The organism is Streptomyces cyaneofuscatus, from assembly GCF_000718135.1.
Taxonomy (GTDB): domain Bacteria; phylum Actinomycetota; class Actinomycetes; order Streptomycetales; family Streptomycetaceae; genus Streptomyces; species Streptomyces cyaneofuscatus.
In genome coordinates this window covers 227291-283583 of record NZ_JOEM01000016.1, presented here as the reverse complement: position 1 = coordinate 283583, position 56293 = coordinate 227291, and the positions used below count along the sequence as shown (strand labels likewise).

Here is a 56293-nt window from a genome sequence, read left to right as displayed (position 1 = left end):
CGGCGAGCCCCTCACCCTCGACACCCTCGCGCGGCAGGCGGGGGTGTCGCCGCGCACGTTCTCCCGGCGCTTCGTCGAGGAGACCGGCTACACACCGATGCAGTGGGTGATGCGCGCCCGCATCGACGTGGCGCGCGAACTGCTGGAGCGTTCGGAGCGGAGCGTCGAGCAGATCGCCGCCGACATCGGGCTCGGCACCGGCGCCAATCTGCGGCTGCACTTCCAGCGCATCCTCGGCACCACACCGAGCGAGTACCGGCGTACGTTCACGCGCGGCGCGTAGTACGCCCGGCGCCGCATGGCACGCCCGGCACGGCGTGGCTCGCCCCGGCACCCGCTTGGCGCGATCCTTTTGAACCGTGGCGATCCCGCCACTGTCAGCTGCGTAGGCCGCGAGCGAGCCTGGTGGGGAACGGAAGGGACACCATTCATGACTCGCATCGCCATCAACGGATTCGGCCGCATCGGACGCAATGTGCTGCGCGCACTGCTGGAGCGCGACAGCGCCGTCGAGGTCGTCGCCGTGAACGACCTGACGGAGCCCGCCGCTCTCGCCCGGCTGCTCGCCTACGACAGCACGGCTGGCCGGCTCGGGCGCCCGGTGACCGTCGACGGGGACACCCTCGTCGTCGACGGCCGCCGCATCACCGTGCTCGCCGAGCGCGAACCGGCGCGACTGCCGTGGGCAAAGCTCGGCGTCGACATCGTGCTGGAGGCGACCGGCCGCTTCACCTCGGCCGAGGCCGCCCGCGCCCACCTCGACGCGGGCGCGAAGAAGGTACTCGTCAGCGCGCCGGCGGACGGCGCCGACGTCACGCTCGCGTACGGCGTCAACACCGACGCCTACGACCCGGCGGCGCACACGATCGTCTCGAACGCCTCCTGCACGACCAACGCGCTCGCGCCGCTGGCGAAGGTGCTCGACGACCTCGCCGGTATCGAGCACGGGTTCATGACGACGGTGCACGCCTACACGCAGGAGCAGAACCTCCAGGACGGCCCGCACCGCGACGCGCGCCGCGCCCGCGCCGCCGCGGTCAACATCGTGCCGACCACGACCGGCGCCGCCAAGGCGATCGGCCTCGTGCTGCCGAACCTCGACGGCAAGCTGTCCGGCGACTCGATCCGCGTACCGGTTCCGGTCGGCTCGATCGTCGAACTCAACACGACCGTCGCCCGCGACGTGACGCGCGAGGACGTGCTGGCGGCCTACCGGGCCGCCGCACAAGGCCCGCTCGCCGGCGTACTCGAGTACTCGGACGACGCACTCGTGTCGTCCGACATCACGGGCAACCCCGCCTCGGCGATCTTCGACTCAGCGCTCACCCGCGTCGACGGCCGCCACGTCAAGGTGGTCGCCTGGTACGACAACGAGTGGGGCTTCTCGAACCGCGTGATCGACACGCTCGAGCTCCTCGCCGCCGGCTGACCGCACCCCGGGGCGGGCGTGCCGCCCCGGGGCTCGTCGCACGGTCCAGGCCCCGGACGCCTTCTCGCCCTGCCCGGGCGAGAGGGCGTTAGCGTGAGCCCATGATCGTATGGCTCAACGGCACCCACGGCGCGGGCAAGACGACGACCAGTGTGCTTGTGCAGCAACTTCTTCCGGATTCGCGGGTGTTCGACGCCGAGAAAGTCGGCGAGACGCTCATGGACATCACGCCGGTCCTCTCCCGGACGGACAACTTCCAGCACTGGCCGCCGTGGCGGTCGCTCGTGGTCGAGACCGCCCGCCAGGTACTCGACTACACCGGCGGCACCCTGGTGATGCCCATGACCGTCCTGGTCGAGCCGTACTGGCGCGAGATCAGCAGCAGCCTCGCCCGACACGCCATTCCCCTACGGCACTTCGTGCTCCACGCCGACCAGGAGACCCTCCGCGGGCGCATCGAGGGGGACACGGACATGGGCCCCTCCGCCTTCCGCCTCCGGTACCTGGAGCCCTACGCCGAGGCGGCCCGCACCTGGCTGCACAGCGAGGCCGAGGTCGTCGACACCACGCACCTGACGCCCACGGAGGCGGCCGAGCAGATCGCGGGAGCCGTCAGGAGCTGAGGTCGGTGTGGATCGGCCCCGCGCAGGTCACGTCAGGTCAGGGTCAGGGCAGGTCGTAGCGTACGAGGGCTCTGTCGACCGGTTCGCCGATACGCCGGGCGTACGCCATCCGCTCGCGACGAAAAGCACGGCAGGGTCCGCTCCCCTGAACTGCGGACCCGCCGTGCTCCTCACCCCTGGGCTAAGCTGTTCACCCGAGAATCAGCGGGCTTTGGCGAACCGCTTGAACGCCGCCTGGGTGCCCGGTCCGGCGACGCCGTCGATCGCGCCGGTGTAGCCGTAGTGCGCCTTCAGCCAGCGCTGGAGGGCCTTGACCGTGTTGGGTCCGACGACTCCGTCGATGGCGTCGTTGTAGTTGGCGGCCGACCTCAGGAAGCGCTGGAACGCCTTCCAGCTGTTGGTGCCGAGCTGGCCGTCGATGGCGCCCGTGTAGTTCCAGGAGCGTGCCAGCCAGCGCTGGACCTCCTTCGCCTGTGCGTTGCTCAGGCCGAGGTTGACGACCGCGAGCGGCGCGACCTGCTGGGCGCTGACCGTCGGGGCCTGCTGGGCCGGCGTCGCCGCGAAGCTGGTGCCCGCCGCCGTCATCGTTCCGGCCGCGATACCCACGGCGGTGGCGACACTCACGAACGTCCTCGTCATGGCTCGCATGTACGTTGCCTCCCCTGTTCGGAGCCGACCGCACCGGCCGGCTGACGACAACCCTGCGGGACGGGGGGCGAGGGCCACCACCGCTGCCGGGGAAGTGACGCAACCCCGGGAATTCGCACCCTCTGACCTGCTGGGGCGCCGTCCGCGGGATCTGTCCGACGGGACGTCGGGATGCGGGGGACGCGGGGGCGCTGGGGAGGGCTGAGGGGGGGGTGGGAGGAGCGGTCCTACGAGCGGTCGTACGAGGGTGAGCGCCCGGTTCTAGCGGCCGCGCGGCTTTCCGCGCTTGCCCGTGGGCTTGCCGCCCTTGGGGGTTCCCGCGCGGCGGCCCGTGGCCGCCTGCTTGCGCGCGGAGCCGGTCGCCGTGCCCGCCCGCTTGGCCTTCGCCTTGGGTTTCTCCTTCGCCGACGGCTGCGGTGGGGTGGCCGCGCGGCCCCGGGTGCTGTTGACCGTGCGTCCCCGGACGATGCCGATGAACTCCTCCACCAGGTCGGGGGTGGGCTCCTCCTGCGGCCACGACAGGGCCACGCGGGACTCGGGGGCTTCCAGGACCGGCCGGTAGGTGAGGTCCTTGCGGTGGTGCAGGCGGGCCAGGGACTGCGGGACGAGGAGCACGCCCACGCCCGCCGCCACCAGCTCGATCGCGTCCGCCGTGGTGGCCGGGCGCTCGATCGCGGGGCGGCCCGGGAGGGTCTCCCAGTCCAGGACGTCGTCGAGCGGGTGCAGGACGATCTCGTCCGCCAGATCGGGGAGCGTGATCTCCTCCGCGGCTGTGGCGGTGTGGTCCTTGGGGATCACCACGACCGTCGTCTCCGTGTACAGCGGGATCGCGCTGAGGACGTCCCGGTCGACCGGGAGCCGTACGAGTCCGGCCTCCGCGCCGCCGTCCGCCAGCAGCCGGCCCGCGTCGGCCGGAGGGACCTGGATCAGCTCCAGCGGGGTGCCGGGCAGTCGCTCGTGCCAGACCCTCACCCACTTGGTCGGCGTCACGCCGGGGACGTACGCGAGCCTGAAGGATGAGGGGATGTCCGAGCCTGTCACGGGTTCAGGCTACCGGTCCGTGGTCGGAGCTATGTCCTGTGGTCGATACCCTGGACCCATGACGTCGCACAAGACCGCCCAGACCATGAAGCCCGCCACCGCGGCGAAGAAGCTGGGTGTGTACCTCCAGGCCACCCCCGCCGAGTTCCAGGAGGGTGCCGTCTCGCGCACCGAGCTCAACGCCCTCCAGACCGACCCGCCCGCGTGGCTGGTCGAGCTGCGCCGCACCGGACCGCACCCCCGCCCGGTGGTCGCGGCGAAGCTCGGCATCTCCATCGCGGGGCTCGCCCGCGGCGGGATCACCGACGCCCTCACCACCGAGCAGGTCGACGCCCTCAAGGACGAGATGCCCGAGTGGCTCCAGAAGGAGCGGGCCACCCAGGCCGAGGTCCGCAAGGAGGCCGCCCGCATCAAGGAGCGCAACGCGGAGCGCGCCGCCCGGTCGAACTGACCGCGGCCCACGGAAGAGACCGGGAAGCCCGGCCGACGCAGTGCGTCGGCCGGGCTTCCTGTATGCCTGGAGCATGCCGGGCCCGAAGGCCCCGTTCCGGTCAGAGAACGCCGGACTCGGCGATGGTGACCTTGGCGCGGGTGCGGCCGCTGGAGGAGCCGAGCGCCTCGATCTTGCGGACCAGGGCCATGCCGTCCTCGTCGGCGACCTCGCCGAAGACCACGTGCTTGCCGTCCAGCCACGGGGTGAGCACCGTCGTGATGAAGAACTGCGAGCCGTTGGTGTTCGCGCCGGCGTTGGCCATGGAGAGCAGACCCACACGGTCGTGCTTGAGCTTGAAGTTCTCGTCGGCGAACTTCTCGCCGTAGATGCTCTTGCCGCCGGTGCCGTCGCCGCGGGTGAAGTCCCCGCCCTGGAGCATGAAGTCGGTGATGACGCGGTGGAAGGACGAGCCGGCGTAGCCGAAGCCCTTCTCGCCGGTGGCGAGCGCGCGGAAGTTCTCCGCCGTCTTGGGGACGACGTCGTCGAACAGGTTGAACGTGATCCGCCCTGCGGGCGCGTCGTCGATGGTGATGTCGAAGTAGACCTTGGTTGTCATGGTGACATCCTCACATTCCTGGCAACCGCAGGCGAAACCCGGGTTGGGTCGGCGGTGTGGAACGTCGCGTTCCGATCATGCCCGAACGTCGTCGCCGAGGGCCGCGTAGACCGCGTCGACCAGCGCCGTCTTACGGGGATCGTCGGCCACGCCGGAGCCCATCCGGTTCATGACGTACCCGAGGGCGATTCCCGCGTCCGGGTCGGCCAGACCGCAGGAACCGCCCGCGCCGTCGTGGCCCATCGCCCGCGGGTCGGGGCCGTAGGAGCGGTTGCGGCCGCTCAGCCAGAGGCCGAGGGCGATCTCCGTCTCATGGGCGAAGGCGTCGCCGAGGACCAGGTCGCGGCAGGCGCCCTGGCTCTCGCGGACCCGTTCGGCGGCCTGCTCGGAGAGGATCCGGTGGCCGTCGAGGCTGCCGCGTCCGGCGAGGATCCCGTAGAGCGCGGCGATGGCGCGGGCGGTGCCGTGGCCGTTGGCGGCGGGGATCTCGGCGGCGCGCCACCCGGGTGTGTTGGCGGCGGCCCGTCCGGTGGGCGGGTTGAGCAGGGAGGCGACGGCCACCGGCGTCATCCGGGCCAGCAGGGCGGCCTGGGCGTCGCGGTCGGCGCGTTCCTGGACGAGTTCGGCGAGCCGGTGGGTCTCCTTCTCGGGGAGGCCGAAGGTGAAGTCGATGCCCAGCGGTCCGGTGATCTCCTGCCGCAGGAAGTCCCCGGGCAGCATCCCGCCGACCCGGCGGACCACCTCGCCGACGAGGAATCCGTACGAGATCGCGTGGTAGCCGGACCGGGTCCCGGGCTCCCACATAGGTGCGGTGGCGGCGAGCCGGGCGCAGGTCAGCTCCCAGTCGTACAGCTCGTCCAGGGTGTGCGGTGTGCCGACTCCGGCGACCCCGGAGCGGTGCGAGAGGAGGTGGCGTACGAGGACGGACCCCTTGCCGTTCGCCGCGAACTCCGGCCAGTACGCGGCGACGGGGGCGTCCAGGTCGAGCAGCCCCCGGTCGGCCAGGATGTGGGCGCAGAGCGCGGTGGGACCCTTGCCCGTGGACCAGACGTTGACGACGGTGTCCCGCACCCAGGGGCGGGTGCGGGCCTCGTCCGCCCAGCCGCCCCAGAGGTCCACCACGGGGACGCCGTCGGCGAGGACGGTGACCGCCGCGCCCAGTTCGCCGCGGGCGGTGAAGTTCTCCTCGAAGGCGTCCCGGACGCCGGCGAAGCGGTCGTCGCAGTGGCCGTGGATCTGCGGCACCTTGGCTCCTTCGGTACGAGGCGGGACCGATGCCCCTGCAACGTACCGACTGGTCGGACCGGTGGGAAGGGAGCGGGCCCGCCGGAGCCGGGCGTCAGCGGATGCCGGACTCCAGGCTCAGGCTCCAGCGGCCGGGCGAGCCCGCGAGCGTGATCGTGGAGAGCGGGCGGACGTCCACGTTCCAGTACGCCGTCGGCGGCACGTTCAGCGCGTAGACCAGGGCCGCGCGGATCACGGCGGGTTCGGCGACCGCGACGATGAACCCGTCGCAGGCCGGGCGGGTGTCCAGCCAGCCCCCGATCCGCCCGATGAAGGCGAGGAGGGACTCGCCACCGTGCGGGGAGCCGCCCGGGTCGGCGAGCCAGGCGGCGACGGCGGCCGGTTCGCGGGCGGCGACCTCGGCCAGAGTCATCCCGCGCCAGCGGCCCATGTCGCAGTCGCGCAGGGCGGGCTGGGCCATCGGCGCGTAGCCGAGCGCGTCGCCGGTGGCACGGCTGCGCGGGGTGGGCGAGCAGTAACGCAGTTCGGCCGCCCCGAGCGGGACCAGGGTGTGGGCGACGAGCTGCACCTCGTGCCACCCGGCCTGGTCGAGCGGCCGGTCGTCGTCGAAGCGTTCGGCCAGGCGGGGCGACGTGCGCGCCGCCGCGACCAGGGTGACCCGATGCGTCATGGCGGGATGCGTCATGGCCGGATCGTGGTGCCGAACGCCTGTCCGGTCAAGAGGGCCCCGGCCTCACCCCGGTCAGGTGCCGGACGGCACCGGGGCCCGGAGCCCGTCGTACGCCGTCCGGAGCCGGCGCACGCCCTCCGCGATCTCGGCCGCTCCGGAGACCGCGGCGAAGCTCAGCCGTACGTGTCCCGCCGGGGGTTCGGCGCAGAAGTACGGACTCCCCGGGGCGATGGCGACCGAGGCGCGCAAGGCGGCGGAGGCGACGGCCGCCTCGTCGGGGCCCGTTCCCGCGCCGGTCGCCGGGATCCGCGCCCAGAGGCTGCCGCCGCCCGCCGGCACGTGGGGCAGGGCGAACTCCGGCAGCTCGGAGCGGAGGGCGGCGGCCATCACCGTACGGCGGCTCCCCAGCTCCGCCGCCACCGCGGCCAGGTGGCGGCCCCACGAGGGGGAGCCGACGAGTTCGAGCGCGGCCTCCTGGAGCGGCCTCGGTACGAAGAAGCTGTCGACGACCTGGATGGCGCGGAGGCGTTCGAGGACCGGGCCCCGGGCGGCCAGCGCGCCGACCCGGAGGCTGGGTGAGGTGACCTTGGTGAGCGAGCAGACGTGGACGACCACACCGTCGGGGTCGTCGGCGGCCAGCGGTGCCGGGAGCGGTCCGGCGTCCTCGTGGACGAGCCGGCGGGCGAAGTCGTCCTCGATGACGAACGCCCCGGCCGCTCGGGCGATCGCCAGGACCTCGGGCCGGCGGGCGGGGGCAAGGGTGGCTCCGGTGGGGTTCTGGAAGAGAGGCTGGGTGACGAGGACCCGGGCCCCGGTGGCGCGAAACGCGTCGGCGAGCAGCTCGGGCCGGACCCCGTCCGCGTCCATCGGGACGGGGACCGGGCGCAGCCCCGTGGCGCGGGCGACCGCGAGCATGCCGGGGTAGGTGGGCGACTCCACCAGGACCGGGGCGCCGGGCGGGGCGAGGGCGCGCAGGGCGGTGGCCAGGGCGCTCTGGCCGCCCGCGGTGATCAGGACGTCGGCGCCGGAGAGCGCCGGGCCGATCTCGCGGGCGAACCAGGACCGCAGTTCGGGCAGCCCGTCCGTGGGCGGGCGGCCCCAGGCACCCGGGCGCCGGCCGGCCCGGGCGAGGGCGGCGGCCAGGGCCCGCTCCGGCTGGAGGGAGGCGTGGAGGTAGCCGCCGTTGAACTCGATGGTGCCGGGCGGTGGCGCGGCGAGGGTGGCCAGGACCCCGGAGGCGTCGACCGTACGGGGCACGACCTCGGGTCCGCCGTCGCCGCTCAGCGACACCTCCTGCCAGGACGTGTCACCGGGGGCGGGCACCTCGGCGCGCGGCTCGGCCCGGAAGGCGCCGGAGCCGGGGCGGGTGGTGACGAGCCCTTCGGCGGCGAGCTGGGCGATGGCGCGGGAGACGGTGACCGGGCTGACCCGGAAGCGTTCGACGAGCGCGCGGCTGGACGGCAGCTTCCCACCGGGTGAGTAGCGGTTGAGCTCGGCCCGCAGGGAAGTGACCAGTTCGGCGACGCTGCTACGCTCTTGCATGAGAGCACAGGATAGCGCTACCGGTTCCAGAACGATAGCGGTCGATGCCGGTACGGAGACCTCCCCGACGCCCGCCCCGGGCGCGGCCCCGCACACCGCCGAGGCCCCCGCCCCGGACGCGCCGGAGCACACCGCCAAGGCCCCCGCCCGCCGTGGCACGCTCCTCGCCGCGCTCGGCGTCGTGGCGTTCTCGCTCACCTTCCCCTCCACCGCCTGGGGGCTGGAGAGCTTCGGCCCCTGGTCCCTCGTCGCCCTGCGCTCCACGCTCGCCGCCCTGATCGCGGGCGGCTTCCTGCTGGCGGTCCGGGCACCGGTGCCCGCGCGCCGCCACTGGGGCGGGCTCGCGGTGGTGGCGGGCGGTGTGGTGATCGGGTTTCCGCTGCTGACGACCCTCGCCCTCCAGACCTCCACCACCTCGCACGCGGCCGTGGTCGTGGGGCTGCTGCCGCTGACGACGGCGGTGCTGGGGTCACTCCGTACCGGCGAACGCCCTTCCCGTACGTTCTGGGTCGCGGCCCTCGCCGGGGCGGCCGTCGTCATCGGCTTCACCGTGCAGCAGAGCGGCGGCGCCCTCACCTCGGGCGACCTGTACCTCTTCGGCGCGCTGCTGGTGTGCGCGGCCGGGTACACCGAGGGCGGCCGGCTGGCCCGGGTGATGCCGGGGTGGCAGGTGATCGGCTGGGCGCTGATCCTGTGCCTGCCGCTCGCGGTGGCGGGCAGCGCGGTGGCCCTGCCGCTGGAGCCGGTCCACCTCACCGCGCACGGCGTCCTCGGCCTGGTCTGGGTGGCCGCCGGATCGACGTTCTTCGGGCTGTACGTCTGGTACAAGGGCATGGCCGAGATCGGTGTCCCCCGGGCCAGTCAACTCCAGCTCGCGCAGCCGCTGCTGACGCTGGCGTGGTCGTTCCTGCTGCTCGGCGAAGAGGTGTCGGCGGCGGCTCCCCTCGCGGCGGTGGCGGTGCTGGTCTGCATCGCCGCCACCCAGCGGACGGGCCGCCGGGGCCGGTCGGCACCGCGTTCAGCAGGGGAAACCGGGCCCGTACGGTCATAGACTTGGCCGTACGGACAGGCGGACCGTCACCGTGAGGAGGTCACTCCCGATGGAGGCACACGCGGGCGACCGGCTGCTGATGCACGGCAGGACCGTGGGACAGCACGACCGGGTCGCAGAGATCATCGAAGTGCTCGGGGACGGGGGCGCCCCTCCGTACCGGCTCCGCTTCCCCGACGGCCACGAACACCTGATGTCCCCCGGCCCCGACAGCGTCGTCCAGCACATCGAGGCGCCGCAGGGCCGGCAGCCGCAGTAGGACGGCGGCCTGAGGAGGAGGGCCGGGGCCGGGGTCCGAGCGGCCCCGGCCCCTCATCTCCCCGGGTCAGCGCGGTGCGCGCACCCGGTCCTGGTAGTGGTCGGCGACCACCCGGGCCATCGCGCCGATGCGGTCCGCCGCCACATGCTTGGCGGAGAAGAAGATGTGCCCGCCCACCTCGTCGTGGTCCCGGGCGAGGGTGAGGTGTCGGGAGAGCTCCGCCGGATCCTGCCAGGGTGCGGGCTGGGCCGGGTCACCCGCCTTGTAGAGCGCCTCCCCCACGTACAGGCCCACGCCCGTGCCCCGCACGGTGGCGGCCCACCAGGCGAGGACCTTGGCGTAGTCGGCGGTGGACAGCCCGATATGCCAGTAGATCTGCGGAGCGATGTAATCGATCCAGCCCTCCTTGACCCACTTCCGGGTGTCGGCGTGCAGGTCGTCGTACGTCTCCACGCCCGCCCGGGTGTCGGAGCCCAGCGGGTCGGTGGCCTTGTTCCGCCAGACGGCGAACGGGCTGATGCCGAACCGGACGCCCTGCCGGGTCTCCCGGATCCGCACACCCATCTCGCGCACCAGCCGGTCCACGTTGTCGCGGCGCCAGGCGGCCCGGTCCGGGAAGCCGCCCCCGTACCGCTTGTACGCGGCGTCGTCCTTGAACGCCTCCCCCGCCACCGGATACGGGTAGAAGTAGTCGTCCCAGTGCACCGCGTCGATCTCGTAGCGGCGCACGGCGTCCAGCATCGCGTCCTGGACGAAGCGGCGGACCTCCGGCAGCCCCGGGTTGTAGTAGAGCTTCCCGCCGTACGGCAGGACCCAGTCGGGGTTGCGCCGCGCCGGGTGGGAGGCGGCGAGGCGGGCGGGGTCCGTGTGGTTCGCGACCCGGTACGGGTTGAACCAGGCGTGCAGCTCCAGGCCCCGGTCGTGCGCCTCCCGGACCGCGGTGGCGAGCGGGTCCCACCCCGGGTCCTGGCCCTGGACGCCGGTGAGGCAGTCGGCCCACGGTTCGTACGGGGAGGGCCACAGGGCGTCCGCGGTGGGACGGACCTGGAGCACCACCGCATTGAGCCGCAGCCGGACCGCCCGGTCCAGGTGGGCGATGAGCTCGGCCTCCTGCGCGGCCGCCGTCAGGCCCTTCTTGGAAGGCCAGTCCAGGTTGGCGACCGTGGCGATCCACACGCCGCGCAGCTCACCCCGCGCGAAGCGGTCCTCGCCGCCACCTCCTCCCCGTACCGCCCGGGCCGTCCGCGCGGCCACCGCGTCACCGCCCGTCGTCATCGCCGCCACCAGTCCGGCCGCACCCGCCACGAGCGATCTCCGGGTCATTCCTGTACGTCGCATGCGCCACACTCGTCCCTTCACGTCGACCACCACCCCGCTCGCTCCACGTAACAGGATGATGCCCGTCCGTAGCCGGATGACCCGCAGGTCACGGGGGTGGGCTCTCGGAGTAACGTCGTGGGGTCGAAGCGGGCACCGGAATCACACGGGACCCTGCACTGCGGAGAACATCGAAAGGCACGAGGTGACGGACTCTATGGCCGACATTGCACGCGTCGGGGTGGTCGGCTGTGGCCAGATGGGCGCAGGTATCGCGGAGGTGTGCGCGCGCAGCGGCCTCGAGGTGAAGGTCGCCGAGACCACCGGCGAGGCGCTGGAGATCGGCCGCACCCGGCTGCACAACTCCCTCTCGAAGGCCGCCGAACGCGGCAAGATCACCGCGGAGGAGCGGGACGAGACCCTGGGCCGCCTCAGCTTCACCACCGACCTCGGGGAGTTCGCCGACCGCGACCTCGTCATCGAGGCCGTCGTGGAGAACGAGCAGGTCAAGACGGAGATCTTCCAGGTCCTGGACCAGGTCGTGACCCGGCAGGACGCGATCCTGGCCTCCAACACCTCCTCCATCCCGCTGGTGAAGCTGGCCGTCGCGACCTCGCGCCCGGACCGGGTCATCGGCATCCACTTCTTCAACCCGGCCCCCGTCCAGAAGCTGGTCGAGCTGATCCCGGCGCTGACCACGTCGGACGAGACGATCGCGCGCGCCGAGGCCGTCGTGCAGGACGTGCTGGGCAAGCACCCGATCCGCGCCCAGGACCGGTCCGGCTTCGTCGTCAACGCGCTGCTGATCCCGTACCTGCTCTCCGCGATCCGGATGTTCGAATCGGGCATCGCGAGCCGCGAGGACATCGACAACGGCATGGAGATGGGCTGCGCCCACCCGATGGGCCCGCTGAAGCTCGCGGACCTGATCGGCCTGGACACCGTCGCCTCGGTCGCCGACTCGATGTACGCCGAGTACAAGGAGCCGCTGTACGCCGCTCCCCCGCTGCTCCAGCGCATGGTCGACGCGGGCCGCCTCGGCCGCAAGACCGGGTCGGGTTTCTACCCGTACGCCTGACCGTCCTGCCGACGGGCCCCGGCACTGACGCCGCCGGGGCCGTTCGGAGCGCTTTCGCCGCGCCGGAAGTCCCGCGCGTCCCCGCCCGCCGCTCAGCGGCCCACGACCACCAGTCCGGCCCAGAACGCCGGGTCCGCCGGGTCGTGGCCCGAGGCCGTGAGGGCGTTCAGCAGTTCGACCGCGAGCCGCCGTACGTCGGCCGGCATCGACGCGGGCGTCTCCCGGACCGGGCCGGCCATCCAGAGCTGCGCCTGGCGCAGCGCGTCCGCCGGTGCGTGGCCCGTACGGAGCCCGTGGTGGAACAGGAGGTCGACGAGGGCCGTCGCGTGCAGCCTCACCAGCCACAACGAGCCCAGCACGGACGACGCTCCCCCGGCCAGGAACGCCGCCGCCATGGTGAACGACTCGTCCTGGTGGCGGCGCGGCAGGCCGTTCATGCACGAGGCCAGGGAGACACACAGCCCGGGCCCGTCCGGCGGCACGGGGAACCGCTGCGCCGCCACGGTCTGCACGGACAGACGGTCGATGTCCCCGGTCTGCGTCCCGTCCGGGCCGGGGACCGCGCCGAAGGCGAGGTGCGAGCGCCAGCTGTCCGACGGATCGGGCAGCAGGTGCGCCGAGATGTCCACGATGCCGTGCGAGAGAGAGGCCCGCCGGATCTCGTCGAGGACCTCCGCGGGCCGCGTCGTACCGTCCGGGCCGCGGTCCGGACGGCCGGACGGGCGGCCTGCCTCCGGCGCGAGCAGGCGCGGCCTCGGGTACACCCGGTGCAGCGCCCTGCTCGACGAAATCCGGGCCTGCGCCCCCGTCAGCCCCAGGACCAGCAGGGCGCCGTCCCCGGGGGCTGTCCCGGGCCTCGTCACCGTCCCGTCCGGCCGGTGCCCAGCCTGACTCCGCCGGCGTGCGGAGTCCCGCCAGCCGCGCCACTCCCCGGCCAGATCGGCGCGGCCGAGCCGGGACAGGGTGCTCAGCACGTCGACGGTGGCCATCTCCGTGCGCAGGGCGAGCGCCCGACCGCGCTCCAGCGTCCCGACGGCCTCGCCCAGGGCCCCGTCCTCGACGCACCAGCCGGCGACCTCCCGGGAGAGCGGCCCGGCCCGTTCCGCCGCCAGCACCGCGAGGGCGGCGAGCGCCAGCGGCTCACCGCCGGCGGCGTCGCAGATCACGGCGGCGGGGCCGGACGTCCGGCAGCCGGACGCGGGCGGCCGCCAGGGGCGCAGGAGCAGCACGGCCACGGCGGTGAACGCGTAGGCGCCCCCGCTGATCAGCACCGTCCAGCGCTTCGCCGGCCCTGACGCCAGGGCCGTGATGATCCCCACGGCCGTCCTCCTGGTGCCTGCCCCGCCCCGGCCCCGTCAGCGCCGGCTCAGCCCTGCGTGCCCCGCAGCCGGTAGACCAGGTCCGCCCCGCACGCGCACAGGAGCTCGCCGTCATGGGGGAAGTCCATGCTGCCCGGCTTGTCGGTGGTGCAGGGCGCGGCGCCCCCGGGCCGCGGGAACACCGCCGGCTGAAGGGCGAGCCGCCCGCCGCCTGCGGCAGCGGCACGAGGGCCGGCCGGGCGTTCGCCGCAGCGACGTCCAGCGGCTCGTCGCCGCCGAACCAGTCCTCGGTGTCCTCGTCGTGGCTGCGGTGCCCCATCCGACCCCCCGGGCTCGCGGCCGTACGGCGTTCGGCCACGCACTGTAGCCCGGTGGCCCGACCACCGTCCATGAAACGGCCCATTCCCGTGACGGCTCGACAAGAGATCCAGGCTGATATCGGAAACGCCGCGCACTCGCCATCATGCGGCTCTAGCATCACCGCATGGGGACACTCTGCATACTTTCGCGCTGTACGGAAACGGCTTCATCGAAGATCATTTTCGGCATCATTCCCGGCGCTGCACGATGACAGTTCCGGCACCGGACTCAGCTGCGGAATGGTTGCTCGGGCTGGCGTTCGGACCGCCCTCCCTTGTTGTCTCCACCTTCGTCCTGGTGAATGCCCTGTGGGCGTGGTGGAGCCTCGGGAGAAGCGCAGTGGTTACGGCCACGACCGTATTCAACCGCTCACAGGACCGGCCAGGCAGGAAAACGCTCAAAGCAGGGGCGACCTGGCGGATCGCCGTGGCCTGGACCATATTCTACGCCGCGGCTTCTTTCGTGACGCAGATCTGGGCAGGATCTCAGTTTTCTCCCGGCCAGGGAGGCGGACTCAAAGAGTTGCTGCGGTGGTCCGGGATTTTTGGCGCGCTCACCGTGGCAGGCTGCTTCTACGTGACCCCGTCACAGGGCCCTCGGCATGGAGATCAGCAGTGGGCGCCCTACCTCGGAATGGTGGGCGGCTATGCGTTCGGCCTCATCTGGGCTGTCATCGCGTTCACGCAGCGCGGGCCGGAACCAGGAGATTGGTGGGTCTGCCCCGCGATGAGCTGCGTCGGCGCGCTCGGGTCCGCACTGCGCATGAGGATCCGAGCCCGCGCGTCACGATGATTCCCTTCCTACGCGTACTCCGCGCTGAAGCTCGGCTTTCCGTTCCACTTGCTCAGGGATACGACGATCACCAGACGCCGCCCGGCAGAAACGTCGAATTCCTCCGCACCGGCTTTACTGCCGGCCTGCTCCAGTCCGCATGCAACGCGGTGGATCCCAGGAGTAACGCTATGCGTGAGACTTCCTCCCGAACCGAGGGTCCCCACCTGCTGCGAGTCGATCCAGACCGACATGGGCACCAGAGAACCGGTCACGCGGGAAACCCTGACAATTTCCAACTGCGTCACACCCCCCGGCGACTCGATTCCGCAGTTGGGGCACATCGGCGCAGCATCCGAAACACTATGGCCGCATTCGCGACACCCCACCATTGCCATAGCTGATCCCCCTCGAAGAATAGGCCCCGTCGGCCTCGATCCTTACATGGTGCCATAGGGGGACGTGACTGCACCCGGTTATCTCCAAGGAAATGCATTTCACCCAGTGGTACGCCGAGTACGACGAGCCGGCACCGGATTATCCGGGGCCGGCTCCTCATACGTGCGAGGCGTGCGAGGCACGGGAGACACGAGAGGCGTGCGAGACGCGTGGGGCCGAGCAGCCTCAGCCCAGCCGCACGTGGTGCAGCATCAGCAGCGCCGCCGCCATGTTCGCCGCGGGCACCTCGCCCCGGGCGATCATGTCCGGGATGAGCTTCAGCGGTATCCACTCACGGCGTGAGGACTCGAAGGCGTCCTGCGGCGGGCCCGTGTACTGCCCCTCTTCTGCCCAGTAGAGGTGGTGGCGGGCGTCGGTGAGGCCGTTGGCAGGCTCCACGGTGAGCAGGGGGCGCAGGGGACCGGGGCGCCAGCCGGTCTCCTCCTCCATCTCGCGGGCCGCCGCCGCCGCGATGTCCTCGCCGTCCTCGACGACCCCGGCGGCCAGCTCCCACCCCCAGCTGTCGGTGATGAACCGGTGGCGCCAGAGCAGCAGCACCTCGTCCGACGCGTTGACGACGGTGGCCGCGGCGACGGGCCGCAGCCGGATCACGTAATGGTCGAGGTGGCTGCCGTCGGGCAGCTCCACATCCGCCAGGTTCACCCGGAACCATCGGTTCTGATACACATTCTGTTCGCTTACGTTCGTCCACTGCACGGTTCTGCCGCCTTTCGACATGTTGGGGGCAACATGCCAGCAGGGCCGGCCGCCAAGCGGAACGAACGGCGGGTGCGCGGCGGGAGCTCACAGGGGCACGCGGAGCGCCCCGTCGATCAGACCGGCCGTCTGTACGGCGTCGGCGCAGCCGCTCTCCGCCAGCTCACGCCGCACCTGGCGCAGCCGGTCGCGCAGCCGCTGGGACTCCATCCCCCGGGCCCGCTCGGCCATTTCGGCGGCGGTCCCGGCCGCCCGGTCCGGCTCGCCCTGGAGCAGTTCGATATGGCTGAGCATCGCTAGGCGGTGCACGCGCCCCCGGTCGTGCGCCGGGGCGCGCACGGCGGAGGTCGCGTGCTCCCGTGCTGCCGGCAGATCCCCCAGGCTGAGCAGCGCCTCCGCCACCTGGACGTCGACCAGGCCCGGCTGGACGTACCCGGTCTCGTCCGGCTCCCGCCCGGTGTGGATCCGGCCCGCCTGCGCCTCGGCCCGCCGGATGCAGGCGCGGGCGCTCGCCGCGTCGCCGAGCTGGGCGTACGCCTTGGCCTGCATGGCGTGCAGATCGGCGGCGAGCGCCGGAGTGATGTGGTCACCGGCGGCCCGCAGCGCGGCCTCGGCGAAGGCGATGGAGCGGCGGTGGTCGCCGAGGAAGAGGGACTGGGTGACCAGCAGGGCGATCACATAGCCGCCCAGGGCCCGGTCCCCGCTGGACTTGGCGAGCCGGAGCGCCTGGTGGAAGTAGCGCTGGGCGAGACCGTGGGCGTCGGAGTCGTACGCGCAGACGCCGGCCATCGCCACCAGGGCCGCCGTCGCCCGGTGCAGGCGGCGGCCGAGTTCGTCGCTGTGGCCGCCGCGCAGCAGGGGCGCGGCCTCGGCGTTGAGGAAGCGGACGATCCGGGGTCTGGTCGCGATGCCGCCCGCCTTGCGGTACATCTGCTCGTAGTGGTCGCGCGCGGACCGGAGCGTCTCTATGTCGGCCGCGCTGACCCGGCCGGGGCCCGGGCGGGAGACGTCGGTGTCCTCCGGCGGGTTCTCCCACTCCCAGACCGGCATCACCGCCGTGGTCCCGGTGACGGCGGGGACGGTGGCCAGGTGGGGGCGCTGCTGTTCGTCCGAGCGCCAGAGCGCGGTGGCCCGCTCGACGAAGCCGGAGAGGGAGGCGCTGTGGGGTGCCGTATCGGTGCCGTAGCCGCCGGGGACACCCATGCCGATGTCGTCCAGCACGACCGGGCGTCCCAGCCGGCCGCCCAGCACCTCGCAGATCAGGTCCGGCACCTGGCCGCGTGGGCGCTGGCCCTTCAGCCAGCGGGAGACCGCGGTGTGTTCGTACCGCAGGGTCAGGCCGCGGGCCCGGCCCGCCCGGTTGACGTGACCGGCGAGCCCCGCCCGGGACATCCCGGCCTCGTCGATCAGGGATTCGAGCAGGACATTCGGCTCCATCGTCCCCCCAGATGCGTGTCGCAATGAGCCTAGTCCAGCACGTTTCACACGGGGTGTGAACGGAATGCCCGAACCGTCGGGCCGTGCACTCTGCCGCGCCGGGGCGGGGCTCGGTTGAATGAGCTCCTCGCAAGAGGCGGCCGGGTCGTCGGCTCCCCCTCGTAACGGTTGACGACCCGCACCCGCGTCCGTCCGCACCGCCGGCCTGCCCGACACTCCGTGGCAGTGCGGACGGGCGCCGGATCGCACGACCCACTGCCCAACGACGAAGGAGGGTGGCTGCGGGTCGGGGCACGGAACCGCGCTTCCTCCCGGTTCCGCGTCCGGTCCGCGTGCGGTCCCTCAGCCGCCCGGCGGGACAAGGAGAAGGGGCGTATCCGGTGGCCGGATACGCCCCTTCTCAACGCGCCACGGGACTACGCTCCGCGCAGCACCGCGCCCGTGCGCTCGGCGGCCAGGGCCACCGCGCTGTCGCGGGCGGCCGAGGCCTCGTCCACGGTCAGCGTGCGGTCGGGGGCGCGGAAGCGCAGCGCGTAGGCCAGGGACTTGTTGCCCTCGCCGATCTGCTCGCCGGTGAAGACGTCGAACAGCCGCAGCGATTCGAGGAGTTCACCCGCGCCCTCGCGCAGCGCCCGCTCCACGTCGGCGGCCGGGACGTCCCCGGCGACGACGAGCGCGACGTCCTGGGTCGCCACCGGGAAGGTGGAGATCCGGGGCGCCTGGAGCGCTCCGTCGACGGCCTGTTCCAGGACGTCCAGCTCGACCTCGGCGGCGCAGGTCCGCTCGGGCAGGTGGAGCGCCTTGATGACGCGCGGGTGGAGCTCGCCCGCGTGTCCGAAGAGGGTCTCCTCGCCGTTCACCGTGACGTACAGCGCGGCGCAGCGGCCCGGGTGCCACGGGGCGTGCTGGTCGGCGCGGACGGTGACCTCCACGCCGGCCTCGGCCGCGATGGAGCGGGCGGCCTCCACCGCGTCCGCCCAGGTCGCCGGGGTGCCCTTGCCCCACCAGCCGGCCTGCTCGCGGGCGCCCGCGAGGACGACGGCGGCGCGGCGCGGCTGACGCGGAAGGGCCGCGTCGAGTCCGGCGATCTCCTCGTCGGTGGGACGGCGGTCGACCGGAAGGCGGACGGCGGGGGTCTCCTCGCCGGTCGGCCGGAAGACCAGGCCCGTCTCGAAGAGCGCCAGATCGTGGCTGCCCCGGCCGTCGTTGCGCCGCAGTGCGCCGAGGAGCCCCGGCAGCAGCGTGGTGCGCAGCGCCGGTTCCTCGTCGGAGATCGGGTTGACGAGCTTGACCGTACGGCGGCGGTCGTCGTCCGCCTCCAGGCCGAGCTGGTCCAGGACCGCGTCGCCGATGAACGGGTAGCTCAGCGCCTCGACGTACCCGGCTCCGGCCAGCGCCCGGCCGATGCGGCGGTGCAGCCGCTGGCGGTCGGTGAGGCCTCGGCCGGAGGGGGGCGTCGGCAGGGTGGAGGGCAGGTTCTCGTAGCCCTCCAGGCGGATGACCTCTTCGGCCAGGTCGTTCGGCTCGTTGAGGTCGGGCCGCCAGGACGGGACGGTGACGATCAGCTCGTCCTGCCCGTAGACGTCGCAGCCGACCTCCTGGAGGCGGCGGACGACGGTCTCGCGCCCGTACTCCACACCGGCCACCTTGTCCGGGTGGTTCGCCGGCATGGCGATGGTGCGGGGCGCGTGAGGCGCGGTGATCTCAGTGACCCCGGCCTCGGCGGTGCCGCCCGCGAGGAGGACCAGCAGGTCCACCGTGCGCTGCGCCGCCGCTGCGGCCGCCTGCGGGTCGACGCCGCGCTCGAAGCGCTTGGACGCCTCGGAGGACAGCTTGTGGCGGCGCGCGGTGCGGGCGATCGAGATCGCGTCGAAGTGCGCGGCCTCGACGACGACCTCGGTGGTGAGCGCGTGCTCGCCGTCCGCGTCGGCGATCTCGGTGTTGGCGCCGCCCATGACGCCCGCGAGGCCGATCGGCCCGCGGTTGTCGGTGATGACCAGGTCCTCGGCGTCCAGCACGCGGACGGTGCCGTCCAGCGTGGTGAGCTTCTCGCCCTGGGTGGCGCGGCGCACGCCGATCGGGCCGTCGACCCGGTTGCGGTCGTAGGCGTGCAGCGGCTGGCCGAGCTCCAGCATCACGTAGTTGGTGATGTCGACGGCCAGCGAGATCGGCCGCATCCCGGCCTTCTGGAGGCGGCGCTGCATCCAGATCGGGGAGCGGGCCTCGGGCTGGAGACCGGTCACGGTGCGCGCGGTGAAGCGGTCGCAGCCGATCGGGTCGCTGATCTGGACCGGGTAGCCGTACGCGTTGGGCGCGGGCACGTCCAGGAGCGCCGGGTCGCGCAGCGGCAGCCCGTACGCGGTGGCGGTCTCGCGGGCGACACCGCGCATCGACAGGCAGTAGCCCCGGTCGGGGGTGACGGCGATGTCGAGGACCTCGTCGACGAGCTGGAGCAGCTCGATCGCGTCGGTGCCGACCTCGTGCTCGGGCGGCAGGACGATGATGCCGTGCGTGCCGTCGTCGCCCATGCCGAGCTCGTCGGTGGAGCAGATCATGCCGTGAGAGGTCTTGCCGTACGTCTTGCGGGCGGCGATCGCGAAGTCGCCGGGCAGGACCGCGCCCGGGAGGACCACGACGACCTTGTCGCCGACCGAGAAGTTACGGGCGCCGCAGACGATCTCCTGCGGTTCGCCGGTGCCGTTGGCGGAGCCGACGTCGACCGTGCAGAAGCGGATGGGCTTCTTGAACCCCTCCAGCTCCTCGATGGTCAGGACCTTGCCGACGACCAGGGGGCCCTTGAGGCCCGCGCCGATCTGCTCGACGGTCTCGACCTCCAGGCCGACGGAGACGAGCTTGGCCTGTACGTCACGGCCGGTCTCCGTCGCCGGCAGGTCGACGTACTCCCGCAGCCAGGAAAGCGGGACGCGCATCAGATCTCCATCCCGAACGGCCGGGTGAACCGGACGTCACCCTCGACCATGTCTCGCATGTCTTCGACGTTGTGGCGGAACATCAGCATCCGTTCGATGCCGAACCCGAAGGCGAATCCGCTGTACTTCTGGGGGTCGACACCGCAGGCAGTCAGCACCTTGGGGTTGACCATGCCGCAGCCGCCGAGCTCGATCCAGCCCTCGCTGCCGCAGGTGCGGCAGGGGCGGTCCGGGTTGCCGACGGACTCGCCGCGGCAGACGTAGCAGACCATGTCCATCTCGGCGGACGGCTCGGTGAACGGGAAGAAGTTCGGCCGCAGCCGGGTCTTCATGTCCGGTCCGAAGAGCGCCTGGACCATGTGGTCGAGGGTGCCCTTGAGGTCGGCCATGGTGAGGCCCTCGTCGACGGCGAGCAGCTCGATCTGGTGGAAGACCGGGGTGTGCGTGGCGTCCAGCTCGTCGGTGCGGTAGACCCGGCCGGGGCAGACCACGTAGACGGGCGGCTTGCGCTCCAGGAGCGAGCGGGCCTGGACCGGGGAGGTGTGCGTACGCAACACGACGCCGGACTCGTCGCCCTCGGTCGCCTTCCCGTCGGGCGTGGTGCCCTGGACGAAGAAGGTGTCCTGCATCTGGCGGGCCGGGTGGTCGGGCACGAAGTTCAGGGCGTCGAAGTTGAACCACTCCGCCTCGACCTCGGGGCCCTCGGCGATCTCGTAGCCCATGGCCACGAAGACGTCCGCGACGCGCTCCATGATGGTCGTCAGGGGGTGGCGGGCGCCGGCCGGGACGCGGTCGTAGGGCAGCGTGACGTCCACGGCCTCCTCTACGAGCACCCGGGCGTCGCGCTCGGCCTCCAGCTCACTCTGGCGGGCGGCCAGGGCCTTGGAGACGGCGCCGCGGGCCTGGCCCACGCGCTTGCCCGCCTCGGCCTTGGCCTGCGGGGGCAGGGCGCCGATCTCGCGGTTGGCGAGCGACAGGGGCGAGGTACCTCCGGTGTGCGCGGTCTTCGCCTGGGCGAGCGCGTCGAGGTCGCCGGCGGCGGCGAAGGCGGCGAACGCCTCGTCCCGCATGCGCTCGATCTCTTCCGGTTTCAGTGCCTCGACCTCGACTGGGTCGTACGACTTGTTCGGTGCCGACATCTCTTCCCGTGCTTCCGATTGGCTGGTGGCGCGACCCGGCTCGACGACCGCAGGACGCAAAGGTGCCAAAGGTCGAGTCTAAAGGCCGCAGGACGGTCGGGGCGCCCGTGGGCCGCTCACGCCAGGTAGGCGGGCATGCTCACGGGCAGAATAAATCGGAACTCGGCCCCGCCGCCGGGGCCCCGGCCGACGGTGATGGTCCCGCCGTGCGCCTCGACGATGCCCTTGACGATGTAGAGGCCCAGGCCGGTGCCGCCGCGCTTGCTCCCCCGCCAGAAGCGGGTGAAGACACGGCCCATCGACTCCTCGGGGATGCCGGGGCCCTCGTCGCTCACGGTGACCGCCGTTCCCATCTCGTCGCAGGCACCCGGCGCGGGTGCGGGGGCGATCTCCATGGTGACGGTTCCCTCGCCGTGACGCACCGCGTTTTCCAGGAGGTTCCCGAGGATCTGGTCGATCTTGTCGGGGTCGGCCCACAGGGCGGGCAGCGGGCCCCGGGCGTGGACCCGGAAGCGCTCGGGGGCCTGGCCGCCCGCGATGAGGGCCTGGATGTGGCGGGCGACGGCGGCGGAGATGTCGACCGGCTGGCGGCGCAGCTCCAGGCGGCCGGAGTCGATCCGGGAGATGTCGAGCAGCTCGGCGATGAGCCGGGTGACCCGGCCCGCGTCGGCGTCGACGGTCTCCAGCATCAGCCGCTTCTGGTCGTCGGTGAACCGTTCCCATTTGGCGAGCAGGGTGGCGGTGAACCCTTTGACCGAGGTCAGCGGGGAGCGCAGCTCGTGCGCGACGGTGGCGATCAGCTCGGCGTGGCTGCGTTCGGTACGCCGGCGGGCCTCGGTGCCGCGCAACGAGACGACGACCCGGCGCACCGGGCCGAGCGGGTGCTCGCGTACGTAACGGGCGGAGACCAGCACCTCGCGCCCGCCGGGCAGCAGCAGGTTGCGCTCGGGCTGGCCGTTACGGGTGGCGAGGCCGCCGTACGGGTCGGTCAGCGCCCACCAGCGTTTGCCCTTGAGGTCCTCCAGCGGGAGGGCCGCCTCCAGGGGGCGGCCGATCGCCTCTGCGCGGGGGGTGGCGGTGATGCGGGCGGCGGCGGCGTTGAAGCAGACGACGCGGCCGTCGGCGTCGGCGACGACGAGCCCGTCGGGCAGGTCGTCGGGGTCGAGGCCGGCGGGGAGGGCGTCCAGGTGTCCGACGCCGGTGCCGTCCGCGCTTCCGGCAGCGGTGTGCGCCGGTCGCGGCGAGCTCATGCCGACAGCCATTTTCCCCTATCCCCACCTCTCGAACCGGTGCAGTGGGCCCCCGAGTTCGTCACCCTACTAGCCGTCGGCGAACCCGCGACACCCTGTGGGGGCGCGCGGTGGGAGTGCGCCGGTGGGCGGAAAAGCGGAATGGCCGGGACCGTTCGGTGACGGGCCGTCGGAAGACGTGGAGTTACGCCTCGGGGGCGCGGCGCGGCCGCTGGGCGCGGGCGGAGGCGTAGAGGCAGACGGCGGCGGCGGTGGCGAGGTTGAGGCTCTCCGCCTTGCCGTGGATGGGGACGCGGACGACGGCGTCGGCGAGCGCCCGGGTCTCCTCAGGCAGCCCCCAGGCCTCGTTACCGAAGACCCAGGCGGTGGGCCCGCCCATGGTGCCCGCGTCCAGCTCGTCATCCAGGTCGTCGTCCCCGGCGCCGTCGGCGGCGAGGATGCGCACCCCGGCGTCCCGGAGCCCCTGCACGGCCTGCTCGACGGGGACGCCCACGGCGACGGGCAGGTGGAAGAGCGAACCGACCGACGCCCGTACGGACTTGGGGTTGTACAGGTCCACGGAGGCGTCGGTGAGCACCACCGCGTCGGCGCCCGCGGCGTCCGCGCAGCGCAGTACCGTACCGGCGTTCCCGGGGTCGCGGACGTTGGCCAGAACCGCCACCAGGGTGGGCTTCGCGTCGAGGATCTCCTGGAACGGGGAATCCAGGAAGCGGCAGACGCCGATCAGACCTTGCGGGGTGACGGTCTGCGAGACGTCGGCGAGGACGTCGTCGCCGGCCAGGTGGACCCGGGCCCCCGCCGCGTGGGCGGCGTCGACGATGTCGGCGTACCGGTCGGCGGCCTCGGGGGTGGCGAACAGCTCGATGAGCGTCGGCTCGCCGTCCCCGCCCCGGTGGGCGGCGGCCTCGCGCACGGCCTGGGGTCCCTCGGCGATGAACCTGCGCTCCTTGCCGCGGAAGTTGCGGCGGGCCAGCCGGCGGGCGGCGGCGACGCGCGGGGAGCGCGGGGAGATCAGTTCGGGGGTGCCCATGGTCGGCGGCGAGCCTCTCTGCGTACGGGATGGGGATGGGGGTCAACGCACCGGACCCGCAGACGGCGTGCGCCTGCGGGTCCGGTTCACGTACCTGGAAGGTGGCGCCTGGATCAGGCGGCCTTCGGGGCGTTGACGTCGCTCGGGAGGGCCTTCTGAGCGACCTCGACGAGAGCGGCGAACGCGTTGGCGTCGTTGACCGCGAGCTCGGCCAGGATCTTGCGGTCCACCTCGATGTTGGCGGCCTTCAGACCCTGGATGAGGCGGTTGTACGTCATGCCGTTCTGGCGGGCAGCGGCGTTGATGCGCTGGATCCACAGCTGACGGAAGTCGCCCTTGCGCTTCTTGCGGTCGTTGTAGTTGTAGACCAGGGAGTGGGTGACCTGCTCCTTGGCCTTGCGGTACAGGCGCGAGCGCTGCCCGCGGTAGCCCTTGGCCGCCTCGAGGATTGCCCGGCGCTTCTTGTGGGCGTTGACTGCCCGCTTGACGCGTGCCACTAGTTAACTCCTTGTAGCGGGGCCGTGGGTGTCTTCACACGGCCCGGAAACGAATTGGTCCCGGTGTGATCGAGGTCGTGCCCCCGGAGAAGGTCCGGGGGCCGGACCTCACTTGCCGAGAAGCTTCTTGATCTTCTTGGCGTCGGCCGGAGCCACGACGACCGTGCCGGTCAGCGAGCGGGTCTTCTTGGACGACTTGTGCTCGAGAAGGTGGCGCTTGCCGGCCCTCTCACGGAGCACCTTGCCGGAGCCGGTGATCTTGAAGCGCTTGCTGGCACCGCTGTGCGTCTTGTTCTTCGGCATCGCGCCGTTCTCTCCTCGTCAGTGGCGCCCCTCACGGTGCCGGGCACCGGACTGCAGGGGCGTCAGATCTCTATGGGATTCCGGGGGGACCCGGGGGCGCCTGGATGGCAGCCCCCGAAGGTCACGCCTCGGAAGGTGTCTCGGCCGGAGCCTCGGCCGCTTCGGCCGGAGCCTCAGCGGTGTCGCCCTCGGGCGCGGCGTCGGTCGTGCCCTGACGCTCCGCCTTGCGGGCGGCCTGGGCCTCACGGGCCTCGGCCATGGCTTCGGTCTTCTTCTTGTGCGGGCCCAGAACCATGATCATGTTCCGGCCGTCCTGCTTCGGGTTGGACTCGATGAAGCCCAGGTCCTCCACGTCCGAAGCGAGACGCTGGAGCAGTCGGAAGCCCAGCTCCGGGCGGGACTGCTCACGACCACGGAACATGATCGTGATCTTGACCTTGTCGCCCTGCTTGAGGAACCGGACGACGTGACCCTTCTTGGTGTCATAGTCGTGCGGGTCGATCTTCGGCCGGAGCTTCATCTCCTTGATGACCGTGTGCGCCTGGTTCTTGCGCGCCTCACGGGCCTTCATGGCCGACTCGTACTTGAACTTCCCGTAGTCCATGAGCTTGCACACGGGCGGACGGGCTGTCGCCGCCACCTCGACCAGGTCGAGGTCATACTCCTGTGCGAGCTCCAGGGCCTTGGCAAGCGGAACAATCCCGACCTGCTCGCCGCTGGGACCGACAAGTCGGACCTCGGGAACGCGAATCCGGTCGTTGATGCGGGGCTCGGCGCTGATGGATCCTCCTCGGTAGCACCACGCGACCGCCTGGCGGACAGCCGCGTTACGTGTGTGTCTCAAGACCAACCGAGCCGGAACCGCAAAAATGCCCCGGACGGGACACAGGCGGGGCTCCATAACTACCGGAGCACCGCCGCGGTCAACCGCGGGGCGCATCGAGCGGCTCCATCGTCCGTACGGAACGATGGGGACCGCCTGACCGGTGACCCGCCGTCCGTGAGGACGGTCAGGTGGGAGATCGGAGCCTCCACTTGTGGGCCGAGCACATAGGTGTCCGGCCGGTCGTTACACAAGGTTAGCAGCCCGGTCGCGGGGGCGCTAATCCTGCGTCCGCGGGGCTCCCGCGCGAAGGACGGCAGCCGCCGGGCCTTATCGTGTGGGCATGAGCGACGCGACCCCCACCAGCAGTGAGAACCCCGGCTTCGACGCCATGGCCCGCGACATCGCGGAGGTCCCGGCCGTCGAGGTCATCGTGACGGTCGCCGTCAACCTGATGAGCGCGGCGGCGGTGAAGCTCGGCCTCACCGAGGAGGGCGAGGACCACAAGGACCTCGACGAGGCCCGCAAGCTGGTCCACGCGCTGGCCGGACTGCTGGACGCCTCCACCACGGAGATCAGCACCTTCCACGCCTCCCCGCTGCGCGACGGCCTGAAGTCGCTCCAGCTCGCCTTCCGCGAGGCCTCGCTGGTGCCGGACGAGCCCGGCAAGGGCCCCGGCGAGAAGTACACGGGCCCGGTCTACGGCTAGACACCCTTTTCGTACGTACGTGAGCCCGCCTCCCCCTCGTCGGGGCGGCGGGCTCTCGCGTGTCCGGGCTCAGCGGCTGAAGAGGGGCTCCCCCGGTGCGGCGGCTCCGGCCGGCAGCAGCGCCAGGTCCAGCCCGCCGACCAAGCGGGCCCTCAGCGCCTCGCTGCCGGAGAGCGCCTCGGCCACCCGGCGGACCGCCTCGGCGGGGACCGCGTCCGGGGCGAGGACCAGGGCGAGGGTGCCGTCCGCCCGGCCCGGGCCGAGGTGGGCGCGGAGCACGGCAGGTTCGGCGGCGACCACCTCCCGTACGGCGTCGATCACCGCCGGGTCCTGGAGCGGGTCGGTGCTGGTGCGGTTCTCCGCCAGGGCCAGGAGCGCCTGGCCGCTGAGCTCGAAGGCGACGGGCCCGGCGAGGTCCAGCACCACGGTGTCGGCCTTCTCGTGCGCGGCGGCCTGGAGGGCCTGGTGCAGCGGTACGGCGACGGGGCGGGCCTCGGGGTCCCAGCGGGCCAGCGAGTCGGTCGAGGTGAAGGCGGGCAGCGCACGCCGGTCGCCCGCCGTGAGGGTGGGGACAGCCATGTCGCTGGTCTTCTCGCGCCGCAGCCCGTTCTCGTCCTCCTCGACCTCGCCGAGGACGGCCACGACGGGGACGAGGAGCCGGGCGTCCCGGAGGGCCGCGAGGACCGGGCCGACGGCGGTCCGGTCCCGCGACCAGGCGTCGAGTGCGCCGGTCAGGGCGGGGGAGGCCGAGCCGTCGTCGTCGGAGAAACCGGAGTCCGGGATGTTCTTGAGCGCCACGGGTCGAGAGTAGTGCCTGGCGGCGTGGCCGCTGAGCCTGGGGTTCAGCGGTGGCCGGGGGCGTTCCGGCCGCGCCACAGGACGACGGCCGCTGCCAGCAGGGCCGCGCCCAGACCGCCCGCGAGCGGGGCCGCCCAGTTGACCGGGTCGTCGGCGGCGGGCGGCGGGGTCGGGCCGGGGCCGAAGAACTTCCTGCGGTGACCCGCCGTGGCGGTCTGGGCGCTCAGCTCCCCGGGGCGCAGCCGGGAGCCCGCCTCGATGGCCTCCGCCGGATCGACGATGCCGTAGCCGCGGGCATCGTCGCGGCCCTCGACGGGGGCGTCGCGGGCGGTGTCGGCGAGGAGCTTCTTGATCTGGGCGGGGTCGAGGCCGGGGTGGGCCGCGCGGACCAGGGCGACGGCCCCGGAGACGAACGCGGCGGCCGCCGACGTACCCCACTCGATGTAGTAGTGGCCGTCCGGGTTGGCGACGACGATGTCCACGCCCGGCGCGCTGACGGTGGCGTACCAGCGGCGGGTGGAGAAGGAGGCGTGGGTGCCGTACTCGTCGACGGCGGCGACCGCGATCACGCCGGGGTAGGCGGCCGGGTAGGAGATCCGGTCACCCTTCTCGCCGCCGTTGCCCGCCGAGGCGACCACGGAGATGCCCTTGGACAGGGCGTACTGGATGGCGGAGTCCTCGCCCGGGTCCGGGTGGGCGGACTCGCTGTCGTCGCCCAGGGAGAGGTTGATGACGTCGGCGCCGTTGTCGGCGGCCCAGCGGATGCCCTGGGCCAGCGCGGTGCCACGGGTCTTGCGGGCCTTGGCGCGGGCCGGGTCCTTGGACTCCAGGATCACCCGCACGGGCAGGATCCTGACCTCGGGCGCGATGCCGAGGACGCCGTCGGCGCGGCCGGGGCCGTTGCCGCGTCCGGCGATGATCCCGGCCATCGCGGTGCCGTGGAGGGCCCAGGAGGGGTCGCCCTTGCCGGCGCCGAAGCCGACGAGGTCCTTGCCGGGGAGCACCTGGCCGACGAGGTCGGGGTGGGTGCCGTCGACCCCGGTGTCCAGGACGGCGACGGTGACGCCCGCGCCCTTGGTCGTCTGCCAGGCGCGGTCGGTGCGCAGGGCCGCCAGGGCCCACTGCTGGTCGCGGATGGCGTCCGCGTGGGCGGGGGATGCGGGGGTGAGCGCGAGGACGGCGGCGGCGCAGACCGCGGCGAGGACGCGGTGGGGTCGTCGTCGGGTCATGCGGGCGGCTCCACGAGATCGGTGACGGTCGTGCGCAGCCCGCGCTCCACCCGGTCCGCGATGCCCTTCGCCTCGTGGCCGAGGCCGGCCTGGGCGATGTCCGTGGTGGCGGGGGTCTCCGTCGCCGCGTCGGCGGGCTGCGGCTCGGCGACCGTACGCGCGTCGGCGAAGCCGGAGACGGCGAAGACGACGACCGGGATCTCGGTGAGCGGCCGGACGGTCCAGCTGGCGCGCTGCCGGTCGCCGAAGCCGGCGGCGACGGTGCCCTCGGGGGCGTACGTACGCGGCATCAGGTCCTTGCGCGCGGCGAGCTTCTGCTCGGTGAACCGGGCGCTCAGGGCCTGCATCCCGGCGGCGTCGGCCTCGGTGACGACCATGCCGACGGTGGTGACGGCGGAGCGGGTCGAGTCGGTGTAGGTGGCCCGCACCATGCGCTCGCAGCCGACGGACCGGAGGGTGGTGCGCAGCAGCGGGTCGAGCCCCTTGGAGCAGCCGCTGTCGGCGGCGACGGCGAGCCGGGTCCAGGTGCGGTTCGTGCCGCCGGGCCCGGCCCCGGTGCCCTTGAGGGTGCGCGGGAAGAGCGTGTCGACGGGGACGCTGTGCCAGACGGTACGGCCGGCGGTGTACGGGGTCCGGGTGGGCTCGGCGGAGGAGTCGCCGGTGAGCCAGGCTCCGGTGGCCGCGCCGCCGATGAGCCCCAGTCCGAGGACCACGCAGGCGGCGGCCAGGGGTGCCCGCCACCGCTGCCGGGGCGGGACAGGGCGGAGCCGGGTGGTGGTCTCGACGGGCGTCTCGGGGTAGCCGTAGCGGGCCGGTACGCGGTACGCGCCCGGGGGCGGCGGGACGGCTCCCGGCGCCGGGGTCAGGTCGACGGCCCCCACGGGCCTGCGCTTGTTGAGGGTGAAGGCGGGGGGCGGCCCGGAGCCGGGGTGCGCGGGGTACGGGGCGGGCGCGGGTGGCGCCGCCGGTGCTGACGGGGCGGTGGGGGCCGCTGTGTTCGGCGGTACGGGGGTGGTGGGGGGTACTTGCGAGGGGCGCGGGGCCGGTGGGGCTTCAGGGCCGCGCGGGGCCTGTGCAGAGGGCGGGACCGCCGGGGCCGGTGGGGTCGTCGGGCGGGGCGGCACGGGAGCGCGCTGCGCTTCGGTACTCATCCGGCCCCCTGGTTCACGTCCCGTACCGACCACGGATCACCGTCACCGCCAGGCGCGTTGGTGCTCGCGTGCCCGTCACTCTACGGGCTGCGGGCGCACGGCGGGGAACGGGACGCCCGGCCTCGGCGGATCTGCCCCGAACGTCCCCTACCCAGGGGTAGCGCTCTCTGGCAAGCTGCGCCCATGACTGCCCGCGCCGCTGACCGGACCCGGTACAACCGGGCCACCGCCCACCTCGACGCCCCGATCGCGATCGTCGATCTGGACGCCTTCGACGACAACGCCGACGATCTGGTGGCCCGGGCGGGCGGGAAGCCGATCCGGGTCGCGAGCAAGTCCGTGCGGTGCCGGGCCCTGCTGGAGCGGGTGCTCGCGCGCCCCGGGTTCGCCGGGATCATGTCGTACACGCTGGCGGAGTCGCTGTGGCTGGCACGGGCCGGGTTCGAGGACATCCTGCTCGCCTATCCGTCGGCCGACCGGAGCGCCTTCGCCGAGCTGGCCGCCGATCCCAAGCTGGCCGCCGCGGTGACGGTGATGGTGGACGACCACTCCCAGCTGGAGCTGATCGACGCCTCCCGGGCCGGCGGGCAGGAGGAGATCCGGGTCTGCCTGGAGCTCGACACCTCGCTGCAACTGCTCGGCGGCCGGATCAGGATCGGCGCGCTCCGCTCCCCGCTGCGCTCCCCCGCCCAACTCGCCGAGCTGGCCCGCTCGGTGGCGCGCAGGCCGGGGTTCCGGCTGGTGGGGCTGATGGCGTACGAGGGTCATGTCGCCGGGGTCGGCGACTCGTTGGCGGGGCGGCCGTTGCGGTCCCGGGCGATCCGGCTGATGCAGGCGACCGCCCGTAAGGAGCTGGCGGCCCGCCGCGCCGAGGTGGTGCGGGCGGTCCGCGCGGTCGCCCCGGAGCTGGAGTTCGTCAACGGCGGTGGCACCGGCAGCGTGCAGCACACGGCGGCCGAGGCCGCGGTGACGGAGATCGCGGCGGGTTCGGGGCTGTACGTGCCCCGCCTCTTCGACAACTACACGTCGTTCACCGCCCGCCCGGCGGCCCTGTTCGCCCAGCCCGTGGTGCGCCGGCCGGGCGTGGGCGTGGTGACGGTCCTCGGCGGCGGCTACCCGGCCTCCGGTGCGGCCGGGGCGGACCGCTCCCCGGTTCCGTACCTCCCGGAAGGGCTGCGCTACGACCCGCAGGAGGGCGCGGGCGAGGTCCAGACGCCGCTGCTGGGCTCCCCCGCCGACGACCTGCTGATCGGCGACAAGGTCTGGTTCCGGCACGCCAAGGCCGGTGAGCTGTGCGAGCGCTTCGACGCGCTCCAGCTGATCGAGGGCGACCGGGTCACGGCGACCGTGCCGACGTACCGGGGCGAGGGGAAGACGTTCCTCTGATACCGGGGCCGAGCGTGCTCAGGGGCCGATCGACGCGCCCACGCCACCGCTCGTCGCGCTGTCCCCGATCGGGCGGACCGACCGCGTGATCGTGTCCATCAGGGAGACCGGCAGCTCCGGCCGGTCCGCGTCGAAGGCGAGCCGGACGATCACCGGGGTCTCACTGCCCACCGTCGACGGGAAGGCCACCGACTGCACCACCCCGCCGGGGCCCTTCGCGGTGACGACCCGCCAGCGCACCAGGTAACCGGTGCGGCCGGCGACCGCGACCGGCTCCGCCTTGAGCACCCGGTGGGACGTGATGCCGCCGTAGGTGCGCCGGCCGAGGACGTCCTCCTCGTAGGCCTTGTCGGCGGCGGTGGTGATGTCGGCCTCCGCGATGGCCTTGGGGTCACTCTGGCCGGCCCGGGCGGTGCGGGTGGAGACGGTGCCCCGGTAGCAGAAGGACGCGGAGGTGCCGGGGCAGTCGTAGGAGACGGCGGTACGGATGGTGGGGGCGTCGTCGGAGGTGTTCTTCACCTTCTCCCAGCCGTCGGGCACCGCCAGCGTGATCCCGTTGAGCTGGTCGACGAGGACGCCGGGGTCGCCGTCCGGGCCGTCCTCCGGGGAAGGCGTCGCGGAGGTTGCGGGTGCGGTGGGGGCCGGGTCGGAGGCGGTCGGGCCCGGTGCCGCTCGCGTACCGCTGTCGTCGGGGCCCAGCAGGACGGCGGCTGTGAGGGCCGCGCCCAGGACCAGCAGGCTCGACAGGGTGATCGCCAGGACGCGGGTACGGCTGCCGCCCCGGGGAGGCGGGGGTGCGGTCGGCGGCCCGAACGCCTGGGGCGCGTACGGCGGGTGCGCCGGCTCCTGCGGTGCGGGGTGCGCGGCGGCGGACGCGCGGGTGTGCGCGGTCCACGCCGTGCCGTCCCACCAGCGTTCGGTGCCGGGGGTCCCCGCGTCCGGGTACCAGCCGGGCGGCGTCGCGAAGCTCATGGGGCCACTTTAGGCGGCCTTCACAGCGTGTTCGAAGCGGTGACGGACCCGGGGTCGTCGGTGGACCGCCCGGTGCGGGAGAGCAGGTCGCGGGCGGGGCCGGTGGGGCGGTGGCCCGTCGGCCAGACGGCCCGCAGCTGGCGGCGCAGCCGTACGCCCGCGACCGGGATCTTGACCAGGCGGCGGGACGACAGCTCCTCGCCGAGGGCCAGTTCGCTCAGGACGCAGGGCCCGGCGCCGCTCTCCGCCGCGCCCTTCACGGCGGTCGTCGAGGAGAGCTCGAGCAGCGGCTGGGCGAGGCCGCCGTGGACGGCGAGGGCCGCGTCGAGGACCTGCCGGGTGCCGGAGCCTCGCTCGCGCAGGATCAGCGGGGTGGCGGCCAGTTCACCGGGGAGCAGCGGGGTGCGGCGGCGGGCCCACGGGTGGCTGGGGGCGACCACGACGACGAGGCGGTCGTGGGCGATGACGGTGCCGTCCAGGCCCTCCGGTATCGACAGGCCCTCCACGAAGCCCAGGTCGGCCTCGCCGGTGACCAGCCGCCGGGCGACGTCCGCCGAGTTGCCGACGAGGAGCGAGACGGCGGTGTCCGGGCGCTCGGCGCGCAGGGCGATCAGCCAGCCCGGCAGCAGGTACTCGGCGATCGTCATGCTGGCCGCGACCCGCAGCCGGGAGTCCCGCCGGTCGCGCAGCGCGTGCGCGCCCGCGTCGAACGCCTCGGCCGCCTCCACCACCCGGCGCGCCCAGTCGGTGACGAGCGCGCCCGCGTCGGTGAGCCGGGAGCCGCGCGGGGAGCGGTCGAGGAGGGCGACGCCGAGCTGCCGTTCCATGGAGCGGATGCGGCTGGAGGCGGCGGGCTGGGTGATGCCGACGTCCTTGGCGGCCCGCCCGAGGCTGCCGTGGCGGGCGACGGCGAGCAGCAGCTCCAGCGCTCCGAGGTCGGGGACCCGGTGGGAGAGCGGGGCGCGGGGGGCGTGGTCGTCGCTGGGCATAAAGCCAGCTTATGACCTCATAGGAACGGGGTCCCTGGTGGGCGGAGCCGGGCGCGCCAAGAATCGTGGCATGGCCATCTTTCCGGAGACCCGGACCGCTGAACCGCTCCTCCCCCGCGACGCGTGGACGGGCCCGCGACCGGTCGCGCGGCGGCTGTCGTCCCTGCGGCACATCGGCCCGAACTGGTACGCGAGCGTCATGGGCACCGCGATCGTCGCGAGCGCCGGGGCGGCGCTGCCGGTGGACGCGCCCGGTCTGCGGGGCGCGTGCACGGTGGTGTGGGCGCTGTCGGCCGTCCTGCTCGCCACCGTCCTCGCCGCCCGGGCCGGGCACTGGCTCCACCACCGCGACCAGGCCCGCGCCCACCTCCTGGACCCGGCTGTCGCCCCCTTCTACGGGTGCCTGGCCATGGCGCTGCTGGCGGTCGGCGGGGCCACGCTGGCGGTGGGCGCGGACGTCATCGGCGTACGGGCCGCGCTCGCCGTGGACGTGGTGCTGTTCGCCGTGGGGACGGCGGTCGGTCTGGTGGCCGCCGTCGTGATCCCGTACCTGATGGTCGTACGCCATCGTCCGGCGCCCGGGACCGCGTCGCCGGTCTGGCTGCTGCCGCTGGTCGCCCCGATGGTCTCGGCCTCGCAGGGCGCGCTGCTGGTGCCCCATGTACCGGCCGGACAGGGGCGGGAGGCGCTGCTGCTGGCCTGTTACGCGATGTTCGGGCTGTCTCTGCTGGCCACGCTGGTGGTGCTGCCGCTCGTGTTCGCCCGGCTCGTCCACCACGGGCCGCTGCCGCTCGCGCTGACCCCGACGCTCTTTCTGGTGCTGGGGCCGCTGGGCCAGTCGACGACCGCCGTCAACCAGCTGGCCGACGCGGCTCCGGGTGCGGTCGCGGGGCCCTATGCCTCGGCGTTCGGGGCGTTCGCTGTGCTCTATGGGGTGCCGGTGATGGGGTTCGCGCTGCTGTGGCTGGCGCTGGCCGGGGCGATGGTCCTCAGGGCGACGCGTGACGGTATGGGGTTCGCGATGACGTGGTGGGCGTTCACGTTCCCTGTAGGGACGTGTGTGACGGGGGCGGCCGGACTGGCCCGGCACACCGGTCTGGACGCGCTGACCTGGCTGGCCGTGGCGCTGTACGTGTTCCTGGTGGCGGCGTGGGTGGTGGCGGGGGCCCGGACCGTGGGCGGGGTGGTCAGCGGAGCGCTGACGGCAGCTCCCGTGCCGCCTGGAGCAGCGACGGCCCGTACCAGGTGAGCAGGCGGCCGTCGACGAGGGCGGCGGGCAGGCCGGGGAAGGCCTCGGGCCCGTCGTCGGCGGTGAAGCGGTAGGGCTCGTCGGGCAGCACGACCAGCTCGGCGCCGGACGCGTTCAGCTCGTCGAGCGGGATGCGCGGGTAGCGGTCGGCGTGGTCCGCGTACACGTTGCGCACCCCGAAGCGGGCCAGCAGGTCACCGGCGAAGGTGTCGCGGCCGAGCACCATCCAGGGGCGGCGCCAGATCGGTACGACGGCGGGGCGCGGGCTCGCGGAGGGGGCGGGGAGCTCCGCCCAGGCCTCCTCGGCCTCGTCGAGCCAGCGGGGGCGGGTCAGGCCGCAGCCGGTGGTGAGGACCCGGTCCAGCTCGGTGAAGGCCTGGTCCAGGGTGCGGATCTCGGTGACGAGGACGTCGAGCCCGGCCTCCCGGAGCGCGGCGAGGTCGGGGGCGCGGTTCTCCTCCTCGTTGGCGATGACCAGGTCCGGTGCGAGGGCCGTGATCGCGGCCACGTCCGGGTTCTTCGTGCCGCCGATCCGGGCGGCGGTGAGGCCTTCGGGGTGCGTGCACCAGTCGGTGACGCCGACGAGCAGCCCGGGGGCGGTGGTGGCGACCGCCTCGGTGAGGGAGGGGACCAGAGAGACGACACGCATCGGCACCACCACTCCCCCGGCCCTCAGCGGCGCGAGTCGTACGTCGCGTCGATGTGCTCCGCCACCGCGACGAGCAGCAGCCGGGTGCCGGGCCGGGTGGCCCGCCAGCGGTGCCGTACGCCGCCGGAGAGGAACAGGGTGTCGCCGCGCTCCAGCCGGTACGCCTGGCCCTCGGCCTCGACCTCGGCGGCGCCCTCGACGACGTACATCAGCTCGTCGTTGCGGTGCTGGAACTCGCGCCCGAGGTCCTGCTCGCCGGTGAACTCCAGGGCGCTGAGCTGGTGGCGCCCGCGCACCACCCGGCGTACGCCGTCGCCCTCCTCACCTCGTACGACATCGACCGCGCGTGCCGAGTCGGCGGCGGCCCGCAGCCGTGAGGTGGTGGTCTCCAGGGCCTCGGCGACCCGGTCGAGGGAGCGGGCGCTGGGGCGGGCGCGCTCGTTCTCGATCTGGCTGAGGAAGGGCACGGAGAGCCCGCTGCGCTCGGCGACCGCGGCCAGCGTGAGGCCCAGGGTGCGGCGCCGACGGCGGACCGCGGCACCCACCCGCGGTGTGTCCTTGTCGTCCATGTCCGGGCTCCCTCCCACCTCAGCCATCCTCCCGGCTGCCAGCACCTTACGCACATGGTTGCGCGAGACGTCCGGTAATCGGCCCCCGGACAGCCGGAAGGGGTGGGCCCCGCCCGACGGCGGCACCCACCCCTCACCTGCGCTTTTTCTCCCCTGGAACCCCTACTGGGGTGCCATGGTGTCCGCGATGCCCGGATTTTCGTCCATCCAGGCCTTCACGGCTTCCTCCTCGTGACCCGCGCCGCGCTTCTGGATCTCGTTCTCCAGGCCGCCGAGCTGCTTCTCGCTCAGCTCGAAGTCCTTGAACCACTTGGTCAGCTGCGGGTACTGCTTCGGGAACTCCTTGGAGGCGATGGTGTGCAGCCGGTCGCCGTCACCGAACGCCTTCTTCGGGTCCTTCAGCTTCGTCATGCCGTACTCGTTGTACGCCCAGTGCGGCGTCCAGAGCAGGACGGCGATGGGCTCCTTCTTGGCGTACGCCCTCTTCAGCTCGGCGAGCATGCCGGGCGTGGAGGAGTCCAGGACCTTGTACTCCTTGTCCAGGCCGTAACTCGGCAGGACGTTCGTCTTGAGGTTCTCCATGGTGGCGGTGCCGGGCTCGATGCCGACGATCCGGCCCTTGAAGTCGGAGCCCTTGCCCTTGAGGTCCTCGATGCTCTTGACGTCCTTGACGTAGTCGGGGACAGCGACCTCGATGGAGGTCGGCCCGTACCAGGAGCCGAGGTTGCTCAGCTTGTCGCCGTACTTGTCCCAGTAATTCTTCTGGGTGTACGGCAGCCAGCCGTCGAACTGCACGTCGATCTGGCCGCGCGACATGGCGGCGTACATCGGACCGACCTCGAACTGCTTGAGGTTGATCTTGTAGCCGCGCTCCTCCAGGACCGCCTTCCACAGGTACGTGGCGGCGATGTCCTCCTCCCAGGGGAACCAGGCCACCTCGACCGGGCGCTTGCGCTCGTCGTCACCGCCGGCCGCCTGGGCGCCCTTCGGGGCGGGCGACCACTTGTCGGCGACGCCCGGGTTGGCCTTCAGCCAGGTGCGGACGGCCTCCTGCTCCTTGCCGGAGCCGCTCTTCTGGATCTCGGCTTCAAGGCTGGTGAGCTGCTCCTCGCTCATCTTGAAGTCCTTGAGCCACTTGGCGACCGTGGGGTTCTCCTCGGTGAAGCCCTTGCGCGCCAGGGTGTGGATGCCGTCGCCCTTGCCCCAGAGACCCTTGGGGTCCTTGAGCTTGGTGAGGTCGAAGTCGTTGTACGCCCAGTGCGGCGACCAGAGCGGAACGACGATCGGTTCCTTCTTGGCGTACGCGCGCTTCAGCTCGGCCAGCATGGACGGCGTGGAGCCGTCGATGAGCTTGTACTCCTTGTCGAGGCCGTAGCCCGGCAGGAGCTTGTCCTTGAGCAGGCCCATCTCACCGGCGCTCGGCTCGATGCCGACGATCCGGCCCTTGAACTCGGAGGCGCGCCCCTTCAAGTCCTCCATGGACTTGACGTCCTTCATGTACGCGGGGACCGCGAGCTCCAGCGAGGTGGGGGCGTACCAGGCGCCCATGTCCTCCAGGCGGTCCTGGTACTTCTTCCAGTAGCTGGCGTGGGTGGTGGGGAGCCAGGAGTCGGTCTGGAAGTCGATCTGGCCGTTGGCCATGCCGGTGTAGAGCGCGCCGGCCTCGTACTGCTTGACGTCGACCTCGTAGCCGCGCTGTTCCAGCATCTCCTTCCAGAGGAAGGTGGAGGCGATGCCCTCGTCCCACGGGATGTAGCCGATGGAGATCTTCTTGCCGTCGCCGACCTTGGCGTCCGCGCCGGAGGCGGTGTTCTTGGCGGAGTCGCCGAAGATGCCCATGCCGCCCGCGACGAGCGCGAGGGCCACGATGCCGGCGACCGCGACGACGGGCTGCGGGCGGTAGGCCCAGATCTTCCAGCCCTCGACGGACGCCTGCGCCTTGGCGGCGGCGCGGCGGCCGAGCGGGGAGACCTCGCGGCCGAGCGCGCCGGTCATCCGGTCCAGGTACATGGCGAGGATGACGATGGAGATGCCCGCCTCGAAGCCGAGGCCGACGTCGATGTTGCCGATGGCGCGGTAGACGGAGCCACCGAGGCCGCCGCCGCCGACCATACCCGCGATGACGACCATGGACAGGCCCAGCATGATGACCTGGTTGATGCCCGCCATGATCGTGGGCAGGGCGAGCGGCAGCTGAATGCGCAGCAGGGTGTTGCGCGAGGTGGTGCCGAAGGCCTCGGCCGCCTCGACGAGTTCGCCGTCGACCTGGCGGATGCCGAGTTCGGTCATCCGGACGCCCGGGGGCAGCGCGAAGATGATGGTGGCGATGATGCCGGGGACCACACCGACGCCGAAGAAGATGACGCCGGGGATCAGGTAGACCATGGCGGGCATGGTCTGCATGAAGTCGAGGACCGGCCGGACCACGGCGCTGACGGTCCTGGACCGGGAGGCCCAGATGCCGAGCGGTACGGCGATGAGCAGCGTGACGAGGGTGGCGACGAGCACCAGGGTGAGGGTGTCCATCGCCTCGGCCCACAGCTCGACGGAGTCGATGAGGGCGAATCCGACGAAGGCCAGCAGAGCGGCCGGCAGACCGCGCAGCCACCAGGCGATGATCGCGACGATGCCCGCGAAGAGGAGCGGGTGGGGAGCGGACAGCACGGCGGCTATGCCGTCGAACATGGAGCCGACGAGAGAGCTGATCGCGTCGAACAGCCAGGCGAGGTGGGTCTGGAGCCAGTCGACGGCGGAGTCGACCCATTCACCGAGAGGGAGCCTAAACACTGGCCACCTTCTTCACGGCATCGTTGTCGGAGGGCGTCTTGTGCGGTGCCCCGGAGTCCTTGGATGTCCCGGAGTCCTTGAGGCCCTCGGTGGGTGTCATCGGGTCGCCGAGCACGGCCAGCAGCCGGGAGCTGGGGACGACGCCGACGAGCTTGCCCTTGTCGTCGGTGACGGCCACCGGGTCCGCGCTCTGCGAGCAGGGGGTGAACAGCTCGATGATCGGCGTGGACTCCGAGACCGTGGCGGGGGCCGCGGCGAGGACGTCCTGCGGGGTGCGCAGCTCCTTGCCGTCGGTCGTGGTGGAGCCCATGACGGTGTGCGGCTCGGCCATGATGGCGCCCGCGGTGAGGACCCGGGAACGGTCGACGTCCTGGGTGAAGGAGGCGACGTAGTCGTTGGCCGGGGTGACGAGGATGTCCTCGGCGGTGCCGAGCTGGACGATCCTGCCGTCGCGCATCACGGCGATCCGGTCGCCCAGGCGCATGGCCTCGTTGAGGTCATGGGTGATGAAGACGATGGTCTTCTTCAGCCGCTTCTGGAGCTCCAGGAGCTGGTCCTGCATGTCGCGCCGGATCAGCGGGTCGAGCGCGCTGAAGGACTCGTCCATGAGGAGCAGGTCGGCGTCGGTGGCCAGCGCGCGGGCGAGGCCGACGCGCTGCTGCATTCCGCCGGAGAGCTCGTCGGGCCAGGAGTTCTCCCAGCCGGCGAGGCCGGTCAGCTCCAGGGCCTCGGTGGCACGCCTGATCCGCTCGGAGCGGGGTACACCCTGGACCTCCAGGCCGTACGCGGCGTTGTCCAGGACGCTGCGGTGGGGGAAGAGCGCGAAGTGCTGGAAGACCATGCTGATCTTCGTGGAGCGTACGTTCCGCAGATCGCGGGGGCTCAGGGCGGTGAGGTCCTGGTCGTCGAAGAGCACGCGTCCGGCGGTGGGTTCGAGCAGCCCGTTGAGCATCCGGAGCAGCGTGGACTTGCCCGAGCCGGACAGGCCCATCACGACGAAGATCTGGCCCGGCTCCACCGTGAAGGAGGCGTCGATCACCGCTGCGGTCGTTCCGTCGGCGCGGAGCTCGTCGCGGTCGGTGCCGCTTTCGAGCTTTCGCACGGCTTGATCGGGTCGTCGGCCGAACACTTTGTACAAGTTCTCGGCTTGCAGCCTGGACACATACACCTCACGGGTTGAACTGAAAAACGGTCTGCCACCCCCGCCGGCAGACCGTGGAGCGGTGCGGGTTCGGTCCGCATGGCACGTGCACCAGTTGAAAATGCGACGTGGTCCGCTCCGGTGCCGCGCCTGCCCGTCCTTACACAGGCCAAACGCAACCGTGATCCAGGTCACTGACCTGGGCGTTTTCCGGTCACCGGGAGCCATCGACGGCGACTGTCAGTGGTGTGGGGCATCATCGGTTCCGTGACGCGACGCCTGATGCTCCTCGACACCGCCTCCCTCTACTTCCGCGCCTATTTCGGCGTCCCCGACTCGGTGCGCGCGCCGGACGGGACCCCGGTCAACGCCGCGCGCGGCCTCCTCGACTTCATCGCCCGCCTGGTGCAGGACCACCGGCCGGACGAGCTGGTCGCCTGCTGGGACAACGACTGGCGTCCGCAGTGGCGGGTGGACCTGATCCCGACGTACAAGGCGCACCGGGTGGCCGTCGAGACGCCCGCGGGGCAGACCGACGAGGAGGAGATCCCCGACACGCTCTCCCCGCAGGTCCCGATCATCGAGGACGTGCTGGCAGCGCTCGGGATCGCCCGCGTCGGCGTCACGCCGTACGAGGCGGACGACGTGATCGGCACGCTCACCGCCCGGGCGACCGGGCCCGTGGACATCGTGACCGGCGACCGCGACCTCTATCAGCTGGTCGACGACGCCCGGCAGGTGCGGGTGCTCTATCCCCTCAAGGGCGTCGGCACGCTCCAGATGACCGACGAGGCGTGGCTCCGCGAGAAGTACGGGGTGGACGGCGCGGGCTATGTGGACCTGGCCCTCCTCCGCGGCGACCCGAGCGACGGGCTCCCGGGCGTGCCCGGCATCGGCGAGAAGACGGCGGCGAAGCTGCTGGACGCGTACGGGGACCTGGCCGGGATCATGGCGGCGGTGGACGACCCCAAGGCGAAGCTCACCCCCTCGCAGCGCAAGCGGCTGGACGAGGCGCGGGACTACGTGGCGGTTGCGCCGAAGGTCGTGCGGGTGGCCCAGGACGTGCCGCTGCCCGATTTCGACCCGGCGCTGCCGCGCGAGCCGCGCGACCCGGCCGCGCTGGAAGCGCTTGCCGAGCAGTGGGGGCTGGGCGGGGCGCTTCAGCGGCTTCTCACCACACTCCAGGCCTGAGGTGTTAACTTAGGCATACCTAAGTCATCGGGGCCGGAGGTGTCCTGCCCCGGGCGCCGATACGTACGCCGCACGCACCCGTCCACCGACGAGCGGGCCCGTACGTCACAACCCAGGGAGTACCTCGTGGCAGAGCGGCCGGCCCGGCAAGGACCCAAGGCCCAGGGGGCGCAGGTCGTGCGCACCGAGCAGATCACCCCGCACATGGTGCGCGTGGTCCTCGGCGGCGAGGGGCTCGCCGACTTCTCCCTGGACGGCTTCACCGACCACTACATCAAACTGTGCTTCGCGCCCGAGGGCGCCGACTACGCGCACCCGTTCGACATCGCCGCCATCCGTGAGAGCCACCCGCGCGAGCTGTGGCCCACGACCCGTACGTACACGATCCGCTCCTGGGACCCGGTGGCCCGGGAGATGGCCGTCGACTTCGTCGTCCACGGCGACGAGGGCCTCGCCGGACCGTGGGCGCAGCGCGCCCAGGTGGGCGAGCAGGTCACCTTCCTCGGCCCCGGCGGCGGTTACGGGCCGCAGGCCTCGGCCGGCTGGCACCTCCTGGCCGGCGACGAGAGCGCCCTCCCGGCGATCGCCGCGTCGCTGGAGCAGATGCCGGCGGGCGCCCTGGTGCACGCGTTCGTCGAGGTGCCGGACGCCTCCGAGGAGCAGAAGATCGTGACGCCCGACGGGGTGGCCGTGACCTGGCTGCACCGCGGCGACCGGCCGGTCGGCGAGCTGCTGACCGCCGCGGTGAAGGAGCTGGACTTCCCCGAGGGCGAGGTCCAGGCGTTCGTGCACGGGGAGGCGGCCTTCGTGAAGGAGATCCGCCGCTACCTGCGCGTGGAGCGGCAGATCCCGCTCGCCCAGCTGTCGATCTCCGGCTACTGGCGCCTGGGCCAGAACGACGACGCCTGGCGCGCGGTCAAGCGCGAGTGGAACGAGCAGGTGGAGCGCGAGCAGGAGGGCCCGGCAGCGGCCGCGTAAAGCCTTCCGAAGCCCCCCGAAGCCTTCCGTCAGGACCGCACCCGACCCCGTCCGCCGTTTCTTTTCCCGGCGGGCGGGGTCGGCGCGTGCCTGCGGGGCCGCCACCGCAGTCGGCAGCGGGGGGCGAGGTCAGGCGCCCGGGGGAGCACCTCCGCCGGCCACCCGTGACTCGTAGCGCTGGACCGACACATCCTCGTGCGCCAGCCTGCGCAGCGCGCCGAACATCGCCTCGCCCAGGACCGTGCCGACGACCACGCTCTCCACCAGCTCCTCACGGGCCACCCGACGCTGTACGTAGTCGAGGTCGGCGCGGGCGACCGACTCGGCCGCGTCCGCGTAGACGTCCATCAGTTCGGCGAATCCGCCGTGCCCGACCCGGCGCAGTGCGGCGATCACCCCGGCCAGCGACTCGGCGGCCGTGGCCCCCTCCTCGATCTGCCAGCCGCGCCGCAGCAGCAGCTCGGCCACCTCCTCCCGGGCCTGCTCCAGCTCCGGCCCGGCCTCGCCCTCACCGAGCGGAGGGACTCCCTCCGACGCCCGGCCGAGCACCTTGATCACCGGCTGCTCAGGGTCGTCCGCCGCCTCCAGGACCTCGCCGATGGCCGCGAGCGAGAGGCCGCCCACCTCCAGCAGGACCCGGATCAGGCGCAGCCGCCGTTCATGTCCGGGGCCGTAGTCCGCCTGGTTGGGGCTCGTCAGCTCCCCCGCCGGCAGGAGTCGTTCCCGTACATAGAACTTGATCGTCGGTACCGGAACCCCGGACCTACGACTCAACTCGCCGATGCGCACCGCGTGTTCGCCTTTCCGCCCTTGCCAGATCAGATCGCCATCATAGATAGTGCCCCTACCGGATAGCGGTAAGCGCCACTATCCATACAGTCGTCTCAGGGGGTCTTCCATGTCGTCGTGGCGTTCCTGGCATCGCCCGTTAGTCGTCTTCTCCGCCGTGATGGCCCTGTGGGCCCTCGTCTCCGCCGTCGGCCTCGCGGTCGACGACCGGGTCCTGGTGGGCGCCCCGATCTGGGCGAAGCCGTTCAAGTTCTTCGTCTCCTTCGCCGCCTACGGCCTGACGCTGGCCTGGATGCTCGCGCAGACGACCTGGGGGCGCCGGACCGGCTGGTGGGCGGGGAACGTGGTCGTCCTCACGAGCCTCGTCGAGATGGTGATCATCACCGGGCAGGTCATCCGGGGGAAGCGCAGCCACTTCAACGCCGAGACCCCGTTCGACGCGAGCCTGTACACGGTGATGGGGCTCACCATCGTCGTCCTGTGGGCGGCCACCCTGGTCATCGCCGTCCTGCTGCTGCGCACCCGGCTCGCCGACCGGGCGACGGCCTGGGCGATCCAGGGCGGTGTGCTGATCGCCCTGGTGGGCGCGGGGCTCGGCTTCCTGATGGCGCAGCCGACCGCGGAGCAGCGGGCCGCCGGGAACCTGGACACCGCCGACGTGATCGGCGCCCACTCCGTCGGCGTGCCGGACGGCGGGCCCGCGATGGCGCTGACCGGCTGGTCCACGACCGGCGGCGACCTGCGGATCCCGCACTTCGTGGGCATGCACGCGCTCCAGCTGATCCCGCTGTTCCTGATCGCCCTGGTGCTGCTCGCGCCCCGGATCGCCCGGCTGGGCGACGCACGGGTGCGGCTGCGGCTCATACGGGTGGCGACCGCCGGATACGCCGGCCTCGTCGCGCTGACCACCTGGCAGGCCCTACGGGGTCAGCCCCTGGTCCACCCGGACGCGCCCACGCTCATGGCCGCCGGCGTGCTCCTGGCGGCGGTGGCCGCCGGGGTGTGGGCGGCGCTGCGCACCGCGCCCGAACCCGAATCCGTACGCACAGAGACCGAACCGGCTTCCGACAGCAAGGAGTTCACGGCATGACCGGCACCCTCTTCGAGATCACGTTCTATCTGGCCGCCCCCTTCTGGCTGCTGATGATCTTCGCTCCCACCTGGTCCCTCACCACCCGGATCGCCTCCTCACCACTCACGGTCCTGCCGCTCCTCGCCGTCTACACCGTCCTGGCCGTTCAGGTCTTCCCGGAGCTCTGGACGGCGGTGAGCAGCCCGGACATCGACACGTTCCGGGAGCTGGCGGCGCTGGCCGAGGGCGCCGGAGCCCTGTGGGCGCAGGTGATCGCCTGGGACCTGCTGGTCGGCCAGTGGATGTTCCTCCAGAGCCGGAAGCTGGGGCTCTCCCCCTGGCTGATGGGTCCGCTGCTCGTGTTCACGATCCTGCTCTCGCCGTTCGGGCTGCTGGTCTTCCTCGCCCTGCGCGCCGTCCGGCAGGGCGCCGTCCGGCGGGGCGCGGACCAGTCGCGGGAGCAAGAGGGCTGAATCGCGCCGCTGCGTCGCCCGGCCGGGCGGGACCGGTTCTGGAAAGATCGCGGGCACTGGACCAATCCGCACGGCCACCGGCTCCGAATCACTCCTGGAACCGATGACGTCCCGGGAGGAAACCCGCGTGAACGAAGCCGTACAGATCAGCGGGGTGCCCACGCCAGGGCCCGACCTCCAGGAGCTCCTGGTGATGGTCGCGCGCGGGGACCAGGAGGCATTCGCCAAGGTGTACGACGCGGTCTCCGGGCCCGTGCTCGGCCTCGTACGCAGTGTCCTGCGCGACCCGGCCCAGTCGGAGGAGGTCGCCCAGGAGGTCCTGGTCGAGGTGTGGCGTACCGCCCCGCGCTTCCAGTCCTCCCGGGGCAGCGCGATGAACTGGGTGCTGACCCTCGCCCACCACCGGGCCGTCGACCGGGTCCGCTCGGCGGAGGCATCGGCAGCGCGGGAGCACAAGGCGGCGCTCCTGGACCGCACACCCGCCTTCGACGAGGTATCCGAACAGGTGGAGACACGGCTGGAGAGAGAGCAGGTCCGCCGCTGTCTGCGGACGCTGTCCGAACTCCAGCGGCAGTCCGTCACCCTGGCCTACTACCGGGGCCTGACCTACCGTGAGGTGGCGGAACTCCTCACCGTGCCGCTGGGCACCATCAAGACACGACTCCGCGACGGCCTCATCCGGCTGCGCGACTGCCTGGGGGTGAGCGCATGACCACGGCCGATCTGCACACGCTGACCGGGGCCTATGCCCTGCATGCGCTGCCGGACGACGAGCGCCGCGAGTTCGAGCGGCATCTGAGCGACTGCGAGGCCTGCACCCAGGAGGTGCGGGAGCTGTCGGCCACGGCCGCCCGGCTCGGTCTCGCCGTGGCCGAGAGCCCGCCGCGCGAGCTGCGCGAGAGGGTCCTGCGGGAGATCACGACCGTACGCCAGGAGGTTCCGTCGCACGGCAGACCAGGACGTACGGGCGGCGGTGCCCGCACCGGCCGCTGGACCACCTACGCACTGGCCGCCTGCATCGCGGCGGCGGCCGCCTTCGGCGGAGTGGCGGTGTGGCAGAACCAGGTGGCGCAGGACGCCCGCCAGGAGGCGAACCAGGCCCAGCGGCAGAACGAGCAGCTGGCCCAGGTGCTCTCCGCGCCGGACGCGAAGACCAGCTCCGGCGAGCTGACCGGCGGCGCTCGCGGCACCGTCGTCGTCTCGCAGCAGGAGAACCGGGCGGTGTTCCTCGCCTCGGGGATGGAGCGGCCACCGAGCGGCAAGGTCTACCAGATCTGGTTCAACGACGAGGGCACGATGCGTTCGGCCGGTCTGATGGATCCCGCGGCGAGCGATGACGCGGTGCTGCTGGACGGGCCCGTGGACCGGGCGACCGGTATGGGCATCACGGTCGAACCGGCGGGCGGATCGGCCGAACCGACATCCGACCCGGTGGCCCTGATGGACTTCCCGACCGCCTGACCGCTCGCTTACCCCCCTCTGCAAGGAGCATGCGTTCCATGAACGTCGCGGTGGTGCTGCTCACCTCCGATCTGCGTCTGCACGACAACCCGGTGCTGCGTTCCGCCCTGCGGGACGCGGACCGGGTCGTCCCGCTCTTCGTCCGGGACGACGGCGTCCACCGGGCCGGGTTCGACGCCCCCAACAAGCTCGCCTTCCTCGCCGACTGCCTGGCGGACCTGGACGCCGGGCTGCGGAAACGGGGCGGCCGCCTCATCGTCCGTACGGGCACGGTGGCCAAGGAGGTCCGCCGGCTGGTCGAGGAGACCGGGGCGGGGGCGGTGCACATGGCCGCCGGGGTGAGCGGGTACGCGGCCCGGCGCGAGGAGCAGTTGCGTACCGCCCTGGCGGACAGCGGCTGTGAGCTGCGCATCCATGACGCGGTGGTCACCGCGCTCGCTCCGGGCCGGGTGGTCCCGGCGGGCAAGGACCACTTCGCGGTGTTCACCCCGTACTTCCGCCGTTGGGAGGCGGCGGGGGTACGGGGCACACTGACCGCACCCCGCACGGTCCGGCTGCCGGACGGCGAGCTCGCCTCCGACCCGCTCCCGGCCCGGGACGACGTCAAGAACGTCTCGCCCGGCCTGGCCGAGGGCGGCGAGCAGGCCGGCCGCAAGCTGGTGACGTCCTGGCTGAAGGACGACATGGGCGACTACGCCGACGGCCACGACGACCTCGCCGGGGACGCCACCTCCCGGCTCTCCCCGCACCTCCACTTCGGTACGGTCTCCGCCGCCGAACTGACCACCCGGGCCCAGGAGAAGGGCGGACCCGGCGGCGACGCCTTCGTCCGGCAGCTGGCCTGGCGCGACTTCCACCACCAGGTCCTCGCGGCCCGCCACGACGCCTCCTGGTCCGACTACCGGCCGCGACAGGACCGCTGGCGCTCCGACGAGGACGAGATCACCGCCTGGAAGACCGGGCACACCGGCTACCCCGTGGTGGACGCGGCGATGCGGCAGCTGGCGCACGAGGGGTGGATGCACAACCGGGGCCGGCTGCTCGCCGCGAGCTTCCTCACCAAGACGCTGTACGTGGACTGGCGCGTCGGCGCCCGGCACTTCCTGGAGCTGCTGGTCGACGGCGACATCGCGAACAACCAGCTCAACTGGCAGTGGGTCGCGGGCACGGGGACGGACACCCGGCCCAACCGGGTGCTCAACCCGGTGACCCAGGCCAAGCGCTACGACCCGCGCGGCGATTACGTACGACGGTGGGTGCCGGAGCTGGCGGAGGTGAAGGGGTCCGCGGTCCACGAGCCGTGGAAGGTGAAGGACACGCTGGACTATCCGGAGCCGGTGGTGGACCTGGGCGAGGCGCGGGCACGGTTCGAGAAGGCGCGCGGGCTGGAGTGAGGGCCTGGACGCGGGAGCGCGTACAGGCCCTCGGTAGAGGTCAGCCGCGCCGCGGCGGCCGGGGGAAGAACCCGCTGGTACGGGCCTGGTACTCGGCGAACCCAGGGCGGTCGGCCATATGGCGCTCCAGCAGGGCCGCCCCGCTCCCCTTGGTCAGCAGGAACGTCATCACCAGCGGGGCCACGACCGTCGCGGCGGCGGCAGCGGGTGCCTGGCAGACGAAGAGGAACAGGCCCCACCAGACGCAGAAGTCACCGAAGTAGTTCGGGTGCCGGGTCCACGACCACAGCCCCCGGTCCATGATCTTCCCCTTGTTGGCGGGGTCGGCCTTGAACCGGGCGAGCTGGTGGTCCCCGATCGCCTCGAAGGCGAGCCCGACCGCCCACAGGACCGCACCCGCCCAGGCCCACCACACCAGAGGCCCGGTCAGATGGTGCGCGGCCTGGACCGGCAGCGAGATCAGCCAGACCAGCGCGCCCTGGAGGAGGTAGACCTTGCGCAGGGCGTAGAGCTGGGGGTTGCCGGGGGCCTTGGCCAGCATCTTCTCGTAGCGCGGGTCCTCCCCGTGGCCGCGCCCGCGCCGCCCGATGTGGACGGCGAGCCGCAGGCCCCAGACCACGGTCAGGACGGTCACCACGAGTCGCCGCGTGGAGTCCCCGTCCCCGGCCGACAGGCCGTACGAGACAAGGGCGACGGCGGCGAAGCCGAGGCCCCAGGCGACGTCCACGATGCGGTGGACGCCCTTCTTGAGGGCGACGGCGAAGGTGGCCAGCATGACGGCGAGGGCGGCGCCGGCCGCGCCCGCTAGCCCGCTCGCGAACGCGGCCCAGTCGAAACCGCTCACCGGCCCGCTCCGTACCAGCCGGCCCGGGTGGGCTCCATCGCGGCCTTGCCCGCCCGGTCGGGCCGTACGCACAGGATCTGGTCGACGCCCATGCGCCGCTCCTCGAACGCGAGCGCGCCGCCGACAAGATAGAGCCGCCAGACGCGCGCGGTCTCCTCCCCCACCAGCGCGACGAACTCCGCCCACCGCTCCTCCAGCGTCCGCCGCCAGGCGTCCACGGTCAGGACGTAGTGCTCGCGCAGCGCTTCCACATCCCGCACCTCGAGCCCGGAGCCCTCCAGCAGACCGACGGTCTCCCCGACCGGCCGCATGTGCATGTCCGGGGCGATGTACGACTCGATGAACGCGCCGCCGCCCGGGGCGTCGGCCCCGCGCGACATCTGCTGGACCAGCACCCGGCCCTGGGGCCGCAGCGAGTCGTGCAGGATGCGGGTGAAGGCGGGGTACTCGGCGTCCCCGACGTGCTCGCCCATCTCGATGGTGGAGACGGCGTCGTACGTGCCCCGGGTCTCCGGCCGCTCCGCGATGTCCCGGTAATCGATGTTGAGGACCTCGACGAGCTCCTCCAGACCGCGTGCCGTCACCTGCTCCCGTACGTACGCGGCCTGTTCGGCGGCGAGCGTGACGGCGGTGACCCGGACACCGTGGTGCTGGGCCGCGTGGAGGGTCAGCGAGCCCCAGCCGCAGCCGATGTCCAGCAGGCGTGCACCGGGCCGCAGTCCGAGCTTGCGGCAGATCAGCTCCAGCTTGTCGCGCTGGGCGTCGGCGGGGCCGTAGCCGGGGGCGTCGCTGGTCCAGTAGCCGCAGGAGTACGCCATGGTCTCGTCGAGGAGCAGCGCGTAGAAGGCGTTGGACAGGTCGTAGTGGTGGCTGATCGCCGCCCGGTCCCGGGCCTTGCTGTGCAGCGCCCCGCGCAGCCCGGCCCGGGCCGCCGGGACCGGCGGGCGGGGTCCTACGGCGCCGAGGCGCAGGGCGGTGCCCGCGGCGCTGAGGCGGTCGGCGAGGGAGGGCGCGGGCGGGGTGAGACCGCGTTCTTCCATCGCGCGGCGCATGGCGCGCAGCCCGTCGCCGAGGTCTTCGTCGAGGTCGATCTCGCCGGTGATGTACGCCTCCGCCAGGCCGAGTTCGCCCGGCTCCCAGAGCAGGCGGCGCAGGGCGCGCCGGGAGCGTACATGGACCGTGGGGGCGTCCTCGGGCCCGGCCTCGCTGCCGTCCCACATCCGGACCCGGACCGGCAGCCCGCCGCCGAGCAGCCGCTCGGCCAGGGGTTCGAGGCGCTGGGCGGCGCCGGTGGGGGTGCGGCGGGCGGAGGTCTTCGCGGGCGGCCTGCTGGCGGTGGTGGTCACGGGGTCTCCTGCTGGTTCGGTTCACGGGTCAGCAGCAGCTGCTGCACATCGAGGTAGCCGGAGCGGAAGCCCGCCTCCGAGTAGGCCAGGTAGAAGGTCCACATACGGCGGAAGACGGCGTCGAAGCCGAGGGCGTCGACCTCGGCGGAGCGCTCGGTGAACCGTTCGCGCCAGAGGCGGAGCGTCTCGGCGTAGTGCGCGCCGTAGCCGATGCGCTGGGCGGTCCGCAGCCGGGTGTGCTCGGTGGTGACCCGTTCGATGGCCTCGGTGGAGGGCAGCAGTCCGCCCGGGAAGATGTACTTGTGGATCCAGGTGTACGTGGAGCGGCTGGCGCGCAGCCGGTCGTCCGGCATGGTGATGGCCTGGAGGGCGATCCGGCCGCCGGGGGCGAGCAGCCGGTCCAGGGTCCGGAAGTAGACGGGCCAGAACTCCTCGCCGACCGCCTCGATCATCTCGACGCTGACGATGGCGTCGTAGTCGCCGGTGACCTGCCGGTAGTCGCAGAGCCGGACCTCGACCCGGTCGGCGAACCCGGCTTCGCGGATGCGCGTACGGGCCAGCTCACGCTGTTCGGCGGAGAGGGTGACGGTGGTGACCCGGGCGCCCCGGGCGGCGGCCCGGATGGCGAGTTCGCCCCAGCCGGTGCCGATCTCCAGGAGCCGGGTCCCCTCGCGGACCCCGGCGGTGTCCAGCAGCCGGTCGATCTTGCGGTGCTGGGCGGCGGGCAGCAGGGCCTGCTCGGCGGGGAAGCCGCGGAAGACGGCGGAGGAGTAGGAGAGCGTTTCGTCCAGGAAGAGGGCGAAGAGGTCGTTGGAGAGGTCGTAGTGGTGGCTGATGTTCTCCCGCGAGCCCTCGGGGGTGTTGAGCTGCGCCTCGGGCTTGCGCAACGCCCACAGGGAGCGCAGCCGTTGCAGCGGGGCGGGGACCAGTTCGGCGGCGTTGTCGGCGAGGACGGTGAGGACGGCGACCATGTCGGGAGCGTCCCACTCACCGGCCATGTAGGACTCGCCGAAGCCGATGAGCCCGCTCGCGCCGATCCGGCCGAAGAAGGCGCCGGGGTCGCGGATGTCCATGAGCGGTCCGCCGAGGCCGATGGCCTCCACGCCGCCGAGCCGGGCGCGCAGGGGGAGCTTCGCGAGCGCGCGGCGGACGATGCGTTCCGCGACGGCGGTCCGGGCGCGCGAGGCGCGGGGCCGGGCCACGACGTCGGGCCAGCGCTCGGGGTCGGTCGCGGGGGGCCGCTGGTCCGCCCGGCCGGCCGGTCCATGGTCGTGGCCCCTCTGCGCGGGGACGGGCGCTGCCGGGTCGGGGGTCCGGTCTGCCGGCAGCTGGTGGGTGGGCGCGGTCACTGCATGCCTTCCTGTGGGCGGTGCTGGGGACGGGGCTGCACGGGGAGGCCGCGCAGGTAGAGCCGGATGCCGTGCAGCCGGATGGCGAGGGAGACGGCGACGGTGGAGAAGGGGTGGCGCAGGGCGAGGCGGACCAGCGCCCGGGGGGTGGCCCGGCGGCGGGTGCCCCGTACGGTCGCGGTGAACGGACGCCCGCCCTCGCGCTCCAGATGGACGCTCAGATCGAGCCGCTCACCCGGTTCGGGCAGCCGCATCCGGTACCCGCCGTCGACGGGGAAGAACGGCGAGACGTAGAACTCCTTGCCGGTCGTGGCCCGGTGCTCGCCGTCCGGGTGCAGCAGATAGCCGTGCCGCTCCCCGTACGTGTTGTGCACCTCGGCCACGACACAGAGCGGGGAGCCGTCGGCGCGGCGGCACCAGTAGACGGTGAGCGGGTTGAAGACATGGCCGAGGACCCGGGCCTGGGTGAGCATGGTGACGGCGCCGTCGGCGAGGTCCACCCCACGGGCTTCCAGGAACCGGCTCAGCCCGGCCCGGATGGTGGGCGCGGTCCCGCCGAAGTGGTCCCGTGCCTCGAACCGGGCCAGCGGCCGCAGGGCGCGCGGCAGCCGGGGCGGGGCGTCCGGGTCGATGAGCCACAGGTAGGTCCGGTGCCGCAGCGCGTACGTGCTTGGCTTGGTCCGTACGTGCGTGATGGTGCACGGATACAAGGCGGCCCCGCTCACCACGTCACCCCCAGGGCGGCGGCGGCCTCGGCCCCGGAGCGGCAGCCGTCCTCGTGGAAGCCCCAGCCGTGGTACGCCCCCGCGAAGGCGGTGACGGCCCCGGAGAGGGCGGGCAGCCGGGCCTGCGCGGACACCGACTCCGGGGTGTAGACGGGGTGTTCGTAGACCATGCGGGCCCGTACGGAATCGGAGTCGACCCGGTCGGAGCCGTTCAGCGTGACGACGAAGGTCTCGGGCGCGTCGAGCCGCTGGAGCCGGTTCATGTCGTAGCTGACGGTGACCCGGTCGGCGTCGGCGGCGCAGGAGGGCATCAGGTAGTTCCAGGAGGCCCTGGCACCCCGGCTGCGGGGCAGCAGCGTGGTGTCGGTGTGCAGGAGCGTCGGGTTCCGGGAGTACGTGAAGGCGCCGAGCGTGTCGCGTTCGGCGTCGGTCGGGTCGGCCAGCAGCCGGAGCGCCTGGTCGGGGTGTGTGGCGATGACGACGGCGTCGTACGGCGTGGTCGTGCCGTCCTCGGTGGTGAGCTCGACGCCGTCCGGGTGGCGGGTGATGGCGCGGACCGGGGTCGCGGTGTGGACGGCGGTGAGCTGCTTGACCACGCGCTCGACGTAGGCGCGCGAGCCGCCGGTGACGGTCCGCCAGACCGGGGAGCCGCCGATGGTGAGCATGCCGTGGTGGGAGAGGAACGCGAAGAGGTAGCGGGCCGGGTAGCGCAGGGCGGTGACCGGGTCGCAGGACCAGACGGCGGAGACCATCGGGGTGAGGAAGTGGGCGTGGAAGTACGGGGAGAAGCGGCCGCGCCGGGCGAACTCCCCCAGCGTCATGTCGGTGGCCGGGCTCTCCGGCAGTTCCAGCAGCGCGCGGGCGGCGCGGTGGAAGCGGGTCACCTCGGCGAGCATCCGCAGATACGGGCCGCGGAGGGCCGAGCGGGGCTGGGCGAAGAGTCCGGCGGGCCCGCGGGCGCCCGCGTACTCCAGGCCGCACCCTTCGCACCGTACGGACATCGACATCTCCGACTCCTGGGTGGCGACGCCCAGTTCGTCGAAGAGCCGCAGCAGGTGGGGGTAGGTCCGCCGGTTGTGCACGATGAAGCCCGAGTCGACGCGGTGCACCCGGCCGTCGGACGCCGCCAGCTCATGCGTGTGGGCGTGGCCGCCGACACGGTCGTCCGCCTCGTACAGCGTGACGTCGTGCGCCTTGTGCAGGACGTGGGCGGCGGTCAGTCCCGCCACTCCGCTCCCCACCACGGCTGTCCGCCGCCGCTCCCCTGCCATCCCGGGCTCCCTCCGGTCCTTCTGCGCTGTTCGGAGCAGTACGGAGACGCTCCTCGCACTCCATTCGTCGCAGGTGGCCGGAAGGATTGGTCGATGATCGGAACTAACTCGATCGAGTGAATGCCCCCGTCGGACCAATCCGCGGGGAGCCCCGCGCCGAATCCCTTACGTGAGAGCAGATCGGAACACTCCGCGGACGGACGGGGCCCTCGGGTCCCGTCCGTCCCGCCCGGCGCGCGCCACGTTCGCCGCGCCCGGCGGCCGGGCCACCGGGCCCCGTGCCCGGTGCGCCGCCCCCTCGCCCTCCGCGCCCCACGTGCACCGGCCGGCGCCGGTCACCGCGGTGGGCGGGGCGGGCCGGCGGACCGTCCCGGTCTGCGGTGCGGTCGGCGGCGGCAGCGCCGCCCGGACGGCCGGGGAGCCGTTCGTGCGGTGCGCCGCCACCGGTCAGGGGCGCCGGGCCGGCCGCAGGAGCGAGGCGGCTCCTGGTCGGACGACCGGCTCCGGCACCGGGTCCGTCTCCCGCGGCTGGGAGACGGACCACGGGACGGACGGCGGAACGCCGGACGCCGCCCCGCACCACCCGCTGCCGCCACCTCTTCCCCTCCGCCACCCCTGAGCACCATTCATCTCATCCCCTCCCCCGCTCAGTACCTTCGATCCAGGAGAAACACCATGAACACCCTCAACTTCCGTCGCACCGCCGTCGCCGTGGCCACCGCCGCCGTCCTGCCGCTGGCCCTGACCGCCTGCTCCTCGGGCGACTCCTCCAAGGACTCGGCGGCGGGCTCGACCCCCAGCGCGGCCGCGTCGACGAGCGCCTCGGCCGACGACTCCATGACCATGGACAAGCCGTTCGGCCCGGGCTGTGCGTCCGTGCCGCAGGACGGCGCGGGCTCGTTCGACGGCATGGCGAAGGACCCGGTCGCGACGGCCGCGTCGAACAACCCGGAGCTGTCGACGCTGGTGACCGCCGTGAAGCAGGCCGGCCTGGTCGACACGCTGAACAGCGCCGAGAACATCACGGTGTTCGCCCCGACCAACGACGCGTTCGCCAAGATCCCGAAGGCCGACCTGGACGCGCTGCTGGCCGACAAGGCCGAGCTCACCAAGGTCCTCACCTACCACGTGGTGGGCGAGAAGCTGACGCCGAAGCAGCTGGAGAAGGGCTCCTTCGACACCCTGGAGAAGAGCAAGCTGACGACGGCCGGCTCGGGCACGGAGTACACCGTGAACGACGCCTCGAAGGTCGTCTGCGGCAACGTCCCGACCGCCAACGCGACGGTGTACATCGTCGACTCGGTCCTGATGCCCCCGAAGTAACCGCAGGGCAGTAGCCGCAGAGGCGTGACAAAGGGCGGTGGGCCGCGGAACATCGCGGCCCACCGCCCTTCGCCGTCCCTGGCGGAACGACTGAACAGCATGTCTCTCAAGGATGCACATAAGGGGCAGATAAGAGCAGAATAGGCATATGGGTGCCTGGCGCACACTCCGCACGGCGTCGGGGCCCGCAGGACCGAAGGAGACGAAATCTCATGAGCAACGTCTCAGACGCCAGGAGTGGCATCAGGGGTGACATGGCGGGCCACCCCGACGCCTCCGAAATGAGCGCACGGTACGACAAGGTGATGGGCGGCCGCGATGTGGCCCTGGTGGACGCGCCGGTGTTCCTCGTCGGCCTCTACTGCGCCGTCTCGCCCTGGGTGCTCCATTTCACGACCAGCCAGCCCGCCCTGGTGACGCACAACCTGGTGATGGGTATCGCGATCGCCGTCCTGGCCCTCGGCTTCACCATGATGCCGGAGCGGATGTACGGCCTGAGCTGGGCGATGTGCGCGATCGGTGCGTGGGTGATCGTGTCGACCTGGGTGGTCGGGAGCAGCCCCGACGCCGGAGTGATCGTCAACAACATCATCGTCGGCGGCTTGACGGTACTGCTGGGCCTGGTCTGCGCCGGAGCGGCGATGAGGAGCCGCACCAAATCCAGCCCTTCCGGCGTTTGAGGAGCGGGGCCCGGGGCGGAGCCCCGGTTTCGGGAAGGGGCGGGTAGGGGAACAGGCCCGCCGCAGGCGCCCACCCCCCACACCGCCCCACCCTCACCCGCGTCAGCCGACAGAGCTGTACGCCACAACCCCCCGCAGCACCGCATCAACCGCCTTCCGCGCATTCCGGGAAACAGAACTCGCCCCCGCACTCCCCTCCCGAGGAGCCGCCGCAGCCACCTGCCCCAGCACGTCGATCACCTGCTTGCACCACCGCACGAAGTCCCCCGCCGGCATCTCCGCCTCGCGCAGCACCTCGTCCAGCGTGCGCCCGGAGGCCCACATGTAGACCGCCCAGGCGAAGCCGAGATCGGGCTCACGCTGCCCGACCCCCTCCGTCTGGTTGATCTTGAAGTCCTCCTCCAGCGCGTCCAGCCGCCCCCAGATCCGCACCATCTCGCCCATGGCGACCTTGGCGGGCCCGGACGGCAGCTTGGGTGCGACCGCGTCATCGGCCTGCCGCGCCTCGAAGACCAACGCTGAGACACACGCGGCCAGTTCAGCTGGGTTGAGCCCTTCCCAGACCCCTTCCCGCAGACACTCACTGGCGAGCAAATCCAGCTCCCCGTAGAGCCGGGCCAGCCGCCGCCCGTTCTCCGTGACCTCGTTGCCGCGGAGATAGTCCAGCTCGGTCAGGAGCGCGACGATCCGGTCGAAGGTCCGGGCGATCGTGTTCGTCCGCCCCTCGATCCGCTGCTCCAGCTGCCGCGTGTCCCGCTGCAGCCGGTGGTAGCGCTCGGCCCACCGCGCGTGGTCCTCCCGCTCGTCGCACCCGTGGCACGGGTGCGCCCGCAGCTCGGTCCGCAGCCGGAGGATCTCACGGTCGTCGGCGGCCGGCGCCCGCCCCTTGCGGTGCCGGTCGGGCACGATGTGCCCGGCCTTGGTCCGCAGCGCGGAGGCCAGATCGCGCCGGGACTGCGGCGAGCGTGCGTTGAAGGACTTCGGCACCCGCATCCGGTCCAGCGCCTCCACCGGCACCGGGAAGTCCATCGAGGCCAGCCGCTTGACCTGCCGCTCGGCGGTCAGCACCAGCGGACGCGGCCCGTCGTGGTGGTCGAACCCGCGGTGCCCGTTGGCCCGCCCGGCGGGCAGCCCCGGATCCAGCACCAGTGCAAGACCCGCGAACTTCCCCGTCGGCACATGAATGACGTCGCCCGGCTTCAGCTTCTCCAGCGAGGAGGCCGCCGCCGCCCGCCGCTGCGCCGCACCCTGCTTGGCTAGCTCCGTCTCCCGGTCCTTGAGGTCGCGGCGCAGCCGCGCGTACTCCTCGAAGTCACCGAGGTGGCAGGTCATGCCCTCCTTGTAGCCCTCCAGGCCCTCCTCGTTGCGCTGCACCTGCCGCGAGATCCCGACCACCGACTTGTCGGCCTGAAACTGGGCGAACGAGGTCTCCAGCAGCTCCCGCGACCGGTGCCGCCCGAACTGCTGCACCAGGTTCACGGCCATGTTGTACGAGGGGCGGAAGCTGGAGCGCAGCGGATACGTACGCGTGCCCGCGAGGCCGGCCAGCGCCGTCGGGTCCATGCCGCGCTGCCACAGGACCACCGCGTGGCCCTCGACGTCGATGCCGCGCCGCCCGGCCCGGCCGGTGAGCTGCGTGTACTCGCCGGGGGTGATGTCGGCGTGCTGCTCACCGTTCCACTTGACGAGCTTCTCCAGCACCACGGAGCGTGCGGGCATGTTGATGCCGAGCGCGAGGGTCTCGGTGGCGAAAACGGCCTTCACCAGTCCCCGTACGAACAGCTCCTCCACGACCTCCTTGAAGGTCGGCAGCATGCCCGCGTGGTGCGCGGCGATGCCCCGCTCCAGCCCTTCGAGCCACTCGTAGTACCCGAGGACGTGCAGGTCCTCGCCGGGGATGGAGGCCGTCCGCTCCTCGACGATCTCGCGCACCAGCCGGCGCTTGTCCTCGTCGTTGAGCCGGAGCCCGGCGTACAGGCACTGCTGGACGGCGGCCTCGCAGCCCGCCCGGCTGAAGATGAACGTGATGGCGGGCAGCAGGCCCTCGTTGTCCAGCCGCTCGATGACCTCGGGCCGGCCGGGCGTCCAGATCCGGCTGCGCTGACGCCGCTCGCGCTCGCGGTCGGCCTCCCGGATCATCTTGCCCCGGCGGCGGTCGCGGGGGTTGTACCCCTGCTGGTTCTCCTGGCGGGCGAGACGGACCAGGTCCGGGTTGACCTCACGGCGTCCGGCGCCGCGGCCCCCGTGGTCGGTGGCCTCCTCGAAGAGGTCGTACATCTTGCGTCCGGCCATGACGTGCTGCCAGAGCGGTACGGGCCGGTGCTCGGAGACGATCACCTCGGTGGAGCCGCGCACGGTGTCCAGCCAGTCGCCGAACTCCTCGGCGTTGGACACGGTCGCCGACAGCGACACCAGAGTCACCGACTCCGGCAGGTGGATGATCACTTCCTCCCACACCGCGCCACGGAAGCGGTCGGAGAGGTAGTGCACCTCGTCCATGACCACATAGCCGAGGCCGGAGAGCGATTGCGAGCCCGCGTACAGCATGTTCCGCAGGACCTCGGTGGTCATCACGACGACCGGCGCCTCGGAGTTGACGCTGTTGTCGCCGGTCAGCAGGCCGACCTTGTCCGCGCCGTACCGCTTGACCAGATCGGCGAACTTCTGGTTGGAGAGCGCCTTGATCGGCGTGGTGTAGAAGCATTTGCGGCCCTGCTCCAGGGCCAGGTGCACGGCGAACTCGCCGACGATCGTCTTGCCCGACCCCGTCGGGGCCGCGACCAGCACCCCCTTGCCCGCCTC

At 72.4% G+C, this 56293-nt stretch carries 54 protein-coding genes (2 of these 54 cut by a window edge); 20 read left to right on the top strand and 34 right to left on the bottom strand.

What is annotated here, in order from left to right:
- The 3 genes from IF17_RS0125805 to IF17_RS0125795 all read left to right on the top strand — a co-directional run.
- Window positions 1–283, top strand: the end of a protein-coding gene (locus IF17_RS0125805; protein WP_030570365.1) for a GlxA family transcriptional regulator. The gene continues 674 nt to the left of window position 1, outside the view; only the last 283 of its 957 coding nucleotides appear in the window; its start codon lies off the left edge, out of view; it ends in the stop codon at window positions 281–283.
- A gap of 147 nt (window positions 284–430) precedes the next feature.
- Window positions 431–1429, top strand: a complete 999-nt coding sequence (gap, locus tag IF17_RS0125800) for a type I glyceraldehyde-3-phosphate dehydrogenase (protein ID WP_030570362.1) — start codon at window positions 431–433, stop codon at window positions 1427–1429.
- A gap of 101 nt (window positions 1430–1530) precedes the next feature.
- Window positions 1531–2052 (top strand): P-loop NTPase family protein, encoded by a 522-nt coding sequence (locus IF17_RS0125795; RefSeq protein WP_030570359.1) that lies wholly within the window; start codon window positions 1531–1533, stop codon window positions 2050–2052.
- 201 nt (window positions 2053–2253) lie between these two features.
- On the opposite strand, the gene IF17_RS0125790 is transcribed toward IF17_RS0125795, so the two are convergent.
- Entirely contained in the window at window positions 2254–2700 is a 447-nt protein-coding gene (locus tag IF17_RS0125790; protein WP_030570356.1) for a peptidoglycan-binding domain-containing protein, read from the bottom strand.
- A gap of 261 nt (window positions 2701–2961) precedes the next feature.
- Entirely contained in the window at window positions 2962–3741 is a 780-nt protein-coding gene (locus IF17_RS0125785) for a LysR family substrate-binding domain-containing protein (RefSeq protein ID WP_030570354.1), read from the bottom strand.
- Window positions 3742–3799: 58 nt separating this feature from the next.
- On the opposite strand from IF17_RS0125785, the gene IF17_RS0125780 reads away from it, so the two are divergent.
- A complete protein-coding gene (locus tag IF17_RS0125780; RefSeq protein ID WP_018515295.1) occupies window positions 3800–4192 on the top strand; it encodes a DUF5997 family protein in 393 nt (130 codons plus the stop codon).
- 100 nt (window positions 4193–4292) lie between these two features.
- On the opposite strand, the gene IF17_RS0125775 is transcribed toward IF17_RS0125780, so the two are convergent.
- From IF17_RS0125775 to IF17_RS0125760, 4 genes are all read right to left on the bottom strand, one after another.
- On the bottom strand, window positions 4293–4790 hold the full coding sequence (locus IF17_RS0125775) for a peptidylprolyl isomerase (RefSeq protein ID WP_030570352.1): 498 nt from the start codon (window positions 4788–4790) through the stop codon (window positions 4293–4295).
- Window positions 4791–4865: 75 nt separating this feature from the next.
- Window positions 4866–6035 carry an EstA family serine hydrolase gene (locus tag IF17_RS0125770; RefSeq protein WP_030570350.1) on the bottom strand — a complete coding sequence of 390 codons (1170 nt, stop codon included), beginning with the start codon at window positions 6033–6035 and terminating at the stop codon, window positions 4866–4868.
- Window positions 6036–6129: 94 nt separating this feature from the next.
- The gene (locus IF17_RS0125765) at window positions 6130–6705 is read right to left on the bottom strand and encodes a histidine phosphatase family protein (protein ID WP_030570348.1); all 576 of its coding nucleotides are present in this window, start codon (window positions 6703–6705) and stop codon (window positions 6130–6132) included.
- Window positions 6706–6777: 72 nt separating this feature from the next.
- On the bottom strand, window positions 6778–8247 hold the full coding sequence (locus IF17_RS0125760; RefSeq protein WP_030570346.1) for an aminotransferase-like domain-containing protein: 1470 nt from the start codon (window positions 8245–8247) through the stop codon (window positions 6778–6780).
- Between IF17_RS0125760 and IF17_RS0125755 the strand changes: the two genes are divergently transcribed.
- Both IF17_RS0125755 and IF17_RS0125750 read left to right on the top strand, forming a co-directional pair.
- Complete coding sequence (locus tag IF17_RS0125755; protein ID WP_030570343.1) at window positions 8246–9298, top strand: EamA family transporter; 1053 nt, start codon at window positions 8246–8248, stop codon at window positions 9296–9298. The two genes, IF17_RS0125760 and IF17_RS0125755, sit on opposite strands and share 2 nt — an antisense overlap.
- A 49-nt stretch (window positions 9299–9347) precedes the next feature.
- Window positions 9348–9557, top strand: a complete 210-nt coding sequence (locus tag IF17_RS0125750; protein ID WP_018515301.1) for a DUF1918 domain-containing protein — start codon at window positions 9348–9350, stop codon at window positions 9555–9557.
- A 66-nt stretch (window positions 9558–9623) separates the two neighbouring features.
- On the opposite strand, the gene IF17_RS0125745 is transcribed toward IF17_RS0125750, so the two are convergent.
- Window positions 9624–10895 carry a glycoside hydrolase family 10-like protein gene (locus tag IF17_RS0125745; protein ID WP_030570340.1) on the bottom strand — a complete coding sequence of 424 codons (1272 nt, stop codon included), beginning with the start codon at window positions 10893–10895 and terminating at the stop codon, window positions 9624–9626.
- 196 nt (window positions 10896–11091) lie between these two features.
- On the opposite strand from IF17_RS0125745, the gene IF17_RS0125740 reads away from it, so the two are divergent.
- The gene (locus IF17_RS0125740; protein ID WP_030570337.1) at window positions 11092–11952 is read left to right on the top strand and encodes a 3-hydroxybutyryl-CoA dehydrogenase; all 861 of its coding nucleotides are present in this window, start codon (window positions 11092–11094) and stop codon (window positions 11950–11952) included.
- A gap of 92 nt (window positions 11953–12044) precedes the next feature.
- On the opposite strand, the gene IF17_RS0125735 is transcribed toward IF17_RS0125740, so the two are convergent.
- From IF17_RS0125735 to infC, 11 genes are all read right to left on the bottom strand, one after another.
- A complete protein-coding gene (locus IF17_RS0125735) occupies window positions 12045–13271 on the bottom strand; it encodes a CHAT domain-containing protein (protein WP_030570334.1) in 1227 nt (408 codons plus the stop codon).
- A gap of 1160 nt (window positions 13272–14431) precedes the next feature.
- A complete protein-coding gene (locus IF17_RS1000000139035) occupies window positions 14432–14677 on the bottom strand; it encodes a hypothetical protein (protein WP_143660188.1) in 246 nt (81 codons plus the stop codon).
- Window positions 14678–15026: 349 nt separating this feature from the next.
- On the bottom strand, window positions 15027–15557 hold the full coding sequence (locus IF17_RS0125725; protein WP_030570331.1) for an NUDIX domain-containing protein: 531 nt from the start codon (window positions 15555–15557) through the stop codon (window positions 15027–15029).
- Between the two features lie 87 nt (window positions 15558–15644).
- Entirely contained in the window at window positions 15645–16994 is a 1350-nt protein-coding gene (locus tag IF17_RS0125720; RefSeq protein WP_030570328.1) for an NsdA family TPR-like regulatory protein, read from the bottom strand.
- Window positions 16995–17410: 416 nt separating this feature from the next.
- Window positions 17411–19924: a phenylalanine--tRNA ligase subunit beta gene (gene pheT / locus IF17_RS0125715; protein WP_030570325.1), complete on the bottom strand. Its 2514-nt coding sequence runs from the start codon at window positions 19922–19924 to the stop codon at window positions 17411–17413.
- Window positions 19924–21063, bottom strand: a complete 1140-nt coding sequence (gene pheS, locus IF17_RS0125710) for a phenylalanine--tRNA ligase subunit alpha (RefSeq protein ID WP_018515307.1) — start codon at window positions 21061–21063, stop codon at window positions 19924–19926. The genes pheT and pheS overlap by 1 nt, the downstream gene beginning before the upstream one ends.
- 116 nt (window positions 21064–21179) lie before the next feature.
- On the bottom strand, window positions 21180–22325 hold the full coding sequence (locus IF17_RS0125705) for a sensor histidine kinase (RefSeq protein ID WP_030570322.1): 1146 nt from the start codon (window positions 22323–22325) through the stop codon (window positions 21180–21182).
- 172 nt (window positions 22326–22497) lie between these two features.
- Complete coding sequence (locus tag IF17_RS0125700; RefSeq protein ID WP_018515309.1) at window positions 22498–23343, bottom strand: TrmH family RNA methyltransferase; 846 nt, start codon at window positions 23341–23343, stop codon at window positions 22498–22500.
- 113 nt (window positions 23344–23456) lie between these two features.
- Complete coding sequence (gene rplT / locus IF17_RS0125695; protein ID WP_007457565.1) at window positions 23457–23840, bottom strand: 50S ribosomal protein L20; 384 nt, start codon at window positions 23838–23840, stop codon at window positions 23457–23459.
- A 108-nt stretch (window positions 23841–23948) separates the two neighbouring features.
- Window positions 23949–24143 (bottom strand): 50S ribosomal protein L35, encoded by a 195-nt coding sequence (rpmI, locus tag IF17_RS0125690; protein ID WP_003970213.1) that lies wholly within the window; start codon window positions 24141–24143, stop codon window positions 23949–23951.
- A 121-nt stretch (window positions 24144–24264) separates the two neighbouring features.
- Window positions 24265–24987 carry a translation initiation factor IF-3 gene (gene infC / locus IF17_RS0125685; protein WP_076967956.1) on the bottom strand — a complete coding sequence of 241 codons (723 nt, stop codon included), beginning with the start codon at window positions 24985–24987 and terminating at the stop codon, window positions 24265–24267.
- Window positions 24988–25309: 322 nt separating this feature from the next.
- Between infC and IF17_RS0125680 the strand changes: the two genes are divergently transcribed.
- A complete protein-coding gene (locus tag IF17_RS0125680) occupies window positions 25310–25675 on the top strand; it encodes a DUF1844 domain-containing protein (RefSeq protein WP_018515311.1) in 366 nt (121 codons plus the stop codon).
- A gap of 69 nt (window positions 25676–25744) precedes the next feature.
- Here the strand turns inward: IF17_RS0125680 and IF17_RS0125675 are convergent, their stop codons facing one another.
- Genes IF17_RS0125675 through IF17_RS0125665 form a run of 3 tightly spaced genes read right to left on the bottom strand, consistent with a single transcriptional unit; the run spans window position 25745 to window position 28583 of the window.
- The gene (locus tag IF17_RS0125675; protein WP_030570316.1) at window positions 25745–26473 is read right to left on the bottom strand and encodes an SseB family protein; all 729 of its coding nucleotides are present in this window, start codon (window positions 26471–26473) and stop codon (window positions 25745–25747) included.
- Window positions 26474–26517: 44 nt separating this feature from the next.
- Entirely contained in the window at window positions 26518–27702 is a 1185-nt protein-coding gene (gene mycP / locus IF17_RS0125670) for a type VII secretion-associated serine protease mycosin (protein WP_030570314.1), read from the bottom strand.
- Complete coding sequence (locus tag IF17_RS0125665; protein WP_030570311.1) at window positions 27699–28583, bottom strand: hypothetical protein; 885 nt, start codon at window positions 28581–28583, stop codon at window positions 27699–27701. Before IF17_RS0125665 ends, mycP begins: the two co-directional genes overlap by 4 nt.
- Window positions 28584–29036: 453 nt before the next feature.
- On the opposite strand from IF17_RS0125665, the gene IF17_RS0125660 reads away from it, so the two are divergent.
- Complete coding sequence (locus IF17_RS0125660) at window positions 29037–30239, top strand: amino acid deaminase/aldolase (RefSeq protein ID WP_030570309.1); 1203 nt, start codon at window positions 29037–29039, stop codon at window positions 30237–30239.
- An 18-nt stretch (window positions 30240–30257) separates the two neighbouring features.
- Here the strand turns inward: IF17_RS0125660 and IF17_RS0125655 are convergent, their stop codons facing one another.
- Both IF17_RS0125655 and IF17_RS0125650 read right to left on the bottom strand, forming a co-directional pair.
- Window positions 30258–31211 carry a DUF2510 domain-containing protein gene (locus IF17_RS0125655; RefSeq protein WP_030570306.1) on the bottom strand — a complete coding sequence of 318 codons (954 nt, stop codon included), beginning with the start codon at window positions 31209–31211 and terminating at the stop codon, window positions 30258–30260.
- Window positions 31212–31231: 20 nt separating this feature from the next.
- A complete protein-coding gene (locus IF17_RS0125650; protein ID WP_030570304.1) occupies window positions 31232–32200 on the bottom strand; it encodes a LysR family transcriptional regulator in 969 nt (322 codons plus the stop codon).
- 70 nt (window positions 32201–32270) lie between these two features.
- Between IF17_RS0125650 and IF17_RS0125645 the strand changes: the two genes are divergently transcribed.
- Entirely contained in the window at window positions 32271–33449 is a 1179-nt protein-coding gene (locus IF17_RS0125645; protein ID WP_030570302.1) for a TDT family transporter, read from the top strand.
- Here IF17_RS0125645 and IF17_RS0125640 read toward each other — a convergent pair.
- The 4 genes from IF17_RS0125640 to IF17_RS0125625 all read right to left on the bottom strand — a co-directional run bounded on the left by IF17_RS0125640 (window position 33388) and on the right by IF17_RS0125625 (window position 38556).
- Complete coding sequence (locus IF17_RS0125640; protein WP_030570300.1) at window positions 33388–34098, bottom strand: helical backbone metal receptor; 711 nt, start codon at window positions 34096–34098, stop codon at window positions 33388–33390. The genes IF17_RS0125645 and IF17_RS0125640 overlap by 62 nt on opposite strands.
- A 23-nt stretch (window positions 34099–34121) precedes the next feature.
- Complete coding sequence (locus IF17_RS0125635; RefSeq protein WP_018515320.1) at window positions 34122–34667, bottom strand: helix-turn-helix domain-containing protein; 546 nt, start codon at window positions 34665–34667, stop codon at window positions 34122–34124.
- Window positions 34668–34829: 162 nt separating this feature from the next.
- Window positions 34830–37454 carry an ABC transporter permease/substrate binding protein gene (locus tag IF17_RS0125630; RefSeq protein WP_030570298.1) on the bottom strand — a complete coding sequence of 875 codons (2625 nt, stop codon included), beginning with the start codon at window positions 37452–37454 and terminating at the stop codon, window positions 34830–34832.
- The gene (locus IF17_RS0125625; protein WP_030570296.1) at window positions 37447–38556 is read right to left on the bottom strand and encodes a quaternary amine ABC transporter ATP-binding protein; all 1110 of its coding nucleotides are present in this window, start codon (window positions 38554–38556) and stop codon (window positions 37447–37449) included. Before IF17_RS0125625 ends, IF17_RS0125630 begins: the two co-directional genes overlap by 8 nt.
- A gap of 321 nt (window positions 38557–38877) precedes the next feature.
- On the opposite strand from IF17_RS0125625, the gene IF17_RS0125620 reads away from it, so the two are divergent.
- Entirely contained in the window at window positions 38878–39786 is a 909-nt protein-coding gene (locus IF17_RS0125620) for a 5'-3' exonuclease (RefSeq protein ID WP_030570294.1), read from the top strand.
- Between the two features lie 126 nt (window positions 39787–39912).
- The gene (locus IF17_RS0125615) at window positions 39913–40764 is read left to right on the top strand and encodes a siderophore-interacting protein (RefSeq protein ID WP_030570292.1); all 852 of its coding nucleotides are present in this window, start codon (window positions 39913–39915) and stop codon (window positions 40762–40764) included.
- 129 nt (window positions 40765–40893) lie between these two features.
- On the opposite strand, the gene IF17_RS0125610 is transcribed toward IF17_RS0125615, so the two are convergent.
- Complete coding sequence (locus IF17_RS0125610; protein ID WP_030570289.1) at window positions 40894–41553, bottom strand: MerR family transcriptional regulator; 660 nt, start codon at window positions 41551–41553, stop codon at window positions 40894–40896.
- 109 nt (window positions 41554–41662) lie between these two features.
- Here IF17_RS0125610 and IF17_RS0125605 point away from each other — a divergent pair, with 109 nt between their 5' ends.
- The 5 genes from IF17_RS0125605 to IF17_RS0125585 all read left to right on the top strand — a co-directional run bounded on the left by IF17_RS0125605 (window position 41663) and on the right by IF17_RS0125585 (window position 45953).
- A complete protein-coding gene (locus IF17_RS0125605; protein ID WP_030570286.1) occupies window positions 41663–42643 on the top strand; it encodes a hypothetical protein in 981 nt (326 codons plus the stop codon).
- On the top strand, window positions 42640–43098 hold the full coding sequence (locus IF17_RS0125600) for an ABA4-like family protein (RefSeq protein WP_030570282.1): 459 nt from the start codon (window positions 42640–42642) through the stop codon (window positions 43096–43098). The genes IF17_RS0125605 and IF17_RS0125600 overlap by 4 nt, the downstream gene beginning before the upstream one ends.
- Before the next feature lie 127 nt (window positions 43099–43225).
- The gene (locus IF17_RS0125595) at window positions 43226–43810 is read left to right on the top strand and encodes a sigma-70 family RNA polymerase sigma factor (RefSeq protein ID WP_030570279.1); all 585 of its coding nucleotides are present in this window, start codon (window positions 43226–43228) and stop codon (window positions 43808–43810) included.
- Entirely contained in the window at window positions 43807–44559 is a 753-nt protein-coding gene (locus IF17_RS0125590) for an anti-sigma factor (protein ID WP_030570276.1), read from the top strand. Before IF17_RS0125595 ends, IF17_RS0125590 begins: the two co-directional genes overlap by 4 nt.
- Window positions 44560–44597: 38 nt before the next feature.
- Window positions 44598–45953 carry a cryptochrome/photolyase family protein gene (locus IF17_RS0125585; RefSeq protein ID WP_030570273.1) on the top strand — a complete coding sequence of 452 codons (1356 nt, stop codon included), beginning with the start codon at window positions 44598–44600 and terminating at the stop codon, window positions 45951–45953.
- A gap of 40 nt (window positions 45954–45993) precedes the next feature.
- On the opposite strand, the gene IF17_RS0125580 is transcribed toward IF17_RS0125585, so the two are convergent.
- Genes IF17_RS0125580 through IF17_RS0125560 form a run of 5 tightly spaced genes read right to left on the bottom strand, consistent with a single transcriptional unit; the run spans window position 45994 to window position 51488 of the window.
- Window positions 45994–46797 carry a DUF1295 domain-containing protein gene (locus IF17_RS0125580; RefSeq protein WP_030570270.1) on the bottom strand — a complete coding sequence of 268 codons (804 nt, stop codon included), beginning with the start codon at window positions 46795–46797 and terminating at the stop codon, window positions 45994–45996.
- Window positions 46794–48143 (bottom strand): SAM-dependent methyltransferase, encoded by a 1350-nt coding sequence (locus IF17_RS0125575; RefSeq protein ID WP_030570267.1) that lies wholly within the window; start codon window positions 48141–48143, stop codon window positions 46794–46796. The genes IF17_RS0125580 and IF17_RS0125575 overlap by 4 nt, the downstream gene beginning before the upstream one ends.
- A complete protein-coding gene (locus tag IF17_RS0125570) occupies window positions 48140–49492 on the bottom strand; it encodes an SAM-dependent methyltransferase (RefSeq protein WP_030570264.1) in 1353 nt (450 codons plus the stop codon). The genes IF17_RS0125575 and IF17_RS0125570 overlap by 4 nt, the downstream gene beginning before the upstream one ends.
- Window positions 49489–50217, bottom strand: a complete 729-nt coding sequence (locus IF17_RS0125565) for a DUF1365 domain-containing protein (RefSeq protein ID WP_030570262.1) — start codon at window positions 50215–50217, stop codon at window positions 49489–49491. Before IF17_RS0125565 ends, IF17_RS0125570 begins: the two co-directional genes overlap by 4 nt.
- A complete protein-coding gene (locus tag IF17_RS0125560) occupies window positions 50214–51488 on the bottom strand; it encodes an NAD(P)/FAD-dependent oxidoreductase (RefSeq protein WP_030570259.1) in 1275 nt (424 codons plus the stop codon). The genes IF17_RS0125565 and IF17_RS0125560 overlap by 4 nt, the downstream gene beginning before the upstream one ends.
- Before the next feature lie 169 nt (window positions 51489–51657).
- Here IF17_RS0125560 and IF17_RS0125555 point away from each other — a divergent pair, with 169 nt between their 5' ends.
- The 3 genes from IF17_RS0125555 to IF17_RS0125545 all read left to right on the top strand — a co-directional run bounded on the left by IF17_RS0125555 (window position 51658) and on the right by IF17_RS0125545 (window position 53491).
- Entirely contained in the window at window positions 51658–52107 is a 450-nt protein-coding gene (locus IF17_RS0125555; RefSeq protein ID WP_157851172.1) for a hypothetical protein, read from the top strand.
- A gap of 56 nt (window positions 52108–52163) precedes the next feature.
- On the top strand, window positions 52164–52811 hold the full coding sequence (locus tag IF17_RS0125550; RefSeq protein ID WP_030570253.1) for a fasciclin domain-containing protein: 648 nt from the start codon (window positions 52164–52166) through the stop codon (window positions 52809–52811).
- A 212-nt stretch (window positions 52812–53023) separates the two neighbouring features.
- Window positions 53024–53491, top strand: coding sequence for an SPW repeat protein (locus IF17_RS0125545; RefSeq protein ID WP_030570250.1), 468 nt, complete (start codon window positions 53024–53026; stop codon window positions 53489–53491).
- A gap of 102 nt (window positions 53492–53593) precedes the next feature.
- Here IF17_RS0125545 and IF17_RS0125540 read toward each other — a convergent pair whose 3' ends face one another.
- On the bottom strand, window positions 53594–56293 hold the 3' portion of the coding sequence (locus tag IF17_RS0125540; protein WP_030570247.1) for a DEAD/DEAH box helicase. Its footprint extends 141 nt past the window's final position; only the last 2700 of its 2841 coding nucleotides appear in the window; the start codon falls outside the window, past its right edge — the gene reads right to left on this strand; it ends in the stop codon at window positions 53594–53596.

Coding starts and splice junctions, on each gene's coding strand:
- IF17_RS0125545 (WP_030570250.1), top strand. CDS start 53,024: ATGAGCAACGTCTCAGACGCCAGGAGTGGCATCAGGGGTGACATGGCG.
- IF17_RS0125620 (WP_030570294.1), top strand. CDS start 38,878: ATGCTCCTCGACACCGCCTCCCTCTACTTCCGCGCCTATTTCGGCGTC.
- IF17_RS0125605 (WP_030570286.1), top strand. CDS start 41,663: ATGTCGTCGTGGCGTTCCTGGCATCGCCCGTTAGTCGTCTTCTCCGCC.
- IF17_RS0125700 (WP_018515309.1), bottom strand. CDS start 23,343: ATGGGCACCCCCGAACTGATCTCCCCGCGCTCCCCGCGCGTCGCCGCC.
- pheT (WP_030570325.1), bottom strand. CDS start 19,924: ATGCGCGTCCCGCTTTCCTGGCTGCGGGAGTACGTCGACCTGCCGGCG.
- mycP (WP_030570314.1), bottom strand. CDS start 27,702: ATGACCCGACGACGACCCCACCGCGTCCTCGCCGCGGTCTGCGCCGCC.
- IF17_RS0125655 (WP_030570306.1), bottom strand. CDS start 31,211: ATGAGCTTCGCGACGCCGCCCGGCTGGTACCCGGACGCGGGGACCCCC.
- IF17_RS0125550 (WP_030570253.1), top strand. CDS start 52,164: ATGAACACCCTCAACTTCCGTCGCACCGCCGTCGCCGTGGCCACCGCC.
- IF17_RS0125640 (WP_030570300.1), bottom strand. CDS start 34,098: ATGCGTGTCGTCTCTCTGGTCCCCTCCCTCACCGAGGCGGTCGCCACC.
- IF17_RS0125760 (WP_030570346.1), bottom strand. CDS start 8,247: ATGCAAGAGCGTAGCAGCGTCGCCGAACTGGTCACTTCCCTGCGGGCC.
- IF17_RS0125790 (WP_030570356.1), bottom strand. CDS start 2,700: ATGCGAGCCATGACGAGGACGTTCGTGAGTGTCGCCACCGCCGTGGGT.
- IF17_RS0125660 (WP_030570309.1), top strand. CDS start 29,037: ATGACTGCCCGCGCCGCTGACCGGACCCGGTACAACCGGGCCACCGCC.
- IF17_RS0125795 (WP_030570359.1), top strand. CDS start 1,531: ATGATCGTATGGCTCAACGGCACCCACGGCGCGGGCAAGACGACGACC.
- IF17_RS0125740 (WP_030570337.1), top strand. CDS start 11,092: ATGGCCGACATTGCACGCGTCGGGGTGGTCGGCTGTGGCCAGATGGGC.
- rpmI (WP_003970213.1), bottom strand. CDS start 24,143: ATGCCGAAGAACAAGACGCACAGCGGTGCCAGCAAGCGCTTCAAGATC.
- IF17_RS0125680 (WP_018515311.1), top strand. CDS start 25,310: ATGAGCGACGCGACCCCCACCAGCAGTGAGAACCCCGGCTTCGACGCC.
- IF17_RS0125585 (WP_030570273.1), top strand. CDS start 44,598: ATGAACGTCGCGGTGGTGCTGCTCACCTCCGATCTGCGTCTGCACGAC.
- IF17_RS0125600 (WP_030570282.1), top strand. CDS start 42,640: ATGACCGGCACCCTCTTCGAGATCACGTTCTATCTGGCCGCCCCCTTC.
- IF17_RS0125745 (WP_030570340.1), bottom strand. CDS start 10,895: ATGCGACGTACAGGAATGACCCGGAGATCGCTCGTGGCGGGTGCGGCC.
- IF17_RS0125780 (WP_018515295.1), top strand. CDS start 3,800: ATGACGTCGCACAAGACCGCCCAGACCATGAAGCCCGCCACCGCGGCG.
- IF17_RS0125650 (WP_030570304.1), bottom strand. CDS start 32,200: ATGCCCAGCGACGACCACGCCCCCCGCGCCCCGCTCTCCCACCGGGTC.
- IF17_RS0125590 (WP_030570276.1), top strand. CDS start 43,807: ATGACCACGGCCGATCTGCACACGCTGACCGGGGCCTATGCCCTGCAT.
- IF17_RS0125765 (WP_030570348.1), bottom strand. CDS start 6,705: ATGACGCATCGGGTCACCCTGGTCGCGGCGGCGCGCACGTCGCCCCGC.
- IF17_RS0125720 (WP_030570328.1), bottom strand. CDS start 16,994: ATGGAGCCGAATGTCCTGCTCGAATCCCTGATCGACGAGGCCGGGATG.
- gap (WP_030570362.1), top strand. CDS start 431: ATGACTCGCATCGCCATCAACGGATTCGGCCGCATCGGACGCAATGTG.
- IF17_RS0125705 (WP_030570322.1), bottom strand. CDS start 22,325: ATGGCTGTCGGCATGAGCTCGCCGCGACCGGCGCACACCGCTGCCGGA.
- IF17_RS0125750 (WP_018515301.1), top strand. CDS start 9,348: ATGGAGGCACACGCGGGCGACCGGCTGCTGATGCACGGCAGGACCGTG.
- IF17_RS0125635 (WP_018515320.1), bottom strand. CDS start 34,667: ATGGACGACAAGGACACACCGCGGGTGGGTGCCGCGGTCCGCCGTCGG.
- pheS (WP_018515307.1), bottom strand. CDS start 21,063: ATGTCGGCACCGAACAAGTCGTACGACCCAGTCGAGGTCGAGGCACTG.
- IF17_RS0125645 (WP_030570302.1), top strand. CDS start 32,271: ATGGCCATCTTTCCGGAGACCCGGACCGCTGAACCGCTCCTCCCCCGC.
- IF17_RS0125755 (WP_030570343.1), top strand. CDS start 8,246: ATGAGAGCACAGGATAGCGCTACCGGTTCCAGAACGATAGCGGTCGAT.
- IF17_RS0125775 (WP_030570352.1), bottom strand. CDS start 4,790: ATGACAACCAAGGTCTACTTCGACATCACCATCGACGACGCGCCCGCA.
- IF17_RS0125560 (WP_030570259.1), bottom strand. CDS start 51,488: ATGGCAGGGGAGCGGCGGCGGACAGCCGTGGTGGGGAGCGGAGTGGCG.